This is a genomic window from Amycolatopsis sp. NPDC104587 (assembly GCF_055583645.1).
Genome location: NZ_JBVJNO010000003.1, coordinates 264,698 through 322,368 on the forward strand (window position 1 = coordinate 264,698; position 57,671 = coordinate 322,368).

Sequence of the window (57,671 nt, forward strand, 5' to 3'; positions counted from 1 at the left end):
CGGGAACCGGAGCGCCGGATCGGACCGATCCGGTGGCGGACCAAGAGGAGTTGAGCAATGGCGCTGACAACGACCGGCACGACCGCGGGGGAGAGTGCCCGAGCGACGAACGGCGCCGAGCCCGCGCCGGCCGAGATCTCCGGCGGGCACCTCGTGGCCAAGGCCCTCAAGGCCGAGGGCGTCGACACGATCTTCACCCTGTGCGGCGGGCACATCATCGACATCTACGACGGCTGCGTCGACGAAGGCATCCAGGTCATCGACGTCCGCCACGAGCAGGTTGCGGCCCACGCGGCCGACGGGTACGCGCGGATCACCGGCAAGCCCGGCTGCGCGGTCGTCACCGCCGGTCCCGGCACGACCGACGCCGTCACCGGCGTCGCGAACGCCCTGCGCGCGGAAAGCCCGATGCTGCTCATCGGCGGCCAGGGCGCGCTGACGCAGCACAAGATGGGGTCCCTGCAGGACCTCCCGCACGTGGACATGATGGCGCCGATCACCAAGTTCGCCGCCACCGTGCCGCACACCGCGCGCGTCGCCGACCTCGTCTCGATGGCCTTCCGCGAGGCCTATGCCGGCGCGCCCGGACCGTCGTTCCTGGAGATCCCGCGTGACGTCCTCGACGCGCGCGTTCCGCTCGAGAACGCGCGCATCCCCGAAGCCGGAAGGTATCGGGCGTCCACCCGCAACGCCGGCGACCCCGCCGACATCGAGAAGCTCGCGGACCTGCTGGTGCACGCGAAGAAACCGGCGATCCTGCTGGGCAGCCAGGTCTGGACGACGCGGGCCACCGAGCCGGCGGCCGACCTGGTGCGCACGCTGAACGTCCCGGCGTACATGAACGGCGCCGGCCGCGGCACGCTGCCGCCGGGCGACCCGCACCACTTCCAGCTCTCGCGCCGCTACGCCTTCGACAACGCCGACGTGATCATCATCGTCGGCACCCCGTTCGACTTCCGGATGGGCTACGGCAAGCGGCTGTCGAAGGACGCCACTGTCGTGCAGATCGACCTCGACTACCGCACGGTCGGCAAGAACCGCGACGTCGACCTCGGCATCGTCGGCGACGCGGGCCAGGTGCTGGCCGCGGTGGCCGAGGCGGCGTCCGGACGTGCCGACAACGGCGCCGTCGGCCGCAAGGCGTGGCTCGAGGAGCTGCAGGCCGTCGAGGAGAAGGCGAAGCAGAAGCGGCTGCCGCTGCAGCGCTCCGACGCGAGCCCGATCCACCCGTACCGGCTCGTCCACGAGATCAACGAGTTCCTCACCGAGGACTCCATCTACATCGGCGACGGTGGCGACATCGTCACCTTCTCCGGCCAGGTCGTGCAGCCCAAGTCGCCCGGCCACTGGATGGACCCCGGTCCACTCGGGACACTCGGCGTCGGGATCCCGTTCGTGCTGGCCGCCAAGCACGCCCGCCCGGACAAGGAGGTCGTCGCGCTCTTCGGCGACGGCGCCTTCAGCCTCACCGGCTGGGACTTCGAGACGCTCGTGCGGTTCGACCTGCCGTTCGTCGGGATCGTCGGGAACAACTCGTCGATGAACCAGATCCGCTACGGCCAGGCCGCGAAGTACGGCCTGCCCCGCGAGCGCGTCGGCAACACCCTCGGCGACGTCCGGTACGACGAGTTCGCGCGGATGCTCGGCGGGTACGGCGAAGAGGTCCGCGACCCGGCCGACATCGCGCCGGCGCTGCGGCGCGCCCGGGAGTCGGGCAAGCCGTCGCTGATCAACGTCTGGGTCGACCCCGACGTGTACGCCCCCGGAACCATGAACCAGACCATGTACAAGTGAGCGGAGGCCAACGCATGGGCAAGGCATTGGAGGGCGTCCGCGTCCTCGACATGACACACGTGCAGTCCGGACCGTCCTCGACGCAGCTGCTCGCCTGGCTCGGCGCGGACGTGATCAAGCTCGAAACCCCCGGGCGGGGCGACATCACCCGCGGGCAGCTGCGTGACCTGCCCGGAGTGGACAGTCTTTACTTCACGATGCTCAACGCCAACAAGCGCAGCATCACGCTCAACATGAAGAGCGACGAGGGCAAGGAGGTCTTCGAACGGCTCGTGTCCGGTGTGGACGTTCTCGTGGAGAACTTCGGACCCGGGGTCGTCGACCGTTGGGGCTACCCGTGGGAGAAGCTGGCCGCGCTCAACCCGCGGCTGGTCTACGCCTCCATCAAGGGGTTCGGCCCCGGGCGCTACGCCGACTTCAAGGCCTACGAGGTGATCGCGCAGGCGATGGGCGGCGCGATGAGCACCACCGGCTTCGAGGACGGCCCGCCGACCGCGACCGGCGCGCAGATCGGCGACTCCGGCACCGGCATCCACCTGGTGGCCGCCATCCTCGCCGCGCTGTTCCAGCGGACCTCCACCGGCCGCGGGCAGCGGGTCCAGGTCGCCATGCAGGACGCCGTGCTCAACCTCTGCCGCGTGAAGCTGCGCGACCAGCAGCGCCTGACGCACGGCCCGCTCGGCGAGTACCCGAACGACCAGTTCGGCGACGAGGTCCCGCGCTCGGGCAACGCCTCCGGTGGCGGCCAGCCCGGCTGGGCGGTCAAGTGCGCGCCCGGCGGGCCGAACGACTACATCTACGTGATCGTCCAGCCACCCGGCTGGGCCCCGCTCGCCCGGCTGATCGGCAAGGACGAGCTGGCCGAGGACCCCGCCTGGGCCACACCGGAGGTCCGGCTGTCCAAACTGGACAAGATGTTCGCCCTCGTCGAGGAGTGGACCGAGAAGCACACCAAGTGGGAGGTGATGGAGAAGCTGAACGCCCACAACATCCCCTGCGGCCCGATCCTGTCCACCAAGGAGCTGATCGAGGACGAGACCCTCGAAGAGCTCGGCTCGGTCGTCGAGGTCGTGCACCCCGAGCGCGGCAGCTTCAAGACCGTCGGCTGCCCGCTCAAGCTGTCGGACTCGCCGGTCGACATCGAACGCTCGCCGCTGCTCGGCGAGCACAACGACGAAGTGCTGGCCGAGCTCGGCTACAGCGAGACCGAGCTCGAGAAGTTCCGCGCGGCGGGGGTGATCTGAGTGGCGGATCGCGCGGCGGTCGAGAAGATCCTCGACCAGGTGGCCGCCGAGGGGCGGTCCTCACTGACCGCGCCCGAGGGGCGTGCGGTCTGCGAGGCATACGGTATCCCGACTCCGGCCGAACGGCGGGCCACGACCGCGGCCGAAGCCGTCGCCCAGGCCGAGGAGATCGGCCTGCCGGTGGTGCTCAAGATCGTCTCACCGGACATCCTGCACAAGACCGAGGCCGGCGGGGTGCTGGTCGGCTTGAAGGACGCCGAAGCGGTGAAGGCGGGCTTCGAGAAGATCCTCGACAACGCGAAGGCCTACAACGCCGACGCGCGGATCGTCGGTGTCCAGGTGCAGCAGATGCTCACCGAGGGCCAGGAGGTCATCATCGGCTCGGTCACCGACCCGACGTTCGGCAAGATCGTCGCGTTCGGCCTCGGCGGGGTCCTGGTGGAGGTGCTCAAGGATGTCACGTTCCGGCTCGCGCCGACGAGCACCGAGGAAGCGCTGTCGATGATCGACGGTATCCAAGCAGCGGAAATACTGCGGGGCGTCCGCGGCGCGGATCCTGTAGACCGTGCCGCGCTCGCCGCGGTGATCACCGGGCTCGGGCAGCTGGTGGCCGACTTCCCGCAGCTGTCCGAAGTCGACCTCAACCCGGTGCTCGCGACCCCGCGCGGGGCGACCGCGGTCGACGTCCGGATCCTGGTCGACCCGGAGGCGGCGAAGGAGCCGGTCCGGTTCACCCAGGAGGAGATCCTCGTCTCGATGAACCGGATCATGAAACCGGCGTCGATCGCGGTGGTCGGCGCGTCGGCCGAGGCCGGCAAGATCGGCAACTCGGTGATGAAGAACCTGGTCGACGGCGGTTACGCGGGGGAGATCCACCCGATCAACCCCAAGGCCACCGAGATCCTCGACCGCAAGGCCTACGCCAGCATCACCGACGTCCCCGGTGACGTCGACGTCGCGGTGTTCGCCATCCCGGCGAAGTTCGTCCCCGCCGCACTGGAGGAGGTCGGCGAGAAGGGCGCGGCCGGCGCGATCCTCATCCCGTCCGGCTTCGGCGAGACCGGGAACATCGAGCTGCAGGACGAGGTCGTCGCGATCGCGCGCAAGCACGGGGTCCGCATCCTCGGGCCCAACATCTACGGCTACTACTACACACCCGAGAACCTGTCGGCGACGTTTTGCACCCCGTACGACGTCAAAGGCGGTGTCGCGCTGTCGTCGCAGAGCGGCGGGATCGGGATGGCGATCCTCGGCTTCAGCCGCTCGGCGAAGATGGGCGTGTCCTCGATCGTCGGCGTAGGCAACAAGGCCGACATCGACGAGGACGACCTGCTCACCTTCTTCGAGCAGGACGACAACACCCAGCTCGTCGCGATGCACCTCGAGGACCTCAAGGACGGCCGCTCGTTCGCGGAGACGGCCAAGCGGGTCTCGAAGCGCAAGCCGGTCGTGGTGCTCAAGGCGGGCCGGACGTCGCAGGGCGCGAAGGCGGCGAGCTCGCACACCGGCGCGCTGGCCGGCGACGACAAGGTCTACGACGACATCCTCCGCCAGAGTGGCGTGATCCGGGCCCCCGGGCTGAACGACATGCTCGAGTACGCCCGCGGCATCCCGCTGCTGCCCACGCCGAAAGGCGAGAACGTCGTCATCATCACCGGCGCCGGCGGCTCGGGGGTGCTGCTCTCGGACGCGTGCGTCGACAACGGGCTCGACCTGATGGTGATCCCGCCGGACCTCGACGCGGCGTTCCGGAAGTTCATCCCGCCGTTCGGCGCGGCCGGCAACCCGGTCGACATCACCGGCGGCGAGCCGCCTTCGACCTACCGCAACACGATCGCGCTGGGTCTCGAGGACGACCGCGTGCACGCCCTGATCCTGGGCTACTGGCACACCATCGTCACCCCGCCGATGGTGTTCGCGGAGCTCGTCTCCGACGTCGTCGCGGAGTACCGGGCGAAGGGCATCCACAAGCCCGTCGTCGCGTCGCTCTCCGGTGACGTCGAAGTCGAGGAAGCGAGCGGCTACCTCTACGACCACGGCGTCGTGGCCTATCCGTACACGACCGAAAAGCCCGTTGCCGTGCTCGGCGCGAAGTACCGCTGGGCACGGGCCGCGGGACTGCTCTGAACACCCTCCACAGGGGCTGGCCGACCGACTGGGAAAGGACGAAGATCCACCGCACGACGGCAACAGAGGGACACGAGTCAACGGTGACGAAAGAGAACTCTTATGACCGCAGCGACCTATCAGGAGATCGTTGACGAGAACGGACGGGTTTACCGAGTAGGTGAGAGTCCCCAGGACATCATGGGGCGCTCGCGAAGCTGGATGGTGTGGCTGCCCTGGATCGCCATGATGGCGGTCAGTGTCTTCGAATACGGCTGGGGCGCCGTCGAAGGCACCTTGGAAGAGAAGTACGGCTGGTCGTTGTCCGACGCGTTCTGGCTGGCGAGCATCTGGGCGGTCTTCCAGGCCGGGGTGGCGTTCCCGGCCGGACGGCTGCGCGAGAAGAACATCATGTCGGCGAAGACGGCGATGCTGGCCGGCGCGGTGTGCAGCGCCATCGGCTACTTCGCCATCTCGCACAGCGGCAACCTGGTGGTGGCGTTCGCCGGGTACTCCGTGCTCGGCGGCACCGGCGCCGGGCTGGTCTACGCCACCTGCATCAACATGGTCGGGAAGTGGTACCCCGAGAAGCGCGGGGCCAGGACGGGGTTCGTCAACGGCGGGTTCGCCTACGGCGCCGTCCCGTTCATCTACGTCTTCGCGGCTTTCCTGACCCCGACGAACTATTCGGTGATCCTCGACGTCATCGCGGTGTACATGCTGCTCGTCGTCGGGGTCTGCGGGTTCCTGTTCAAGGACCCGCCGAAGAGCTGGTGGCCGGCCGAGGTCGACCCGAAGAACTGGGCGGCCAACCGGCGGTCCGCGACCGGCGGGCTGGCCAAGAACCCGCCGGCGGTGAAGCAGTTCTCGCCGATGGAGGCGATCCGGACCGGCATGCTCCCGCTGATGTGGGTGTGCCTGGTGATCATCGGCGGGGTTTCGCTGTTCGGCATCAACTTCCAGGTGCCGTTCGCGAAGGAGAGCGGGTTCGGGGCGTTCGTCGCGGCGTCGTCGGCCGGCGTGCTCTCGATCGTCAACGGCACCGGCCGCGCCGTGGTCGGCTGGGTGTCGGACCGGATCGGCCGCCGGCAGACGCTCACCGTCGTCCTGGTGATCGCCGGGGGTGCGCAGTTCGGCGTGATGTACGCCGGGAACACGCACAACCTGTTCCTGTTCATGGTGTTCGCGTTCCTGACCGGGTTCGGCGGCGGGGCGTTCTACCCGCTGTTCGCGGCGCTGGTGCCGGACTACTTCGGCGAGAACAACAACGCGTCGAACTACGGCCTGGTCTACAGCGCGAAACTGGTCGGTGGTGTCGGCGGTGGCGGGCTCGCCGCCGGGGTCATCAGCGCGTGGGGCTACACGGGCGCGTACATCCTCGCCGGGTGCATCGCCCTGCTTTCGGCGGTGCTGACGCTCTTCCTGCGCCAGCCCGGCCGGCCACGCCACCAGCTCGCCGAAACCGAGCTGGTGGCGCGGCCTTCCGCCGCGACCGGCGGCTAACCCCTCTTGGGGGGTCCAGGGGGGCTTGCCCCCCTGGCCTGGGTCTGGGGCGTGGCCCCAGAAGACGCTGACCCGGTAACCCGCTCCCCGGTCCTGCAGCCATCAGGACCGGGGAGCCTCCGGACGTTCGTGGTAGGCCTGACGGGTGCGTTCGGTGTGCTTGGCCATGATCTGCTCCGCGCTGTCGGCGTCGCCGTCGGAGATCGCGTGGATCAGCTCGTCGTGCTCGTTCCACGCGTCCCGCCCGCGGGGGCGGGCGATCGGCGTGTAGTACCAGCGGACCCGGCGGTCGACCAGGCCGATCAGCTCCGCGAGCACGGCGTTGCCCGACAGGCCCGTGATGAACGCGTGGAGGGCGGCGTTGGCCGCCACCAGACCTTCGGTGTCGTCGTCGCGCAGGGCGTTGACCCCCGCCTGCTGCAGCTCCCACAGGCGCCGGACGTCGGCCGGTGTGGCGCGGCCGGCGGCGAGCTTCGCGGAGTGCGTCTCCAGCACACTGCGGACGCTCAGCAGCTGGTCGGCCTCCTCGTCGGTGGGCAGGTGCACAAAGGCGCCCTGGGCGGGCCGGAGGTCGACCCAGCCTTCGCTCTGCAGCCGCTGCAGGGCCTCGCGGACGGGCTGCCGGCTGACACCGAGGTATTCGGCGAGGTCGGCCTCGACCAGGTGCTGCCCGGGCTCGAGGGTGCGGTTGATGATCAGTTCGGCGAGGGCTTCGTAGACGACCTGCCGCAGCGGCGCGGGCCGCTCGACGCGCTTGGCGGCGGTCGAGCTGAGCGAGCCCTTGGCCGTGCGGCGGCCGCTGGGGCCGCGGTCTTGGAGCGGGGAAGCGGGCTGGCTCACGGGACACCTCGAAGGGGAGAGGAACGCGATGATCTGCCATCAGGATACAGGTTTTAGTATGCAAAATCCCGGAATCTCACCCTTGGCCGGGTGTTTCGCCCGATGTCGATCACGCTCGTGACCCATTGTGTCCGGTTTGTCGGCCTCGGCTGCGCCGCCTGAGCGGCCCGGCCCGCTCGAACGAGGAAAACTCTGGTCGTGATCCTGAATTCAGGATACTGTATGCAATCACGTGCTGGACCGAAGTGGGAGGCACATCATGAAGGTGGCTGTTCTCGGGGCCGGGGCGATCGGCGCCTACGTCGGGGCCGCGCTGCACCGCGGCGGGACCGAGGTGCACCTGATCGCCCGGAAGGCCCACCTGGCCGCGATGCGCGAGCACGGCGTCCGCGTGCTCAGCCCGCGCGGCGACTTCACCGCGCACCCGCACGTCACGGACGACCCGGGTGAAGTCGGCGAAGCCGACTTCGTCTTCCTCGGCCTGAAAGCCAACTCCTACGCCTCGTGCGGGCCCCTGCTCGCCCCGCTGCTCGGCCCGGACACCGCGGTCGTGGCCGCGCAGAACGGCATCCCGTGGTGGTACTTCCACGGCCTGAAGGGACATCCGCTCGAAGGGCGCCGGGTCGAGACCGTCGACCCGGGCGGCTCGGTGACCGCCGTGCTCGAGCTCCGGCGCGCGATCGGCTGTGTTGTCTACTGCTCCACCGTGATCGAAGAGCCGGGCGTGATCCGGCACCTGGAGGGCACCCGGTTCTCCCTCGGCGAGCCGGACGGCGAGATCTCGGCGCGCTGCAAGGTGCTCAGCGCCGCGATGATCGCCGGCGGGCTCAAGGCGCCGGTCGAACCTCGGTTGCGCGACGACATCTGGATCAAGCTGATGGGCAACGTCGCCTTCAACCCGCTCTCGGCGCTGACCCGGGCGACCATGGCGCAGATGTGCGAGCACGACGACACCCGTGCGCTCGTCGCCACGATGATGACCGAGACCCAGGCCATCGCCCGCGCGGCCGGCAGCGACCCGGGTGTCTCGGTCGAAAAGCGGATCGACGGCGCCTGGCGCGTCGGTCACCACAAGACGTCGATGCTGCAGGACCTCGAAGCGGGCAAGCCCCTGGAGATCGACGCGATCATCGGCGCGGTCGTGGAGCTGGCCGGCCTCACCGGGGTGCCCGCGCCGGCCCTGCGGCACGTCCACGCCGCCATCTCGCTGCTCGACCACACCAGCAACCCGCCCGTCCCCGTCGGGGCGCACTGAACCGGAGGTCCCCGTGAAGCGCAGGAAGACCGAGCCGTACGTCCGGCTCACCCAGCCGCTGGTGCGCGACTCCGGCGTGCTGCGGCCCGCCACCTGGGACGAAGCCCTCGACCGGGCCGCCGCCGGGATCCGCCGGACCCTCGAAGCCAAGGGGCCGGAGGTGTTCGGGATGTTCTCGTGTGCCCGCGCGACCAACGAGATGAACTTCGTCGCCCAGAAGTTCACCCGCGCGGTGATCGGCACGAACAACGTCGACTCGTGCAACCGCACCTGCCACGCCCCGAGCGTCGCCGGGCTGGCGCGGGTGTTCGACAGCGGCGGCGGGACGTCGTCCTACCAGGAGATCGAGGACGCCGACGTCATCGTCATCTGGGGCGGCAACCCCCGCGAGGCGCACCCGATCTTCTTCCAGCACGTGCTCAAGGCCGTCCACAAGGGAGCGAAGCTCTTCGTCGTCGACCCGCGGCAGACCAGCACCGCGCGCTGGGCGCACCGGCAGCTGCAGCTCGAGGTCGGCACGGACATCCCGCTGGCGCATGCCATCGCCCGCGAGATCATCCACTCCGGACTGGCGAACACGACGTTCATCGAGCGTGCCACCGAGGGGTTCGCCGAGTTCGCCGCGTCGGTCGAGCCGTGGACGCTCGAGGTCGCGGAGAAGACCACCGGCGTCCCGGCCGAGCTGATCCGCGAACTGGCCCACACCTACGCCCGCGCCGACCGCGGGCAGCTCTCGTGGACCCTCGGCATCACCGAGCACCACAACGGCACCGACAACGTGCTTTCGCTGATCAACCTCGCGTTGCTCGCCGGGCAGGTCGGCCGCTACGGCGCCGGGCTGAACCCGTTGCGCGGGCAGAACAACGTCCAGGGCGGCGGCGACATGGGCGCCATCCCGGACCGGATGCCGGGCTTCCAGGACGTCCTCGACGCCGGCGTCCGGGCGAAGTTCGACACCGCGTGGGGCTCGTCGATCCCGCCGCACAGGGGGCTCAACCTCACCCAGATGCTCGACGCGATGGAGCGCGGCGACCTGACGTGCGTGTACATCATCGGGGAGAACCCGGTGCAGTCCGAAGCGGACTGCGAGCACACGGTCAAACGGCTGTCCAACGTGGACCACCTGGTGGTGCAGGACATCTTCCTCACCAAGACCGCGCAGCTGGCCGACGTCGTGCTGCCCGCCTCGGCCGCCTGGTGCGAAAGCGACGGCACGTTCACCAACTCCGAACGCCGGGTGCAGCGCGTCCGCAAGGCCCTCGAACCGCCGGAGGGCGCGCGCGACGACATCGAGCTGCTCTCGGAACTGGCCCGCCGGCTCGGCCACGACTGGCACTACACCGGTGGCCAGGAGGTCTGGGACGAGCTGCGCTCGCTGTCGCCGATGCACGCCGGGATGTCCTACGCACGCCTGGAAGAGCTCGGCGGCATCCAGTGGCCGTGCTACACCGAGGACACCCTCGAACCGACGTTCCTGCACGGCCGGCTGTGGGCCGACGACCCGGCCGAGCGCGGCCGCCCGGCGCCGTTCACGGTCATCGAGCACAGCCCGCCGGTCGACCTGCTCACCGAGGAGTTCCCGATCCGGCTCACCACCGGACGGCGGCTGGACTCCTACAACACCGGCGTCCAGTCCGCCGGGTTCCCGTCGCCGATGCGCCAGGGCGAGACCCTCGACCTGTGCCCGGAGGACGCGCGCTCACTCGGCGTCGAACCCGACGAGCTGGTCCGGATCTCCTCGCGGCGCGGTGAGATCGTCGCGCCGGTGCGGCTCGACACCGGGCTGAAGCCGGGGCTGGCGTTCATGACCTTCCACTTCCCGGACGAGATCGACGTCAACGTCATCACCATCGAGGCGACCTGCCCGATCGCCGGGACCGCCGAGTACAAGGCGGCGGCGATCCGCGTCGAGAAGCTGCCCGCGGGAGTCTGACGATGGATCTCAAACTGCTCGACGCCGTCGCCACCCGCGAGGAACGCGACGCCGTCTCCGGGTTCGCCGGCGGCGGGCGGGACCAGCTGCTGCCCGCCCTGCACGCGGTCAACGACCGCGTCGGCTGGATCAGCCAGGGCGCGCTCAACCTCATCTGCGAGGCACTGCACGTGCCGCCCGCCGACGCGTACGGCGTGGCGAGCTTCTACTCGCTGTTCGCGCTGGAGGAGCGGCCGGAGCGGGTGGTGCACGTGTGCACCGACCTGGCCTGCCGGCTCGAGGGCGCGGACACGGTGTGCGACGTCCTCACCGAGCACGTCGGCGCCGCGGGGAAGGCGCGCGCCGGGGTCACGTGGCTGCCCAGCCCGTGCCTCGGCGTCTGCGAACGAGCCCCCGCGGCGCTGACGTTCCAAGCCGGCGACCCGGCCACCACGGAGCTGCTCGCCCCGGCGACCGGTGCGTCGGCCGTGCTGGCCACCCAGCGGGAACCGTCCGTTTCGGACGGCGCCGCCCCGGTGCTCCACCAGAAGGAGGGACTGAGGCTGCTGCGCCGCGTCGGCGTGGTGGATCCGTCCAGCTTGGACGGTTACCGGGCCGCCGGCGGTTACGCGGCGCTGCGCAACGCCCTGCGCATGGGTCAGGCCGCGGTCATCCGCGAGGTGACCGACTCCGGCCTGCTCGGCCGGGGTGGCGCGGCGTTCCCGACCGGGCGCAAGTGGGCCGCCACGGCCGCACAGCCCGCCGGGCCGCACTACCTCGTGTGCAACGCCGACGAGAGCGAGCCCGGCACGTTCAAGGACCGGGTGCTCCTCGAAGGCGACCCGTTCGCGCTGGTCGAAGCGATGACGATCGCCGCGTTCGCCATCGGGGCCCGGCGCGGCTTCGTCTACCTGCGCGGCGAATACCCCCGGGCGCTGCGCCTGCTGCGCAACGCGATCGACGTCGCCCGCGAGCGCGGCTTCCTCGGCGACGGCATCATGGGCCACGAGGGGTTCTCGTTCGACATCGAGATCCGCCGTGGCGCGGGGGCCTACATCTGCGGCGAGGAGACCGCGATCTTCAACTCGATCGAGGGCTTCCGCGGGGAACCCCGCACCAAGCCGCCGTTCCCGGTCGAAAAAGGACTGTTCGGCAAGCCGACCGTGGTGAACAACGTCGAGACGCTGGTCAACGTGCCGCTGATCCTCACCGAAGGCGCCGCCGCGTACCGGGCGGCCGGCACCGAAGCCTCGGCCGGGCCGAAGCTGTTCTGCCTGTCCGGAAACGTCGAACGCCCCGGTGTCTACGAGGTTCCGTTCGGGACGACGCTGCGTTCCCTGCTCGAGCTGGCCGGGGGAGTGCCCGACGGCCGCTCGCTCCGCGCGATCCTGCTCGGTGGCGCGGCCGGCGGGTTCGTCCGGCCCGACGAGCTGGACCTGCCGCTCACGATGGAGGACGCCCGGGCGGCGAAGACCACCCTCGGTTCGGGGGTCGTCCTCGTGCTCGACGACCTGGCCGACCTCGGCGGGTTCCTGCTGCGGATCGCGTCGTTCTTCCGCGACGAGTCGTGCGGGCAGTGCGTCCCGTGCCGGATCGGCACCGTGCGGCAGGAGGAGGCGGTCCGGCGGGTCCTGGCGGCCGGGTCGGACGAGCGGCCGCTGCTGCGGGAGGTGGGCCAGGTGATGCGGGACTCGTCGATCTGCGGACTCGGCCAGACCGCCTGGAACGCCATCGAGTCCGCCATCGACCGGTTGGGAGCCCTCCAATGACCATTGTGGACATCGGCATCCCGCGCCGGCTGGTCGAATTCACTGTGGACGGCGAGACCGTGCGCGTGCCGGACGGCTCGACGATCCTCGACGCGTGCACGGCGGCGGGCAAGGACATCCCGACGCTGTGTTACGGCGACACCCTGGAACCGGCGAACGCGTGCCGCGTGTGCATGGTGGAGGTCGAAGGCTCGCGGACGCTCGTGCCGTCGTGCTCACGCAAGGCCGAGCCGGGCATGGTCGTCCACACGGACTCGGAGCGGACGCGCACGAGCCGCAAGGTGGTGTTGGAGCTCCTCGGCTCCGCCACGGACCTCTCGACGACCCCCGGCGTGGCCGAGTGGATGGCCGAGACGGGCGCCGACTCCGGCCGGTTCGGCCCGGACGCGGCCACGGTCGCCCAACCGGCTCTGGTGGACAACGAGCTGTACGTCCGCGACTACGAGAAATGCATCCTCTGTTACAAGTGCGTCGACGCGTGCGGCGAGCAGTGGCAGAACTCGTTCGCCATCAGCGTCGCCGGCCGCGGCTTCGACGCGCGCATCTCCACGGAGTTCTCGAACCCGCTGCCGGACAGCGCGTGCGTGTACTGCGGCAACTGCGTCGAGGTCTGCCCGACCGGGGCGCTCAGCTTCAAGCGTGAGTACGACAAGCGCGAGGACGGCACCTGGGACGAGTCCCGCCAGACCGAGACGACGACGGTGTGCACGTTCTGCGGGGTCGGCTGCACCGTGACCCTGCACGTCCAGGACAACGAGATCGTGAAGGTGACGTCACCACACGAAAGCTCGGTGACGCACGGGAACCTGTGCATCAAGGGCCGTTTCGGCTGGCAGCACGTGCAGAACAGGTAGGTCAGCGCGGCCGGACCAGGCCGGTCTCGTACGCGAGGACCACGGCCTGGACCCGGTCGCGCAGGCCGAGCTTGGTGAGTATCCGCCCGACGTGGGTCTTCACCGTGGCCTCCGACAGCACCAGCACCCCGGCGATCTCGGCGTTGGACAGCCCGGCGGCCACCTTCTCGAGCACTTCGAGCTCGCGGTCGGTGAGCCGGTCGAGGCCGCGGGCGGTGGGCGGCCCGCCGTCCGGCGTGGGATCGGGCAGGCGGTCGGCGACGGTGTCCAGCAGCCGCCGGGTGACCGTCGGGGCGACCACGGCGTCGCCGCGGGCCACCGCGCGGATCGCCGTGAGCAGGTCGTCGGGCGGCACGTTCTTCAGCAGGAACCCGCTGGCCCCGGCCTTCAGCCCGGGGAAGGCGTACTCGTCGACGTCGAACGTGGTCAGGATGAGCACCCGAGAGCGCGGTGAGTCCCGCACGATCTCGCGGGTCGCGGTGATCCCGTCCACCCCGGGCATCCGGACGTCCATCAGCACGACGTCGGGGTCGAGTTCCGCCGTGCGGGTGACCGCCGCGGCACCGTCGGCGGCCTCGCCGACCACCGTCAGGTCCGGCTGGGACTCCAGGACGAGCCGGAAACCCAGGCGCAGCAACGGTTCGTCGTCGACGAGCAGGATGGTGATCACGAGCCGCCCCCGAACCGGCCCAGCACCCGCCAGCCGCCGCCGGGCCGCGGCCCGGCTTCGACGTCGCCGCCGGAGACGCCCGCACGTTCGCGCATCCCGCTCAGCCCGTGCCCGCCGTCTCCGGCCGGGACCGTCGCCGGCTGCCCGTCGTCGAGCACTTCGAGGGTCACGACCGGCTCGTCGTAGGTGAGGTGGATCTTCGCCGCCGTCGGGGTGACGGCGTGTTTGAGGACGTTGGTGAGCGCTTCCTGGGCCACGCGGTAGACGGCCAGCTCGACCGTCGGCGGCAGCGGGAACCGGCGTCCGGTGACCGTCCACGTCGCGGGCAGCCCGGTCGCGCGGACCTGGTTGACCAGTTCGTCGAGGGCCGCGATGCCGGGCTGCGGCGTCCGCGGGCTGTCTTCGCCGGTGCGCAGCACGGTGAGCAGGCGGTGCATTTCGTCCAGCGCCTGCCTTCCCGTCGCCGAGACGTGCTTCGCGGCCGCCTCCGCCTGGGCGCCGTCGGTGCGGGCGGCGAACGCGGCGCCGTCGGCGAGCGCGATCATGACCGAGAGGTTGTGCGCGATGATGTCGTGCATCTCGCGGGCGATGCGGGCCCGCTCGCGCGCGGCCGCGAGCTGGCTTTCCTGGTCGCGTTCCCGCTCGGCCCGCACCGCCCGGTCGTGCAGCGCCACCAGGTACGTCCGCCGGGTCCGGACGTTCACGCCGAGTGCGAACGCCGCGGTCACGATCGCGGTGGTGAACACCAGCCCGGCGACGACCATCGGCCACCCGGTGCTCCCGCTGATCCCGCCCGCGGTGAGCGCGGCGACGGTGGCCACCGCCGCCGGGACGCGGTGCCGGTCGCGGTGCGCGGCGACGGTGTACCCGGCGACCAGCACCGCGACCAGCGTCGGCGGGAACTGCGGCCCGGCCAGGTCCTGGGCGACCCCGGTCGCGGTCGTGACACCCAGGACGGCGAGCGGGAACCGCCGCCGGAGGGCCAGCGCGCCGAGGAGCAGCACCACCACGGCGACGAGCCACGGTCCGCGCGGCTGGGCGCCCTCGGCGCCGACCACCAGCGCGAGGAGGACGAGGGCGAAGGCGAGCAGCAGGTCGGCGGGCACCGGGTGCTGCCGCGCCCACGCGCGCAGCGGCTCGATGCCCGGCCAGGCGGAGCGGAACCCGGGGTCGATCGGTGCGTCGGTCACCCCGTCATCATCTCCTCCGCCCGCCGGGACGGCAGCGGTTTCAGGCATCCCGCCGCTTGAGCACGAGCGCGGCCGCGGCGAGCGCGACGACGACGTAACCGCAGAACCACGCGAAGCCGGTCCACGGCGGCAGGCTGAGCGCCGACGGCCGGACGGTGATCAGCGCCTGCCCGGCGTTGCTCGGCAGGTACGGCACGACGTGCGGGAGCCAGCTCTCCGGGAGCACCCCGGCGAGGCTCGGCACGATCATGACCAGCGCGACCAGCGCCGCGATGGCCCCGGCGGTGTGCCGGACCAGCCAGCCGAGCGCGACTCCGAACAGCCCGATGCCGGTCACGTAAAGCCCGACACCGAAGACCGCCCGGAACACCCCGGGCTCGGCCAGGCTCGTCTCGATGTCCTGTGACGCAAGGAAAGCCTGCCCGCCGAGGAAGGCGGCGAACGCGGCCACCTCGCCGGCCACGAACGCCACGGCCGCGAGCACGCCCGCCTTCGCGGCGAGCACCGGCGTGCGCGCGGGCACCGCGGAAAACGTCGAGCGGATCTGGCCGGAGGTGTACTCCCCGGACACGACGAGCACACCCAGCACGCCGAACGCGAGCTGGACCAGGACGTACCCCTGGATGCTCAGCGCGGTCGGCTCGAGCCGCGCCCGGGTCTGCTCGCTCAGCTGCGGCCAGCGGTCCGCGTTGAGGGCGCAGGTGAGCCAGCCGAGCGCGACCATGGTCACGAGGGCCGTCATCACCGTGATCGGAGTTGACGGCAGGGAGCGGAACTTGACCCATTCCGAGCGCGTGACGCGCCCGAGCGTGACACCGGTGGTCATGCGATCCGCCCTTCGGGAGCGCGGTACTCGACGGCGTCTGCGGTCAGCTCCAGGTAGGCCTCTTCGAGCGAGGCCTGGACCGGTGCGAGCTCCTCCAGCGGAATGCCGTGGCGGCAGGCGAGCAGGCCGACCTCGGCGCCGGTGACCCCGTGCACCTCGAGCAGCCCGGGGGCGGCGCTGGTGACGTCGATCCCGGGCCCGGCCAGCAGTTCCCGCAGCCCGGCGGCCTGCGGGGTGCGGACGCGGACGACCTTCGCCGAAGCGCGGTCGACGAACTCCCGCACCGACGTCTGGGCGATGACCCGGCCGCGGCCGATCACCACGAGGTGGTCGGCGGTCAAGGCCATCTCGCTCATCAGGTGCGAAGACACGAACACCGTGCGCCCCTCGGCGGCGAGCCGGCGCAGCAGGGTGCGGATCCACAAGATGCCCTGCGGGTCCAGGCCGTTCACGGGTTCGTCGAGCACCAGCGTCGCCGGGTCGCCGAGCAGCGCGGCGGCCACGCCGAGCCGTTGTCCCATGCCGAGGGAGAACCCGCCCGCGCGCTGGTGCGCGACGCCGGTCAGGCCGACCAGCTCGAGCACCTCCTCGACGCGCCGGCGGGGAATCCCGTTGGTGAGCGCCAAAGCGAGCAGGTGGTGGAACGCCGACCGTCCCGGGTGGACGGCCTTCGCTTCAAGCAGCGCGCCGACCTCCCGCAGGGGCGCGGGGTGGTGCGCGTAGACCTTGCCGTTGACCGTCACCGAGCCCGACGTGGGCGCGTCCAGGCCCATGATCATCCGGATGGTGGTGGACTTCCCGGCGCCGTTCGGGCCGAGGAACCCGGTCACCGCCCCGGGCCGGATGGTGAACGTCGCCCTGTCCACCGCGGTCCGCGCGCCGTAGCGCTTGGACACCGCGTGTGCCTCGATCATCCGTCTCCCTTCGTCGCGGCCGAAGGTAGGCGCGGCGCGTGGCCCGATCGACCGGCCGGCGGCGGATCTTCACGCGGCGGCCGTGCGACTCACGGCGTACGCGCTACGCCGGAGGTCGCACACCGGCCCGTTGACCGCGCCGCCGTTGAGCAGCTATTCTCGATATGCGAAAGAAAAATTCCGGATAGCGAAATTTGAGGTCGCGATGCCAGAAGAGGGGCACACCCTGCCGTACGCCGCCAACCTGTCGATCCTGTTCAAGGAGGTACCGCTGCCCGAGCGGGCGGCCGCCGCGCGGGAAGCCGGGTTCACCGACGTCGAGTACTGGTGGCCGTTCGACACTGCGGTTCCCCCGCGCGACGAGGTCGACGCCTTCGTGCGGAGCCTGGACGGGGTCCGGCTGCGCGGGCTGAACTTCTACGCCGGCGACATGGCGGCGGGGGAGCGCGGCCTGGTCTCGTGGATCGGCCGCGAAACCGAGTTCGCCGACAGCCTGGTCGTCGCCCTCGGGATCGCCGAACGCACCGGGTGCCGCAGCTTCAACGCGCTCTACGGCAACCGGCTCGACGGCGAAGACCCGGCCAAGCAGGACGACCTCGCGCTGGTCCACCTCGCCACCGCCGCCGAGTCGGCCGCGAAGATCGGCGCCCAGCTGGTCCTCGAACCGCTCTCCGGCGCCGACCGCTACCCGCTCAAGACCGCCGCGGACGCCGTGGCCGTGCTCGACGACCTCGGGCGCGACAACGCGGCGCTGCTGGCCGACCTGTACCACCTGGCAGTCAACGGCGACGACCTGGACGCGCTGGCGACGAAGCACATCGCCCGGATCGGGCACGTGCAGATCGCCGACGCGCCCGGCCGCCACCAGCCCGGCACCGGGTCCCTCGACCTCGACGGCCACCTGCGGAAGCTCCAGAACGCGGGCTACGCCGGGTTCGTCGGGATCGAGTACGTCCCGGAGCCCGACACCGTCACGTCGCTGAACTGGCTGCCGACCACCCGAAGGGGACGAGCATGAAACTGGGATTCATCGGACTGGGCGTGATGGGCGCCCCGATGGCCGCGCACCTGGTCGCGGCCGGGCACGACGTCAGCGGCTACGACGTGCACGCCGCGGCGGGGGAGAAGCTCCAGGCCGCCGGGGGACGCGCGGCGAGCGACGTCGCCGACGCGGTGGCCGGGGCGGACGTCGTGCTCACGATGCTGCCGAACCACCCGCAGGTCGAGGCGGTCGTCCTGGCCGGCGGCGGGGTCCTCGACACCGCCGCGCCCGGCACGCTGCTGATCGACATGAGCACCATCCGGCCCGAGACGTCGATCGAGGTCGCGAACCTCGCGCGGGACAAGAAGATCCGCGTCCTCGACGCCCCGGTCTCCGGCGGGCAGGCCGGCGCCGAGCAGGCGTCGCTGTCCATCATGGTCGGTGGGGACGCGGCCGACTTCGACGCCGCGAAGCCGGTGCTCGACGCCGTCGGCAAGACGATCGTGCACGTCGGCCCGCACGGCGCCGGCCAAGTGGTCAAGGCCGCCAACCAGCTCGTCGTGGGCGGGATCTACGGACTGGTCGCCGAGGCGATCGTGCTGCTCGAAGCGTCCGGTGTGGACGCCGCGACCGGGCTCGACGTGCTCGCCGGGGGACTGGCGGGCAGCCGGATCCTCGAGCTCAAGCGCAAGTCCATGGTGGACCGTCAGTTCGCGCCCGGCTTCCGGATCGAACTGCACCACAAGGACATGGGGATCGCGCTGGCCGCCGCGCGGCAGGCCGACGTCGCGCTCCCGCTGACCGGGCTGGTCGCCCAGCTCGTCGCCGCCGGCCGTGCCATGGGGTACGGCTCCCTGGACCACTCGGCCTTGCTGAAGGTCGTCGAACAGTTGTCGGGCCGCGTCCCGGCGGAGGTGTGACATGCCCAGAATCCCCGCCATGCAAGCGGTCGTCGACGTCCTGGAGAGCGAAGGCGTCGACACCGTCTTCGGCTGTCCGGGCGCGGCCATCCTCCCGCTGTATAACGCCCTACAAGGCCGCGCGATCCAGCACCTGATCGTCCGCCACGAAGAAGGCGCGACGCACATGGCCGACGGCTGGGCCCGGACGAACGGGAACGTCGGCGTCGCGATCGGCACGTCCGGTCCGGCCGGGACGAACATGATCACCGGGCTCTACACCGCGCACGCGGACTCGATCCCGATGATCTGCATCACCGGCCAGGCGGCCACGACGAAGCTGCACCAGGAAGCGTTCCAGGCCGTCGACATCGTCGAGATCGCCAAGCCGGTGACGAAGTGGGCGGTGCAGGTCAAGGAGGCCGCGCAGCTGCCGTGGATCTTCCGCGAGGCCTTCCGGATCGCCCGGTCCGGCCGCCCCGGCCCGGTCCTGATCGACCTCCCGATCGACGTCCAGAAGCAGGACATCGAGTGGGACTCCTCGATCGACTCGCCGCTGCCGGTGACCGCCGTCAAGCCCGCCGCCGCGCGGGTCGAGCGGGCGCTGGAGATGCTGCTGGCCGCCGAACGCCCGCTGATCCTGGCCGGTGGTGGTGTTGTCCTCGGCGAGGCGAGCGAGCAGCTGCGCGCGGCGGCCGAGCGCCTGGACGTCCCGGTGCAGGTGACGCTCATGGGCAAGGGGAGCTTCCCCGAGGACCACGAGCTGTTCGCCGGGATGGCCGGCATCCAGACGTCGCAGCGCTGGGCGAACGCGGCCTTCCTGGAGTCCGACCTGGTGCTGGCGCTGGGCGCGCGGTTTGGCGACCGGCACACCGGTGAGCTGTCGGTGTACCGCGGGGACCGGAAGTTCATCCACGTCGACATCGAGCCGACGCAGCTGGGCAAAGTGTTCGGCCCCGACCTCGGGATCGTCTCGGACACCCGGGAGTTCCTGGACGCGCTGCTGGCGGCGCTGGACGAGCGTGCGCCGGAGCCGCGGCGCGAGTGGGTCGGCCGGATCGCGGAGCTGAAGGAAGCGCTTCCCCGCCGGGAGGACTTCGACAGCCTGCCGATCAAGGCGCCGCGGGTCTTCAAGGAGATCAACGAAACCTTCGGCGAGGACACGTACTTCGTCACCGCGATCGGGCTCTACCAGATCTGGTCGGGCCAGTTCCAGAAGGCGCACAAGCCGCGGCACTACCAGGTCTGCGGCCAGGCCGGCCCGCTCGGCTGGGAGATCCCCGCCGCGATCGGCGTCAAGAAGGCCCGGCCGGAGGCCGAGGTTGTCGGGGTGGTCGGCGACTACTCGTTCCAGTTCCTCGTCGAAGAGCTGGCGGTGGCCGCGCAGTACGACGTCGGGTTCGTGCTGATCATGCTCAACAACGAGTATCTCGGGCTGATCCGGCAGGCGGAGACCGGGTACGACATGAACTTCGAGGTCGACATCCACTACGACGCGAACGGCACGGACAACGTCAAGATCATGGAGGCCTACGGCTGCTCGGGCACCCGCGTGCACGAGCCGGCCGAGATCCGGACGTCGCTCGAGTGGGCCCGCAAGGAGGCCGAGCGGACCAGCCGGCCCGTCCTGGTGGAGATCATGATCGAACGTGAGGGCAACGCCGCCATGGGCGCCGCCCTCGACTCCGTGAAGGAGTTCGAGCCCGCCTGACACCCGCGTGACCACGGCCGCCGCACGAGACCCTGACCTCGTGCGGCGGCCTTTCCGCGTCCACGATCAAGCGGTTGTCGGAAAGTACAAACGCGGGCCCGAAATTCACCCTTCTTTCAGGGGTTTTGCCGTGGTCGGAGCCACAGTTCACCGTGTGTACTCCTTACCGAAGCAGCCCCGAAAGGACGTCCACAGTGGAATTCCTCCGACCCGCCTCGCTGGCCGACGCGCTCGCCGCGAAAGCCGCGAACCCCGGTGCGGTCCCGATCGCCGGCGGCACGGACGTGATGGTCGAGCTCAACTTCGACCACCGCCGTCCCGAAGCCCTGCTCGACCTCGGCCGGGTCGCCGAGCTCCACGAGCACGGCGCCGACGGCGGCCGGATCCGGATCGGCGCGGCCGTGCCCTACACCCGGATCATCACCGAACTGGGCACCCAGCTGCCCGGCCTCGCGATGGCTTCGCGGACCGTGGGGTCCCCGCAGATCCGCAACCGCGGTTCCGTGGGCGGCAACCTGGGCGCGGCTTCGCCCGCGGGCGACTCGCACCCGGCGCTGCTGGCCGCGGACGCGGAAGTCGAGATCGCGTCGGTGCGCGGCACCCGGATCATCGCGGTGAAGGACTTCTACGTCGGCGTCAAGCGGAACGTCCTGGAGCCGGACGAGCTCATCACGTCCGTGCTGCTGGCCCCGGCCACCGGGCCGCAGCAGTTCAGCAAGATCGGCACCCGCAACGCCATGGTCATCGCCGTCGCCGCCTTCGGGCTGGCGCTGCACCCGGCGGAGCGGCGGGTCGGCACCGGCGTCGGCTCGGCCGCGCCCACCCCACGGCGGGCTCTCGAAGCCGAGGAGTTCCTGGCCGGCGAGCTGAATTGGGACGCCCCGAAGGCGCTCAACGACTCGGTGAAGCGCCGCTTCGGCGACCTGGTGGCCGCGGCCGCCGCGCCGATCGACGACGTCCGGGGGAGTGCGGCCTACCGCCGGCACGCCTTGGGCGTGATGGCTCGGCGCACGCTGACCTGGGCCTGGAGCGAGTACTGCGAAGGGAGCGCGAAGTGCGCGTGAACGTCACCGTCAACGGCGAGCCCCGCCGGGCGGACAACGTCTGGGAAGGCGAGAGCCTCCTGTACATGCTGCGCGAGCGGCTCGGCCTGCCGGGCTCGAAGAACGCCTGTGAGCAGGGCGAATGCGGTTCCTGCACGGTGTACGTCGACGGCGTTCCGGCGTGTTCCTGCCTGGTCGCGGCCGGGCAGGCCGAGGGCCGCGACGTCGTCACGGTCGAAGGGCTCGCTTCCGGCGACGACCTGGACCCGGTGCAGGAGTCGTTCGTCGAGCGCGGCGCCGTCCAGTGCGGGTTCTGCACCCCCGGCCTGCTGGTCGCCGCGCACGACCTGATCGAGCGCGTCCCCGACCCCAGCGACGTCGAGATCCGCGAGGCGCTGGCCGGCAACCTCTGCCGCTGCACCGGCTACGAGAAGATCCTCGACGCCGTTCGTGACGCGGCCGCGAAGAAGGCCGTCCGATGAGCGCCCCGGCCCGCTCCCCGCAGGAGCTGCACGACACGATCGCCGGCGGCATCGGCGAGAGCCCGCTGCGCCCGGACGGCACGCTCAAGGTCCGCGGCGAGTTCGCCTACTCCTCCGACCTGTGGCACGAGGACATGCTGTGGGGCGCGACCCTACGCAGCCCGCACCCGCACGCCCGGATCGTCCGCCTCGACGTCTCCCGCGCGCTGGCCCAGCCGGGGGTGCACGCGGTGCTGACCCACGAGGACGTGCCGGGGGAGAACGTCTACGGCCTCAAGTACCAGGACACCCCGGCGCTGGCCGCGGACCTGGTCCGCTACCAGGGTGAGCCCGTCGCGATCCTCGCCGCGGACCACCCGGAGATCGCGCGGCAGGCGCTCAAGGAGATCGTCGTCGAGTACGACGTCCTCGAGCCGATCACCGACCCCGAGCGGGCCGCGCACGACGACACGCTGCCGAAGCTGCACCCGGGCGGGAACCTGGTCCGCCACCAGCGGATCGTCAAGGGCGACCCGACCGCGACCGCGGACGTCGTCGTCTCCGGCGTCTACGAGATCGGCATGCAGGACCAGGCTTTCCTCGGACCGGAGTCCGGCCTCGCGGTGCCGGCCGAGGACGGCGGGGTCGACCTCTACCTGGCGACCCAGTGGTTGCACGTCGACCAGCGCCAGACGGCGAAGGCCCTGGGGCTCCCGCTGGACAAGGTCCGGCTGACGCTGTCCGGCGTCGGCGGCGCGTTCGGCGGCCGCGAGGACCTGTCGATGCAGATCCACTCGTGCATGCTCGCCCTGCGGACCGGGCGGCCGGTGAAGATGAGCTACAACCGGCTGGAGTCGTTCTTCGGGCACGTCCACCGCCACCCGGCGAAGATGTACTACGAGCACGGCGCCACGAGCGACGGCCAGCTCGTCTACGTGCGCGCCAAGATGTACTTCGACGGCGGCGCGTATGCGTCGAAGACCCCCGTCGTGGTCGGCAACGGCACCACGCTCAGCGTCGGCCCGTACAACGTCCCGAACGCGCACATCGAGGGCTGGGGTGTCTACACCAACAACCCGACCTGCGGCGCGATGCGCGGCCTGGGCGCGGTCCAGCCGACCTACGCCTACGAGTCCCAAATGGACAAGCTCGCCGCCGCCCTGGGCATGGACCCGGCCGAACTGCGGATCCGCAACGCACTGAGCGAAGGGTCCACTGTGGTCACCGGCCAGGTCGTCGACTTCCCGGCCCCGGTGGCGGAGCTGGTCCAGCGCCTGCGTGACCTGCCGCTGCCGCCCGAGCCCACCGGCGAACGCGACATCCGCGAGCTGCCCGGCGGCGCGTCCAACACCACCCACGGTGAAGGCGTCGTCCGCGGTGTCGGCTACGGCGTCACGATCAAGAACATCTCCTACGCCGAAGGTCTCGACGACTACTCGACCGCCCGCGTCCGGCTGGAGGTGCTCGGCGGTGAGGCGGTCGCGATGGTCCACACCGCCGCGGCCGAGGTCGGCCAGGGCCTGGTCACCCTGCAGCAGCAGATCGCCCGCACCGAGCTGGGCCTGACGCGCGTCAGCGTGCACCCGGCCGACACGAGCGTCGGCGACGCCGGCTCCAGCTCGGCGTCGCGCCAGACCTACGTCACCGGCGGCGCGGTCCGCAACGCCTGCCGCGCGGTCGCCGAGGCCGTGTACGCCCTCGCCGCGGTCCGCCTCGGCCGTCCCGCCGACGGGCTCACGCTGACCGGCGGCAAGGTGGTCGCGGCCGACGGCGAGGTCGTCGCGGACCTCGCCGACCTGCTCGGCGAGACGGCGATCGAGGAGACCCGCGAGTTCCACCACCGCAAGACCTACCCGCTCGACCCCGAGACCGGCCAGGGTGACGCCCACGTCCAGTACGGGTTCTCGGCGCACCGCGCGGTGGTCGACGTCGACCTGGACCTCGGGCTGGTCAAGGTGGTGCAGCTCGACTGCGCCCAGGACGTCGGCAAGGCGATGAACCCCGACGCCGTCATCGCCCAGATCCAGGGCGGCTCGGCGCAAGGTCTCGGCCTCGCCGTGATGGAGGAGATCCTGGTCAAGGACGGCAAGGTCCGGAACCCGTCGTTCACCGACTACCTCATCCCGACCATCCTCGACATGCCGCCGATGCGCGTCGACGTCCTCGAACGGCCCGACCCGCACGCGCCCTACGGCGTCCGCGGCGTCGGCGAACCACCCACGATCTCGGCCACGCCGGCGATCGCCAACGCCATCCGCGCGGCCACCGGCCTCGAGCTGCCGCGCGTCCCCATCCGCCCCGAGCACATCACAGGAGTTTGAGATGACCACGTCGATTTCCGCCGAGACCGAATGGCTCGGCGAAGCCATCCGCATCGCGGAGACCAATGTCGCGAACGGCGGCGGCCCTTTCGGCGCGCTGGTCGTGAAGGACGGCGAGATCGTCTCGACCGGCGTCAACCGCGTCACCGCGAACCTCGACCCGACCGCGCACGCCGAAGTCGTCGCGATCCGGGCGGCTTGCCAGGCCCTGGGCGACTTCAAGCTGGACGGCTGCGTGCTCGTGTCCAGCTGCGAGCCGTGCCCGATGTGCCTGTCCTCGGCGCTGTGGGCACGGGTCGGCAAGGTCCTCTTCGCCGCCGACCGCGACGACGCGGCCAAGGCCGGCTTCGACGACCGCGCCTTCTACGAACTCTTCGACCGTCCGCGCGAAACGTGGACGGTGCCCGTGACGCGACTGTCCACGGAGGACGGTTTCGCTCCCTTCGCGGCTTGGCTCGACAAGGCCGACCGCACCGACTACTGACCCACAAGGCCAGCTGACCGGAGCAACTCGAATCGAACGTCCCGCTCGCCCAGGCACGGCGTTGTGCCTTGGCCTGGCCGAGCACACCCACCGGCAAGGGCAGGACGCATGACCCAGACCGAAGTCCCCACCCCAGTAGTCGACGAAGTACCTCCGCAACGCCGATCGCTGCTCGACAAGCTGTTCGAGCTGCGGGCCCGGCAGAGCACGGTCGGCCGCGAAGTCCGCGGCGGCGTCACGACGTTCGTCGCGATGGCCTACATCGTGCTCCTGAACCCGCTCATCCTCGGCGCCTCCGCCGACATCACCGGCGCGCGGCTCTCCGCCGCGCAGGTGACCACCGCGACCGCGCTGGCCGCCGCGGTGATGACGATCCTCATGGGCGTCGTCGGCAACGCGCCTCTCGCGCTGGCCGCCGGCCTCGGCATCAACGGCATCGTCGCGTTCCAGATGGCCCCGACGATGACCTGGGCGCAGGCCTTCGGGCTGGTGGTGCTGGAAGGCGTCTGCATCGTGCTGATGGCCGTCAGCGGTGTGCGCGAACGGATCATGAACGCCATCCCGCGGCCGCTCAAGATGGCGATCACCGTCGGGATCGGGCTCTACATCGCCCTGGTCGGGCTGGTCAGCGCGGGGTTCGTGACCCGGATGCCGGACGCGGCGCAGACCACGGTCCCGGTCCGCCTCGGGGCGAGCGGGCACCTGCACGGCTGGCCGATCGTCGTGTTCTGCTTCGGGCTGCTGCTGATGATCGTGCTGATGGCCCGCAAGGTCCCGGGCGCGGTGCTGATCAGCATCGGCGTGGCGACGGTGTTCGCCGTGGTGCTGCATGAGGGGTTCGGCGTCGGCGGCTGGGGCCTCACCACCCCGGCGTTGCCCGACCACGTCGTCGCGGCCCCGGACTTCGGGCTCTTCGGGCACATCGACCTCTTCGGCGGGTTCGCCTCGGCGGGCGCGCTGGCGGCGACGGTCTTCCTGTTCACGCTGGTGCTCTCCGGCTTCTTCGACGCGATGGGCACGATCACGAGCGTCTCGGACGAGGCCGGGCTGTCGAAGAACGGCAAGGTCCCGCGGATGGGTCGGATCCTGCTGGTCGACGGCGCGGGCGCGATCGCCGGCGGGGTCACCGGCTCGTCGCCGAACACGGTGTTCCTCGAGTCCGCGGCCGGCGTCGGCGAAGGCGCCCGGACCGGCCTCGCCAGCTTGGTCACCGGCCTGCTGTTCGCCGGGACGCTGCTGTTCACCCCGCTTGCGGGAGTGGTCCCGGCCCAGGCCGCGGCACCCGCGCTGGTCGTCATCGGCGGCATGATGGTCGCGCAGTGCCGCACCATCCCGTGGAACGACCCGGACTACACGATCCCGGTGTTCCTCACCGCCGCCCTGATCCCGTTCACCTACTCCATCACCAACGGTGTCGGCGCCGGCCTGATCGCGTTCGTGCTGATCAAGATCGGCCGCGGCAAGTGGCGCGAGGCCGGCTGGCTGTTGTCGCTGCTGGCGCTGGTGTTCGCGGTGTACTTCGCCGTCGACGGCGTCGAAGCCCTCTTCCGCTAAGGAGAATCCCCGTGGCCCTGATGTTCTTCAACGGCGGCGCCATGCGCGGCGAACCGCTGCACCACCTCCTGGCCGGAGCGCCGTTCGTGGCGGCGGCGAAAACCGCGCCGAAGTACCGGTTCTACGCCGTCGGCGACCAGTGCCCGGCGCTGTACCCGGTGTCGCACGGCGGCGCGGAGGTGACCGGCGAGGTGTACGACGTCTCGCTGGACGACCTGCGCGACAAGGTGCTCCCGTCCGAACCCCACGAGCTGGAGCTGGGGGTGGTCGAGCTGACCGATGGCAGCTCGGCGTTCGCGATGCTGCTGCGGCGGCCGTACACCTCGCACGTCGCGCTGCGGGACATCACCGAGGTCGGCGACTGGCGGGCGTACCGTGCCGCAAGTGACCGAGCCGGCCACAGCCACGGCCGTCCGGTTGTGTAGCAACAGTGCCGTGCCGCGGGGGTCCGGCCTGCCTTCGGCCGGATCGGTCCCCGGCGAGCGGGTGAAAGTCCTCGTCGCGCCCGACAAGTTCAAGGGGTCGCTGACCGCGGTCGAGGTGGCGTCGGCGGTGGCCCAGGGCCTCGCCGACGTCCACGCGCGGGTCGAGACGCAGACCCTGCCGGTGGCGGATGGCGGTGACGGCACGGTCGACGCCGCCGTCGCCGCGGGCTTCCGCCGCGTCCGGGTCCCGGCACGCGGCCCGACCGGCGTGCCGGTGACGGCGTCCTACGCGGTCCGCGGCGACACAGCGGTCGTCGAACTGGCCGAAGCGTCCGGCCTGCACCGGCTGCCCGGCGCGCCGTCGCCGCTCGGCGCGTCCAGTGCGGGCACCGGGGACGTCATCGCGGCCGCGGTGGGCGCGGGCTGCCGCCGGATCGTCCTCGGGGTGGGCGGCAGCGCCTGCACCGACGGCGGCGCCGGCATGCTCGCGGCGCTGGGTGCGCGGCTCCTCGACGGCGCCGGCCGGGAGATTCCGCCCGGCGGCGCGGCGCTGTCCCGGGTCGCTTCGCTGGATCTGTCCGGACTGGACCTGTCCGAAGTGGACTTCGAGCTGGCGAGCGACGTGGACAACCCGCTCTACGGGCTGAACGGGGCCGCGTTCGTCTACGGGCCGCAGAAGGGTGCGTCACCCGACGACGTCGAGGTGCTCGACGAGGCGTTGCGGCACTGGGCGTCGGTCGCCGGGCCGGCGTTCGCGGACCGGCCGGGCGCCGGGGCCGCCGGGGGAGTGGGCTTCGCCGCGATGGCCGTGCTGGGCGCCCGGATGCGCCCGGGCATCACGCTGCTGCTGGACCTGCTCGGCTTCGGCGCCGCGCTCGCGGGAGCCTCGCTGGTCGTCACCGGCGAGGGCTCGCTCGACCGGCAGACGCTCTCGGGGAAGGCGCCGGCCGGAGTGGCCCGGGCCGCAGCGGAGAAGGGGATTCCGTGTGTCGCGGTGTCCGGCCGGTGTCAGCTGTCCACCTCGGAACTGGCTTCGGCGGGCATCGCGGCCGCGTACGCCCTGACGGACCTGGAGCCCGACCCGGCGCGGTGCATGGCCGACGCCGCGCCGTTGCTGCGGCGGCTCGCCCACCGCGTCGCCGTGGACCACCTCTGACAGGTGCTACCGTAGTTTTGTTATCATTGGAACCATGGTGACGAAGACGGCGGCGGACACCCGGGAGCGCATCCTCGAAGCGGCGGCGGCCCTGCTGGTGGCCGAAGGCCGCGACGGCCTCTCGACCCGCGCGGTCAGCGCCGCGGCAGGGGTCCAGCCGCCCGCGTTGTACCGGCTCTTCGGGGACAAGGACGGCTTGCTCGACGCGGTCGCCGCGTACGGCTTCGACGAGTACCTGACGAGCAAGCGCGCGCTGGGCTCGACCGGCGACGCGGTGGCGGACCTGCGGCGCGGCTGGGACCTGCACGTGGAGTTCGGGTTGTCCCGCCCGGAGTTCTACGTGCTCATGTACGGCGACGCGCGGCCTGGCCGGACGTCGCCCGCGGCTCGGGAAGCCGAAGGGATGCTGCGAAGCATCGTCTCGCGGGTCGCGGAAGCGGGCCGGCTGCGCCTGAGTGTCGAGCGCGCGGCGCGGCTGGTGCACGCGACCGGGATGGGCGTTGTGCTGTCGCTGATCGCGACGCCGGAGGACGAGCGTGACCAGGAGCTGTCGGTGACGGCCCGGGAGACGGTGCTGAGCCGGATCCTCACCGACGTCGAAGCGCCGACGGAGTCCGATCTTCCGGGCCGCGCGATCGCGCTGCGGGCCGGGCTCGACGGCGTGGCGGCGCTGACCGAAGCCGAGCGCGTCCTGCTGGCCGAGTGGCTGGACCGCATCGCCGACGCCTGAGCCGTCCGGAGCAGGGCTGGATCGGTTCAGACCGATCGGACATTGCTTGTCACCCGCCGGTGGCTCAATATGTTGCGGCTCGCAACATATTGACGACAACGCCGTCGGAGGGTCTTGATGATCAGGTGGAAAGCGGTCCTGGCCTGCGCCGGAGCGGGCGTGCTGCTCGCCGGCGCGCTGCCCGGCACGGCCCTCGCGAGCGGCACCGCGACCGACTGCTGCGGCGGCGGCGCCTCCTGGGCGACCGGCAACAAGTCCGCGCTCGGCACCTCGACGACCACCGGCAGCCCGGTGTGGTTCACCGTCGCCGACGGCGTGACCTCGGAGGTCTTCTACCCGCGCGCCGACGTCCCGAACCTGCAGGACATGCAGTTCGTCGTCACCGACGGATCGAGCTTCGTCGACCTCGAACGCGACGCCACCGACCACGTCGTCTCGATGCCCGACGAGAAGGCGCTCCAGTACACCGTCACCAACACCGCCAAGAGCGGCAAGTACCGGATCACCACCGACTACGTCACCGACCCGGCCCGCGCGACGCTCGTCCGGAACACCCGCTTCCAGTCCCTCGACGGCGGCGCCTACCGCCTCTACCTGCTCGCCAACCCGTCGATGGCCGGCGGCGGCGCCAACGACAACGCGTGGTGGGACGGCACCGGCCTGGTGGCGGGCGGCACCGAGACGCTGTTCGGCGGCGCGGCCACGACCGTCGTGTCGGCGCTGCGCGTCTCGACCGGGTTCACCGCGCACGACAACGGCTACAGCGGCGCGGGCAGCGACTGCCTGGTCGACCTGCGCGCCGACAAGAACCTCAACAACCAGTTCGACAACGTCTCCGGCACCGGCAACGTCGTCCAGTGTGGACAGATCCCGGTCGGCACGGACACCACGTTCACCGTCGCCCTCGGCTACGGCAGCACCACGGCCGCCGCCACCTCGGCCGCGACCGGGTCGCTGAGCAGCGGGTTCTCCGCCGTGGCGACGTCCTACCGCGGCGGCTGGAACTCCTATGTGGGCGGTCTGAAACCCGCCCCCGCCAGCGTTTCCGGTGACACCCAGCGGCGTCGCGCCTACTACGTCGCCGCGATGGCGCTCAAGACCGCCGAGGACAAGCAGCACCCCGGTGCGAGCGTCGCGGGCCTCGCGACGCCGTGGGGCAACTTCACCAACGGCGACCAGCTCAACGACGGTTATCACCGCGTCTGGGGCCGTGACCTCTACCAGCAGGCGACCGGCCTGCTCGCCGCGGGCGACACCGCGCAGGCCAAGCGGATGGCGCAGTTCCTGTGGAGCTCCCAGTGGATCGGCAGCCCGACCGCCGGGGACGGCATGACCTACCCGGCGGGCTCGTTCCCGCGCTACAGCCCGGTTTCCGGGGTCGCCGGGGCGAGCGCCCAGCAGCTCGGCTGCTGCGAACAGCTCGACCAGGACGCCGACGCGATCCTGCTCGCGTGGCTGACCGGCGTCACCGACGCCTCGACGTACTCGAAGGTCAAGACGACGGCGAACCACCTCGTCGCGACCGGGCCGGACACCACCGAGCGGTGGGAAGAGCAATACGGCAAGTCACCGTCGTCGATCGCCGCCGAGATCGCCGGGCTGATCGCGGCCGGCGCGATCGCCCGGGCCAACGGCGACACCGCGAGCGCGACGTCGTGGGAGTCCACAGCGGACTCGTGGCGCACCTCCCTGGCCGGCTGGACCGTGACGACGTCCGGCTACTGGGGCGGGCACACCTATTACGAGCGGCTCGACCGCTCCGGGAACCCCAACGACGGTGCGACGATCTGCTTCGACGAAGGCTGCTTCTACGAACACGACGTCACCGACTTCGGGTTCCTCGACCTGGTGCGCCTCGGCATCCGCCCGGCGAGCGACACGACTATCGCGAACTCGGTCGCGCCGACGGCCGCCGCGTCCGACGGCAACGCGGCGATGCAGGTGACGCTGCCGAACGGTGACGTCTACTTTCACCGCTACCCGCACGACAACTACGGCGAGAGCACCTCGACCTGCAACGGCTGGCCCGCGGGCGGCAGCCGGCGCTTCGGCCGGCTGTGGCCGGTGCTGTCGGGGGAGCGCGGCCAGTACGAACTGGCCAACGGCCGCTCGGCCGGTGTCTACCTGAAGTCCATGGCGGACTCGGCGAACGACGGGTACTTCGTGCCCGAGCAGGTCTGGGACCGCGCCGACGTCGGCTGCTTCGGGCTGGGCCGCCCGACCGGCAGCGCGGGCCCGCTGATGTGGGCCGAGGGCCAGTACCTGCGGCTCGCGCAGAGCATGGACGCGGGCCACAACCTCGACACCCCGTCGATCGTCAAGTCCCGCTACGGCACCTGAGCGCCGAGCTTGCGGGCCCGGGTCAGCAGCTTCTCGACCCGGGCCCGCAGCTCGGGGGTCTCCCGGCCGAGATCCGGCAGCAGGTTCGTGTAGTCGGCCACGAGAGCCCGGTAGCTCCGGGCGAACTTGCTCGCGGGCTTCTGTCGGGCATAGCGCTTGTCCAGGTCGATGATCTCCTGGGCCAGCACGGCCGTGGCCGCTGCCAGCTCGGACCGCTCGTCCGCTTCGGCGTCCCGGCGCTCGCGCCGCGTCACCGCCACCTGGCCGGTCCGGCGGGCGACGACGTAGAGCGCCAACGAGCCCAGGACCACCGCCGCGACGGCAGCCGACGCGACCAGGTAGCGCGGCAGCGAGGGGCTGACCGTGCGGCCGCCGTCGGGGATCGCGCCGGACTTCACCAGCAGGTCGTAGTTGACGACCATGACCTTCAGCGCGTCCACCGGCCGGTCGGTGAAGGCGTCGATGCCGTTGCCGATCATCGACTCCGCGACGTACGCCTTGCCGAAGTTCTCCTCGTCCCCGCCGGGCAGCTGCGAGCAGCCGTACTTCTTGAAGTCGTCCCCGTCGCGGCTGAGCATCACGGCAAGAGTGCCTTCGGCGGTGCTGCCGAGGCTGTCGCACGCGTCGCTCAGGTCCGCGCCCGGTTCGAGGAACGCCACCACCAGCCGCCGGTTGCCGATGACGCGTTCGGCGGCCGGCTGGTCGAGCGTGACCCCGGGCGCGACGTACACCGACGCCGACCGCAGCTGCCGGGCGACCGGGCCGTCGAACACGCCCGCCGACCACACCGCCCAGCCCGCGAGCACGAGGCAGCCGAGCACCGCGATCCCGAACGCGGAGCGGAAGAAGCGGTTCACGCGAGCCTCCCTCGCAGGTACGCGGCGGGCCGGTAGTCCGGGCGGCCGAGCAGCCCGGCGGTGATGTCCAAATCGGACTCGGCCGCGTCGAGCAAGCGGTGCACGTGCCGGTCCGGCAGTTTCTCCGTGAACGCCTCCCGGGCCGCCGTCAGCTGGGTGATCCCGCGGGTCAGGGCCGCGGCCGACGCGCCGTCGGTGAGCCCCGAGATCTCGACGGCGAGCGCGGTCAGCCCGGCCAGGCGCGCCGGGACACCGGCTCCCACGGGCCGGGCCGGGCGCACCACCCGGCGGGCCGAGAGGACGAGGAACCCGACCGCGCAGGCGGCGAACAGCCACGGCAGCGCGGGCAGCGCGACCCGCAGCGGGTCGAACGGCGTGTAGGGGAGCGGGCGGTCGAACAGCCCGGCGTAGCGGATGGCCGTGACACGGTCGAGCCACGCGCCGAGGACGTTGCGCTGGGGGTAGGCGTACGTGCTGAGGCGGTCGGCGAACTGGCCGTAGAAGCTCGCCGTGACGACGTCGGAGAAGGCGGCGGCCGACGGGCCGTCGTACTCGATCCACTGGCCGTAGAGCACGACGATCGGCCGGCCGGGGAACTCCTTCGCCAGCGCCGGTCCGAAGTGGACCAACGGCTGCCCGGCCGGTTGCTGCGGCAAGGCGACGTACAACGGCTGCGCGCCGGGGAACGCGGCGGTCGTCGCAGGCACGTCCTTCAGGGTCGCGCCGGGGGTGACGAACCGGCCGGTGCCGCGCAGCGCCGTGGTGGCTTCGGCCAGCTCGCCGGCCGTCGGGTCGCGCCGGGCGATCGGGGCCTGGTCCGGCGGTTCGGGCCGGTGGTTCAGGTGGGCGATCAGCGTGGTCAGCGACTCGGTGACGTCGCCGGTGGCGAACTGGTGGACCCACTCGCTCGCGCGGTCGGCCGAGGCCTGGAGGATCCCGCCGCTGACCTCGGTGCCGACCACGCGGACGGTCGCCGCTTCGACGTCGTGCAGCCGGGTTTCGTCGTCCTTCTTGAGCCCGGGCGGCGCGACGAGGATCCGGTAGTCCGTGCCGCCGGCCGCGGCCTTCACGGCCTGGTCGTCCCAGGTCGCGATCGAGCCCGGTAGCCGCACGACGGGGGACGCCTTGAGCATCGCGGTGAGCTGGTCGTCCGACGGGATCGTGGCGCCGCTCAGCTCGCCGGCCGAGCCCTCGGGGATCGGGTCCTTCGCCGCCGGCGCCTGGCCGTAGCTGACGTCGGTGCTCTGCTTCTGCACCAGGAGGAACGTGACGAGCACGGCCACGGCCACCGCGAGCAGGCTCCACCGGAGCGCGTCCGGCCACCGGCTAGTCACGAGCGGCTCGCCAAAGCGCGTCGGCACGGCGTGCGTGCTCCTCGGCCGCCTGGGCGGCCCGCGCACCGCCGTGCGCGCCTGCGAGAGTCTCTGCCCGGGTCAGCAGCTGCTCGGCTTCGGGCAGGGGAGCGGCCGCGGCGTCCCGGCTCACGGCCGCGCTGTCGATCGCGGCCCGCGCGGTCGACCACGCCGTCCGCCGGCGCAGGTCGCGCTCCCGCAGGCGGGGCACCACGACCACGCCGAACCCGGCGGCGGCGATCACCACCGCGCCGAGCACCCACAGCAGCCACGTCATCCGGCCACTTTCGCACGCCGCTCGATCACCGGACCAAGTGGACGGTCTTCGCCGCGGGCACGAACGTCGCCGTCTGGCCGCGGGTGAGGGCGACGCTGTCCGTCTCGAGGCCGTCGCCGAACGCGACCAGGCGATCGGACTCGACCTCGACCGTCAGCGGCGCCGACGTCAGATCCCCTTCGGTGCACGTCGTTCCGGTCGTCGGTGACGGCCACGCCTCCCGCACGAACCAGACGAGCCGCTGTTCACCGGGCGCGGGCAGCCGGAGCCCGCTCCCGCGTTCCCGCCACACCGACCCGCACCAACCGGTCGCGCCGGTGCCCGTCCCGACCAGGATCCCCGACGACGCCTGGCGTTCCGCCGGCCCGCTCCCGACCCCCAGCCGGTAGCGGGCCGTCTGGTGCCCGGCGTGCCCGAGGTAGATCTCGTTGAGCGCGAGCAGCCGCTGGCCGTCGTCGGCGGTGAGCTCGGCCATCGTCCGGCGCTCGACGTCGCCGGTGGCGCGCACCAGGTCCGCGACGGCGGCGGCCGGGTGCTTGACCAGGACGCCGGGCGCGCCGGGGGCCACGCCGACCACCGGCTGGCCGTCGAGGTACTTGGCGACGTTGGCGACCAGCCCGTCCTGGCCGACGACCACCACGATGTCCTCCGGCGTGAACAGGAACCGGTCGAGGTCCGCGCGTTCGACCTCACCCCGGCGCCAGTCGAGCGGGATCGCCGCCGAGGCCGAGGCGAGCGCCGCGCGCACGGCGGCGTCCGCCTCGGTCACCTCGGCGAGGTCACGGCCGCGCGTGCGGAGGAAGAACTCCGCCTGGCCGCGGGTGCCGTGCCGGGCCAGCAGCTCGGCCAGCTCGGTGCGGCGGTGCACCAGCACCACCCGCGGAGCGAGGCTCACGACCGCACGCCCAGCTTCGTCAGCAGCGGCGTGAGCAGGTCGGGCGTCAGGACCAGGCTGTCGATCTGCGGCAGGTTGCCGGCCAGCTCCTTCAGCGCCAGCCCGGTGAGCACGCCTTCCGGCAGGTCGCGGTAGGCCGCGAGCCGGGCCGCCTCACCGGCCGCCTCCGCCTCGCCGAGCGCCTGCTTGCCCGCCGCCTCGACCGCGGTCAGCCGCTGCTTCCGCGACGCCTGCGCCTCGGTCTCGATGCGGCTCGCGGCGGCCGCCTCCTCGGCCTGCCGCCGGGCGTTCGCGCCCCGCTGCGTCAGCAGCTGCTCTTCGCGGCGGGCCAGCTCGATCTGGCTCTGCAGCTCGTTTTCGCTGATCGCACGTTCCCGTTCGACGGCCATCGCGCGGCGCTCGTAGGTCGCCCGGTCGGCTTCCTGCTGCACCTTCTCCCGCGCGGTCGTCTGCAGCGCCTTCTCCACCTCCGGCTCGGCCCGGATGGCGACCACACGCACGTCGAGGACGGATGTGCCGGTCTGCGCGAGCCGGGTGTCCTCCTCGGCCAGCCCGGCGCGGATCCGGTCGCGGACCGCGCGCACGCCGTCGACGAGCGCGGTGGCGAGGTCGATGCGGGTGAGCACCTCGAGGGCGTACTGCTGGACGTTCTCGGTGAGCAGCCCGCTGATCTGGCCGAGCGGGTCGCTTCTCCAGCGCCCGGTGCCGGGGTCGATGGAGAAGTCGATGCGCTGCGCGGCCACCGCCGGGTCCTCGATCCGGAAGGTGAGGGCGAGCTGGACGGTGACGTCTTGGAAGTCGGCGGTGCGCGCGTGGAACAGCAGGGGCAGCTCCCGGTCGTCGACCGGCACCTCCGAGACCACGGCGGTCAGCGGCCGGTACCAGAACGACAGCCCGATGCCGTCGTGCGCGAGCTTGCCACGGCGGTGGTGGCGGATGTGCACGGTGGGTGCGCCCCGCAGGTGCCGGAACCCGAACCGGCGGCTGATGTCGGCCATGTGCCCTCCTCTTATCGTCGCAGTGACGATATGCGGTGGACGGTCTAATCGTCAAGCTGACGATTAGAAGGTAGGGTGGTGGCATGGGTCACCCGCCGTTCGCCGTCACCGTGGATCTGGTCGTGCTCACCCTGACCGGGGACGAGCTGTGCGCGCTGGTGGTGCGCCGGGGAGTTTCGCCGTACCTGGGCGAATGGGCGTTGCCGGGCGGGTTCGTCCGCGCGGACGAAGACCTGTCCGAGGCGGCGCGGCGCGAACTGGCGGAGGAGACGGGGCTGGCGCCGGGAACCGTCCACATCGAACAGCTGGCGGGGTACGGCGCGCCGGACCGGGACCCGCGGATGCGGGTGGTGACGGTGGCGTACCTGGCGCTGGCCCCGGACCTGCCGACCCCGTCCGCGGGCACGGACGCGGCCGAGGCGCGCTGGGCCCCGGTGCGAGCGCTGACGGCCGAGCGGCTGGCGTTCGACCACGACCGGATCCTGGCGGACGGGCTCGAGCGCGCCCGGGCGAAGCTGGAGTATTCCCCGCTGGCGACGGCGTTCTGCGCCCCGGAGTTCACCGTGGCCGAGCTGCGGCGGGTGTACGAGCTGGTGTGGGACACGCGGCTGGATCCGCGGAACTTCCACCGGAAGGTGACGGGCGCGGAGGGACTGTTGGAGCCTACGGGCCGGACGACGACCCGTGATGGGGGAAGGCCGGCGCAGCTTTATCGGCGGGGGAAAGCGGAGTTGTTGTACCCGCCGATGTTGCGAGGCTGATCGTGCCGGGCCGGGCCTCGCGGTGCCGGGTCGGGCCCCGCGGCGCCGGGTCGGGCCGCGCCGGACCGAGTCACGCCGGATCCCGCTGGACCGGGTCTCGCTGGACCGGGCCCCGTTGGGCCAGCCCAGCCCGGCTGGGCCGGGGCGGGCTGCGTTGAGTCGCGATCGCCGCCGCCGCGCCGCGGTCGCCCGGGCGCGGCGGCTCAGCCGTGCCGTTTCAACCCACCCGTCAGGCCGCGCGGGCCGGAACCAGCTTCCGGGCCGCGCCCATCAACGGCAGCAGCCGCGTCCCGAGGTTGCGTACCGCCAGCCCGCCGCGGGTCGCCGGGATCAGCAACGCCGCGGCCGTGGAGACGTTGCGCTGCCTGGGTTCCACCAGCTTGCGGTGCGCCTCCTCGTAACGCCGGAACGCCGAGGCCGCGTCGTCCGGGGTCCGGCCCAGCTCCGAGGCCAGCGTGTACGCGCCCGCCATCGCCAGCGTCGAGCCGTCGCCGAACAGGGACACGCACGACGCTGCGTCGCCGGCCAGGGCGATGCGACCCGTGCTCCAGCTGTCCATCCGCACCCGGCTCACCGCGTCGAAGTACAGGTCGTCGGCCTCCCGCACGCGCTCCAGCAGCTCCGGCACCCGCCACCCGGCGCCGTCGTACGCCGAGAACAGCATCCGCTTGTGCAGCGCGGTGTCCCGGTAGTCGAACCCCGGCACCGCGTCGCCGCGGAACATGAACGCCGCGATCCCGTGCCCGCGCGACGGGTGGACCGCGACGGCCCGGCCCGGCGAGTTGTACATCACCAGCTCGGTGCGGTCGGCCGGCGCCTCGGCCAGCGGCAGCGTCGCGATGTAGACGCCCATGTGCTCGACGAACGCCGCTTCCGCGCCGAACGCCAGCCGCCGCACGGCGGAGTGCAGGCCGTCCGAGCCGAGCACGAGGTCGAAACGCCGGGGCGCACCCCGCTCGAATGTGACGTCGACACCGCCGTCGTCCTGGTGGAGCCCGGTGATCGAGTCGTGGAAGACGAATTCGGCGTCTTCGCTCGCCGCTTCGTACAGGATCGCCGCGAGGTCGGTGCGGGGCAGCTCGATGTCGGTGTCGCTGCCGAGCACGCTCATCGGGACGCGCCCGGTCCGGCGGCCGGCGTCGTCGACGAACTTCAGGGACGTCGTGTCGGTGCTGGCTTCGCGCAGCTTCGCGGTGATGCCCATCCGGTCCGCGACCAGCGACGCCGGGCCGCGGACGTCCACCGGGCTGCCGCTCGAGCGCATCCCGGCGGCGCGCTCCACCACGGTGGGCCGGAAGCCCGCGCGGGCCAGCCAGTAGGCCAGCGTCGGCCCGGCGACCCCGGCGCCGGAGATCAGTACGGTCTGCTCGTTCATCTGAACCCCCGTCTCGGTCCTGACCATCGGTCAGTCCCGACCGTACGCTCCTGTCCATCGGTCAGGCAAGCGGCTAGGCTCGGGTGATGATGACGGACGACACCCGCGCCCGGATCCTGCGCGTCGCGCTCGAAGAGTTCTCGACGCGCGGCTACCACGCGACGTCGGTGCGGGAGCTGGCCGAGCTCGTCGGCGTCACGAAGACCGCGGTGCTCTACCACTTCCCGGGCAAGGCGGACATCGTCACGGCGCTCGCCGAGCCGATGCTGGCCGACGCTGAGGTGGCAATGGCGAAGGCGGCCGAGGCCGCCGACCCGCGCCGGGCCGCGATCGAAGGACTCCTCGACGTCTGGCTGAGCCACCGGTACCTGCTGCGGATGAACCTGCGCGATCTCGGCCTGACCGCGTCGGACACGGTGTTCGAGCGGTTCCGCGACGGCATGCTGCAGGCGAACCTGCTGGTGGCGGGCCCGGAACCCGACCTGGCGGCGCAGGTGCGAGCGGCGCAGGCGATCGCGATGCTGAGCGACCCGGTGGTGCTGTTCGCCGACGCCCCGGCGGCCGAGCTGCGCGCCGCGATCCTCGACGGCGTCGACCGGCTGTTCACCGCGGCCGAACCCAAGAGCCGCGGTCGCCGCGGCCGGCCCACGGTGATGAGCCCGGAGACGGTCGAGGCGGCCCAGCGCCTCTACGACGCGGGCCACGCCCCGGCCGACATCGCGGCCGCACTCGGCGTCTCCCGGGCGACGATCTACCGCCACCTACCCGGCGCGGAATAGTGAGACGACTTCTGAGACTTATTGAGACGGCTCCGCGGTGACCTCGATGGCGGGCAACGCCGAGAGCTGGTCGGCCGGCATCCGGGACGCCGTCTCGAAAACCTTCTGCTGGTGGTCCTTGATCCGCTCGTCGACGAGCCGGCTCAGCTCGAAGGCGAGCCGGCCGGTCTGGCGGACCGTCACGTCGTCCACCAGCGGCCGCACGGCCGAGGTGATGACGATGCCCGCGGCCTCGCCGGTCTCGGTCTGGGAGACGCCGATGGAGTAGGACTCGCGCGGGTTGACCGCCCCGTCGATCGAGAAGTCGCGGATCTTGCCGAGCAGCTCGTGCCACGCGGCGACCTCACCCTGCACCCCGGTCGCCTCGACGTCCGCCGGGGTCAGGTTCATACCGCGGTCACCGGTGCGGAAGCAGCGCGCGTAGGAGTTCACCGCCGACACCCACAGCGACTCGACGAGGACGGCGTCCCGGCGGGGCCGTTCGAGCTCGGCCACCAGCCGTTCGCAGCACTGCAGCGTGAACTGGAGGTCGTCGAAGATCGCGACGAGATCGGCCAGGCCCAGCGCACCGGGCGTGGTCAGCAACCGCGCGCTCGACGGCGCCGTCGTGGAGTGGCTCATCCGGGGACGCTCCTGTCCTGGCGTGGACCTCCACGACACCGCATGCGGGCCGCCGCGGGGGTCTCAATTTGCGACACCACCCGCCAGCGGCCGGAACCAGAGCGTGAACGACGTCTTCTGCGGCGCCAGCCGGTACCGCGGCAGCACCCCGGGCCCGCACGACGCCGACCCCAGCCCGTGCTGCGCGACGTCCAGCGTCACGTGGACCAGGTCTCCGGCCACCAGATCCGCCGTGTGCCGGGCCTCCTCCAGCTGGGCCGCCGTCCAGCGGCGGGCCGTGAAGTCGAACGTCGGGGCGCCGTCGACGCGGATGCCCGCGCCCGATGGGGTGGTCAGGCTCGCCCAGCGGGCAGCGGCCCGGTTGCCGTTCTCCTGCGGGTACACGTACGGCGTCTGCAGGCCGTCGACGCTGCTGGAGAACCGGCCGATGCGCGCCGCCTGGTGGCTGTCCGGGTACGCCTCGCCCGGGCCGCCGCCGAACCACTCGGCCGTGCCGAGCTCGCCCGGGACAGCCATCGTGACGCCCAGCCGGGGGAATGTCTCCGGCAGTGCGCCGTCCGGGGTCACGTCCACGGTGAGCCGCAGGCGGTCGGCGAACGCCGTCCACGTGTAGTCCGCGAACAGCCCGAACGGCTGCGCCGGCGGGGCGACGCGGGTGCGGACCACCAGCTCGTCGCCGTCGGCGTCGACCGAGATCACCCGGTGCTGCATCCGGTGCAGGCCGGCCGCCCGCCACCGCGACGCCACCGGCGGGCCGTCCGACTCGCCGCGGTCGTTGTCCGTCGTCGCGCGCCAGACGTCCAGGCGGGGACCCGTCACCGGGTGCCCGCCGAGCGTGCCCAGCACGCCGGTCGCCGGGTCGAACTCGCCGACGCCCAGGACGAGCCGTCCGGCCGTGCGGAACACGGGGCCGCGCGACGGGAGCGGCGGCGACGCCGGGGCCTCCGACACCGGCAGCTGCCCCCACCCGACGACGTGGCCCGCGGGCGCCCACGACGTCGCGGCCTTCAGCGACGCCGACACGGTCAGCCATGACTCGCCGGAGGTGGGCGGCAACGCGGGGAGCGGCACCGAAACGCTCTGTCCGGAGTGGACGACCGGGACGTCGAGAGTCCCCGAGGCGACCGCGGTCCCGGTTTCCTCGAACACCCAGGTGAAGGCGAGGTGCCCGGTCGTCGAGAAGTCGTAGTGGTTCGACACCCGGACACCGGCGAGATCGGCCGAGATCCGGACCGGTTCGATGATCTTCGCGTACTCGACCAGTCCCGGTGACGGCGTCCGGTCCGGGAACACCAGGCCGTCGATCACGAAGTTGCCGTCGTGGATCGGCTCGCCGAAGTCCCCGCCGTAGGCGAAACCGGCCGAAGTGGACAGACCGTGGTCGATCCACTCCCAGACGAACCCGCCCTGGCAGTTCGGGTACCGCTCGAACAGTTCGCGGTACTCCAGCAGCCCGCCCGGGCCGTTGCCCATCGCGTGCCCGTACTCGCAGAGCAGGAACGGCAGGTCACGGCGCCGCTCGTTCTCGTCGTCACGCTCGCCGATCCGGGCGACCTCGGCGTGCGTCGCGTACATCCTGCTGTGGACGTCCACAGAGGAACAGTCGTGGTCACCCTCGTAGTGCACCGGCCGGGTCGGGTCCCGGTGCCGCACCCACTCCGCCATCCGCGCCAGGTTCTCGCCGGTGTGGCTCTCGTTGCCCAGGGACCAGAGGATCACGCTGGGCCGGTTCTTGTCCCGCTCCACCGTGCGCCGCATCCGGTCGAGGTAGGCGTCCGCCCACATCGGCTCCGAGCTCGGGTTGCGGTCCCAGCCCAGCGGCCCGAAGCCGTGGGTTTCGAGGTCGCACTCGTCGACCACCCAGAGGCCGTGTTCGTCGCACAGCTCGAGGAACTCCGGGTCCGGCGGGTAGTGGCTGGTCCGGACGGCGTTGACGTTGTGCCGCTTCATGAGCAGGACATCGGCGAGCGCGGTCTCGGGGGAGACGACCCGGCCGGTCCGCGGGTCGTGCTCGTGCCGGTTCACCCCGCGCAGCAGCAGGCGCCGCCCGTTGACCTTCAGCTGACCGTCCTCGATGGACACTGTCCGGAAGCCGATCCGCACCGGCACCCGTTCGGCCACAGTGGACAGCGTGCCGTCGTACAGCCGCGGCGACTCCGCACTCCACGGCGAAACCGGCAGCTCCAGCGGTTCACCTGCCGGATGCCCGGTGACGCCCAGCGAAGGGATGTCCAGCAAGACGTCCGGGCCGGTTTCGACGCGGACCGTGCCCAGGCCGGTGGTGTGGTCGTAGTCCGCGCGGACCCCGTAGTCGCCGATCCCGCCGGCGGGCCGGGCGAGCAGCGTCACGGACCGGAAGATCCCGGACAGCCACCACATGTCCTGGTCCTCGAGGTAGCTCCCGGCCGACCACTGGTGGACGCGCACCACCAGCACGTTCCCGGTCGGCCGCAGCAGGGCGCCCACCTCGAACTCCGACGGCAGCCGGCTGCCCTTCGTGACGCCGAGCTCGGTGCCGTTGAGCCAGATCCGGCCGCACGAGTCGATCCCGTCGAAGCGCAGCAGCGCGGACCCCGTGGGCCAGGACGCGGGCAGGTCGAACCGCAGCCGGTGGTCCCCGGTCGGGTTCTCCGACGGCACGTGCGGCGGATCGACCGGGAACGGGTAGTGCACGTTGGTGTAGGCGGGTTTGCCGTGGCCGTGCAGCTGCCACAGTGACGGCACCGGCAGCTCGTCCCACGTGGAGTCGTCCGCTTCGACCGGGTCGGGGGCGGCCGCAGGGCCGGCCGAAAGCCGGAACCGCCACACGCCGTCCAGCACCAGCGAGGGGGCGTCGGAGGTGAAGGCCGCGCGCGGGGGCACCGAACCGTGGCCGGGGCCCGGGTCTTCGACGTACGACATGGAGTCCTTTCAGCCCTTGAGGGCGCCGGCGGCGATGTTGCGGACGAAGTGGCGGGCGCCGAAGGCGAACACGACCAGCAGCGGCACGATCGCCACCAGTGTTCCCGCCATGACGACGCTGTAGTCCTTGACGTACAGGCTGTTCAGCTGGGAGAGCGCGACCTGGAGCGTCACGTGGTTCGCGTCGATCAGCACGACCAGCGGCCACAGGTAGTCGTTCCAGGCGTTGACGAAGGTGAAGATGCCGAGGAACGCCAACGCCGGGCGGAGCACCGGCAGCGCGACCGTCAGGTACGTCCGGAAGAACCCGCAGCCGTCGATCCGGGCCGCTTCCAGCAGCTCGTCCGGGATGGCGCTCTGCGCGTACTGCCGCATCCAGAAGATGCCGAACGCGTTGGCCGCGGCCGGGATGATCAGCGCCTTGAGGTCGCCGACCCAGCCGAGGTGCGCCATGACCGTGAACTGCGGGATCGCCGACAGCTGGGTCGGCACGACGAACGTCGCGAGCACCACGCCGAACAGCACCGAGCTGCCGGGGAAGCGGTACTTGGCGAAGGTGAACGCGGCCAGCGAGTCGAAGAACAGCACCAGCAGGGTCGTCACGACCGCGACGACCAGGGTGTTGAGCAGCGACCCGAAGAAGTCGATCTTCGCGAAGACCTGCCCGATGTTGTGGAAGAGCTCGCCGCCGAACGTCCACGTCGGCGGGGACGAGTAGATGTCGGCCGTGGTGTTGGACGCCATCACCACGAGCCAGTAGTAGGGGAACAGCGTGACGAGCGCGCCTACAGTCAGCGCGACGTAGGTGACGATCCGGCCGGTCCTGCCGCTCATCGGCCCGCCTTCAGGAAGCCGGGGCGCTGGACCAGCCGCCAGTTGAGGATCGCGAACAGCACCACCACGACGAAGATGCCCCACGCGATCGCCGCGCCGTAGCCGAAGTCGTTGTTCACGAAGGCGTTGTCGTAGAAGTACAGCACCATGGTCATGCCCGCCTCGTCCGGTCCGCCGCGGTTGCCGAGCAGGATCTGCGACTCGGTGAAGATCTGCAGCCCGCTGATCGCGGACATCACCACGGAGAACAGCAGCACCGGACGCAGCAGCGGCAGCGTGATGCGGAAGAACGTCCGCACCGGTCCGGCGCCGTCGACGCGGGCGGCCTCGTAGACGTCGGCGGGCAGCGCCTGCAGCCCGGCCAGGAAGATGATCGCGTTGTACCCCACCCACCGCCAGACGATCATGACCGAGATCGCGACGCGGATCGCCCACGGGTCGGTCAGCCACGGCACCGGGTCGACCCCGAGCAGGCCCAGGAACCAGTTGAGGATGCCGAACTCGCTGCTGAAGATCGAGCCGAACACCAGCGACATCGCCACGATCGAGGTCACGTTCGGCAGGAAGTAGGCGATCCGGAACACCCCCTTGAACCGGATCGACGAGTGCAGTCCGACGGCGATGAGCAGGGCCAGCGCGGTCATCGGGATCGTCGACATCACCCAGATGACCAGGGTGTTCCCGATCGAGTCCCAGAACGTCGGGTCGCTGACCAGGAACTCGAAGTTGCCCAGGCCGACGAACTTCATCGGCCCGACGCCGTCCCAGCGCTGCAGCGCGAGGTAGAGCGAGTACAGCACCGGGTAGAGGCCGAACACGGCGAAGAGCACGAAGAACGGCGCGATCGCCAGGTACTGCGGGAGGTGGCGCCGGCGCTTCGAGCGCGGGGGAGTCTTGACGCGCGCCGGTGCGGCGGGACGCGTGAGCGTGGCCATCAGAGCACCCCCTGCCGGGTCAGCAGCCGCTCGACGCCGCGGCGGGCGTCGTCCCAGGCGCGGCCGGGGTCCTTGCCGGCGAGCTCGACGTTGGTGAGCTCGTCGGTGTAGGTGTCGCTGATCGAGATGTCCCACGGGCTGAAGTAGGCGGGCCGCACCTCGCGGGCGGCCTGGCCGAGCACGGCCATGGTCGCCTGGCCGCCGAAGAACGGCTCCGGCGCGAGCAGCCGCGGGTCGGCGAACGCGTCGGGACCGGTCGGGAAGAGGCCGGCCTCCAGGTAGGACCGCGGCTGGTTCTCCGGGGACAGCATCCAGCGGATGACCTCGAACGCCTGGTCCGGGCGCGGGCAGTACTTCGTGACAGCGAGGAACGAGCCGCCCTGGTTGCCCGCGCCGCCGGGCGCGCGGCAGACCCGCCACTTCCCGGCCGTGCCCGGCGCCGACTTCTTGAGCTCGCCGACGATCCACGACGCGTTGACGAAGCTGAGCTCCTTGCCGGAGTTCCAGGCGGCGTGCCGCTCGACGGAGGTGCCGGGGTCCTGCGAGCCGGCGTACCCCGCGGTCAGCCCGAAGCGGAACGCGGTGAGCGCGCGGTCCCAGGCGCGGCGGACCTGCGGCGCGTCACCGAGGTAGGTGTTGTCGCGCGTGAAGTACTTCTGCGGCTCCTGCGCCATCGAGTACGTGTAGACGGTCTTCGTGTCGGTGATCAGGTGCCGGCCCGGCAGCTTCTCCTGCAGGCGGCGGCCGAAGTCGAAGTACGCGTCCCACGTCGGCACCGCGGCGGCGACGTCGTCGGGCTCGCTCGGGAAGCCGGCCTGGGTGAACAGGTCGTGCCGGTAGTAGAGGGCGGCCGGTCCGACGTCGATCGGGAAGCCGAGCTGGAAGCCGTCCGGGGCCGTGCCGGCCTGCCACTTCCACGGCAGGTACCGGTCCTTGACGGCATCCGCGCCGAGGTCGCGCAGGTCGGCGAAGTGCGCGCTATCGGCGAAGTACGTCGCGATGTCGTCGCCGAGCATCGTGATGTCGGGCAGGTACGCCTTGCCCGACAGGGCGGCCAGCAGCCGCTGCTTGAGCTGGCCGCTCACCTGGGACGGGTAGAGGTCGGCGAACCGCTTGCCCGCATCGGCGACGACGGAGTCGGCCAGCCCGCCGCTGGTGTACCAGAGCGTGAGCTTGCCGGGGTTGGCGGTGGTCGGGCTCGTGCAGGCGGCGGAGCCGAGCGCCGCCACGCCCAGTCCCGCCGCGGTCAGGAAGCTTCGTCGAGTCAGCGTCATCGAGGACCCTCCGGGCAGTGCCCGTGAACGCTCCCGTGAACGTTCACGGATTGCCCGGGAGTGTGCTGCGCTGCGGCACCGGTGTCAAGGATCAGGCGGATTCGCGCAGGTGGAGCCCGGCGCGGACGATCAGCTCGGCGGGTTCGAGCGGCTCGGCCCCGGTCACGAGCCGGGCCGCCTGGTCGACGGCCAGCGCGCCGAGCGCGCGCGTGTCGATCGCGACGCTGGAGAGCTCGGGGTCGACGAGCGTGCCCAGCGCGAGGCCGTCGAACCCGATCACCGCGAGGTCGGCGGGCACCCGCAGGCCGTAGCGGCGGGCTTCGCGCAGCGCGCCGATGGCGATCACGTCGTTGAAGGCGAAGACGGCGGTGACGTCGGGGTGCGCGGCCAGCAGCGTGGCGAGGGCCGCGCCCCCGCCGTCGACGGTCTGCGCCGCGCGCGCGATCCACCCGGGCGCGACGGTGATGCCTTCCGCGGCGGCGGCCCGGAGGAACCAGGTCTGCCGGATGCTCGGCTCGGGACGGCCGTCGTGGTCGAGCATCCCGATCCGCCGGTGCCCACGCGAGACGAGGTGGGCGACGGCCTCGCGGATGCCGTCCTCGCCGTCGATCGTGATGCCGCTGAACCGCGGGGTGTGCGGCTCGCGGCCGATGAGCACGACGGGGACGCCGGGGGTGAACCGGTCGAGGTCCTCGTCGGACCGGCTGAAGTAGCCGACGACCGCGTCGACCTGCGCGCCGATCACGCGGAGCGTGGCGAGCTCCTGCTCGGCGTCGTCGGCGGTGTCGTAGACGACGACGTGCCAGCCGCGGGACCGGGCCGCCTCCAGCGTGCCGGAGGCGACCTCGGTGAAGAACGGGTTGAGCAGGTCGGGCACCACCAGCCCGATCGTGGTCGTGTCCGGCCGGACCAGGCCGCGGGCGAAGCGGCTCGGCCGGTACCCGAGCTCCCGGGCGGCGTCGAGCACCCGCTGCTTGGTCGAGCCGTCGATCTCGGCCTTGTCGTTCAGCGCGCGCGACACGGTCTGCCGCGAGACCCCGGCCGAGCGGGCGACGTCGTGGATCGTCACCCGCCGGGGTGCCGTGCTCGAAGACACCGCCCACCTCCTGTCCGGAGGTCGAGTATGCCCGCCGGAAAGCGTGAAGGCCTCCTCGAGGCTCGGGGTTGCGCTCGAGGAGGCCTTCACCCGCCCGGCCGCTACTCGACCGGGACGCGTTCGCGGCGCTTCGAGATGACCCGCCAGCCGACCGCGAGCACCACGGCCAGCACCGGGATCGAGTAGAACGCGATCTTCTCCGCGCCGTCGGAGAAGCCCATCAGGACCACCACCAGGGCCAGGAACCCGAGGGTCGCCCAGCCGGAGTATGGGGCCCACGGCATGCGGTACGACGGCCGTTCCAGCTCGCCGCGCAGGGCGGCCTGGCGCAGCCGCATCTGGCAGAAGATCAGCGTCGCCCAGGTCGTGATCACGCCGAGCGACGCGACCGCGATGGCGATGTCGAACGCGTCCTTCGGCACCAGGTAGTTCAGCACCACGCCGAGCAGGTAGGCGATCGAGGTGAACAGGATGCCGCCGTAGGGGACCTGCCGGCTGCTCATCCGGCCGACGAACGACGGCGCCTCGCCCTTGTCGGCCAGCGAGCGCAGGATCCGGCCGGTCGAGTAGAGCCCGGAGTTGACGCTCGAGAGCGCCGCGGTGAGCACCACCGCGTTCATCACGTCGCCGATGCCCGGGATGCCCAGGCGCGAGAACACCGTGACGAACGGGCTCTCGTCCCCGTTGTAGAACGGCCAGGGCAGCAGCATCGCCAGCAGCAGCACGGACCCGACGTAGAACACGCCGATCCGCCACACCACACCGTTGATCGCCTTCGGCAGCACCTTGCGGGCGTCCTTGGTCTCGCCGGCCGCGATGCCGACGACCTCGATCGCCGAGTAGGCGAAGATGACCGCCTGCAGCGTCATCAGCGCGATGCCGATGCCCGCCGGGAAGAATCCACTGTGGTCGGTCAGGTTGTGCACGCCGGCCGGCGTGCCGCCGATGTTCGCGCTGGTGAACACCAGGCCGAGCGCGGTGACCAGGAAGACGACGATGGCCAGCACCTTGACCACCGAGAACCAGAACTCCAGCTCGCCGAACAGCTTCACCGAAAGCAGGTTCACCGCCAGCAGCACCCCGAGGGCGACCAGCGCGGTGATCCACTGCGGCACGTCCGGCAGCCACTTGTGCACGTAGATCGCGACCGCGGTGATCTCCGCGATCCCGGTCATCGCCCAGTTCACCCAGTACATCCACCCGGACGCGAAGCCGGCCCACGGCCCGATGAACTTCCGGGCGTAGGTGACGAAGCTGCCCGAGCTGGGCTCGTGCAGGACGAGCTCACCCAGCGCCCGCATCACGAAGTAGGCGGCCACCCCGCAGATCGCGTAGGAGAGAACCAGCGACGGGCCGACCTGGTGGAGCTTGCCGCCGGCGCCGAGGAAGAGCCCGACGCCGATCGCGCCGCCGATGGCGATCATCTGCACTTGGCGGTTGCCCAGCGCTTTCGAGTAGCTTTCACCTTTTTCGGTGAGCAGCGAGGAATCCATGGTTCACGGACGCTAGAGGTTGTGCGGCAAGTCACCAAGCGCGCTAAGGAAGACTTAAGGTGTGCGGGAGATCACTGGGGGAGTTCTCCCAGTATTTCCCGGTTTCGAGTTGACAAGGGCCGCCGCTCATCCGGGATGGACGGCCTTCTACGCTACGGCCGTGGACCTCGCGGCGCTGCTGGACCGGATCGCCGGCGAAGTCGCGCCCGAGATCGGCCGCGGCGCCGTCGCGGACTACATCCCCGCCCTGGCGCGGGTCGAGCCGCGGCGGTTCGGCATGGCGGTGGCCGAAGTGGACGGTGGCCTGCACGGCGTCGGCGACTGGGAGCGCCCGTTCTCGGTGCAGAGCATGTCGAAGGTGTTCACCCTGGCGTTGGTGCTCGCCCGCGGTGACGGCGTGTGGACGCGGGTCGGCCGCGAGCCCTCGGGCGACCCGTTCAACTCGCTGGTGCAGCTGGAACACGAGGACGGCATCCCGCGCAACCCGTTCATCAACGCGGGCGCGCTGGTGGTCACCGACGAGCTGGCGCGGCAAGGTGACGCCGTCGATGCGCTGCTCGCCTTCCTGCGCGAAGAGTCCGGCCGGCCGGACATCGGCGTCGACCCGGAGGTCGCCGAGTCGGAGGCCGGCCACGCCGACCGCAACCGCGCGCTCGCCTACTTCATGGCCTCCTACGGCAACATGCGGCACGCGGTGCCCGAGGTGCTCGACCAGTACGTCCGCCAGTGCTCGATCGCGATGAGCTGCGCGGACGTCGCCCGCTCGGCGCTGTTCCTGGCCCGCCACGGCATCCGCAACGACGGCACCCGGCTGCTCGGCCTCAGCGCGGCCAAGCGGATCAACGCCGTGATGCTGACCTGCGGCACCTACGACGCGGCGGGCGAGTTCGCCTACCGGGTCGGCCTGCCCGGCAAGAGCGGCGTCGGCGGCGGCATCCTCGCGGTGGTGCCGGGCCGGTGCGCGGTCTGCGTGTGGAGCCCCGGCCTGGACGCACGCGGCAACTCCGTCGCCGGAGTGTCCGCATTGGACCGGTTCACGACGCTGACCGGCTGGTCGGTCTTCTGAGTCAGCGCAGGTAGTTGTAGACGCTCGCCCGGGAGATCCCGAGCAGGTCGGTCAGGGCCGGGACGGCGTTCTTCAGCTCCAGGAACCCGCGCTCCTTCAACAACCGGACCAGGTCCTTCTTGCCCGGCGCCGGCAGGCTGCGCGGGGTGTGGCCGCGCTCGGTCGCGTAGTCCTCGACCAGGGCGCGCAGCTCGTCGCCGGTCCGGGCCTGCAGGGACTCGGCCAGCGGGGCCGGCGCGTCGGTGCGGGTGAGGCGGGTCAGGGCGTGCGCGGCCGAGCCCAGCAGGGAGACGTCGAGGTTGAGGCACAGGGCCGCGACGTACTCGCCGCCGGAGTTGCGGATGCCGATCGACGTGCTCTTCGCCGGCCGCCCGTCGGGGAAGCGGTTCGGGTAGTTCTGGAGCACGTCCGGGAACCCCGGGTCGGCGATCCGGGCCAGGCCGAGCTCGGTCGCCGGGTCGCCGACGGCGCGCCCGGACAGCCCGCCTTCGATCGCGCGCACGGCGTGGGCGGGGTCGCGCAGGTCGTGCAGCACGACCTCGCACAACCCGGGGAACATCCGGCCGACCGCCTGGGCGATCTTCTCCGCTTCCCGCAGCAGCAGCTCATCCTCGGTCATCCGATCAGCTCCCGCAGCCGGTCGGGCGCCTTCAGCCCGGAGCCGGTGAGCACGACGACCGTGGTCTCGCCGGGCCGGATCGCCCCGCGGTCCCGGAAGACGTCGATCGCCGCGGCGGCGGTCGCGCTGGTCGGCTCCGCGTAGAGACCGAGGGACGCGAGCCGGCGCGCGGCCGCGGCGATGGCGTCCTCGGGGATCGCCGCGGTGTCACCCCCCGACCGCCGGATCGCGGCGACCACCTCGGGCAGCCGGACCGGATGGCGGATGGCGGTGCCTTCGGCGACGGTCGGGGCGAACGGCGGCGGCTGCCGGTCGTGGAAGGCGGCGTCGACCGGGGAGCAGTTCCGCGGCTGCGCGACGAGCAGGCGTGGCCGCCGGGTGATCGAGCCCGCCGCCAGGAGCTCGCCGAACCCGAGGTCGCAGCCGAGGACGATGCTGCCCGCGCCGGCGACCGTGACGACGGCGTCCGGTGGGCGGAACCCGAGGTCCTCCCACAGCTCGTAGGCGAGGGTCTTGGTGCCCTGCAGGAAGAACGGGTGCCAGTTGTGGCTGGCGTAGGTCGTGCGGGCCGACCGGCGGACGGCTTCGGCGGCGGTGTCGTCGCGCGTGCCGGGCACCAGTTCGACCGTCGCGCCGTACGCGCGGGTCTGGAGGACCTTTGCGGGTGACGTCCCTTCGGGTGCCAGCACAGTCGCCGCGATCCCGGCCGCGGCGCTGTAGGCGGCGACCGACGAGCCTCCGTTGCCAGAGCTGTCCTCCAGCAGCTCCCGCACACCGGCGCCGGCGAGCGCCGACACCATGACGCTCGACCCGCGGTCCTTGAAGCTGCCGGTCGGGCCGAACCACTCGAGCTTGAACCGGACCTCGGTGCCGCCCCAGACCTGGGGGACCAGCGGGGTGCAGCCCTCGCCGAGCGAGACCGGGCGCAGGTCACCGGGCAGTGCCGCGCGGTAGCGCCAGAGGGAGCGGACGCCGGTCTCGACGTCACCCGGGCCCAGGCCGCCCAGCGGGGCGACGGTCAGCGGCGCGCCGTCGTCGCCGCGCCAGCTCAGCGGGTCGCCCGGGTAACGCGTCCCCGAACGCTCGTCGGTGTACCAGTACTCCACGACCACCTCCACGGCTGGACAACGTGTCCAAGTATAGACAGTACGTCTAATGTTACCGACAGGTACGCGAAACGGTTTCAGCTTCCCGGCCGGAAAATTTGTCACATCCGGCGGAGATTTCGACGGCGGAGGGCTCATCACCGCGGCCGGAGATACCGATGGTGCCCGGGTGAATACGCGCCGTCGTTCGCGCCGGTCCGGCCGGGGGTCTGCAGTCGGCAGACGGCGTGTCGGGGGCGTGGTGGATCGTGTGAGCACGTGAAACCCGGCTGCGCGGGGAATCCACAGTGGACTCACCGGGGTGGTGGGACCGGCAGCGCCGATTCCGGCACTCTGCTTTCGGCTGTGGGTAAAAGTGCCGTGCGAATCGTCTTCGCGCAATAAGGAAAACTGTTCCGGCGCGTGTCGGCAGAAGAACCGGATAACGTCGTCAATTTTACCTGCACGACACTTTCCGGCGGCCTCGGGGAAACAGTGGACCCGACGGACGGTGTGGTCCGGTGTGGCCAGCCGGACTGCGTCCACCGGGTGAGAAGGCTTGCCCCCATCCGGTGGTGTGTGCCCGGCGGATCGCAGGTACCGCACGGCCCGGCGGCCGCTTGACCAGTGTCCAAGAGTTGTGGCGGGGCTGCGCCATGCCGGGGTACATGACGTACACGTTAAATTCTTGCGTCTCCACGCTGGTCCGTCGCGCATTTTCTGAACAACTCCGACGAAATCGTGGTGGGTTGTTGACGGAACCGGGTGAACCCGCTTAAGTACACCCCGTTACTCCGTCACCCTTTCGTGCATAGCGGGAGTTCCCATGCGTGTCTCGAAAGACGACTGCGCAGCGGTCGTCGCAGTGTCACCACTGCGGTGGCCGTCGGCGCGCGGGGTCGCGGCCGCCGCGCGCGGGGGCGGGCTCGGTGTGCTCGACCTGACCGGTCCGGCAGCTGCGGCCACCGACGAGCTCACGCTGCTGGGGGAGTGGGGAATCCCGGCTTTCGGCGTCCGGCTCACGCGCCCGCCCGCCGACCTGCCCGACGCCGTGACCACCGTGGTGCTGACGGAAGACTCGCCGTGCAGGGCGCACGACTTTCCCGGCCGGCAGGTGCTTACCGAAGTCTCCAGCCGTGCCGCGGCCACGCGGGCGCTCGACGGCGGCGCGCACGGGCTGATCGCGCGCGGTCACGAATGCGGCGGCCGGACGGGTGAGCTGAGCACGTTCGTGTTGCTGCAAGCCCTGCTCGACACCGCGCCGGGCGTTCCCGTCTGGGCGGCGGGCGGCATCGGGCCGCACACCGCCGCGGCCGCGGTCGCCGGCGGGGCCGCCGGGGTTCTCGTCGACACCCAGCTCGCCCTGCTGCCGGAAGCCGAACTGCCGTCGACGCTCACCAGCGGCCTTTCCGGTCTCGACGGGTCCGAAACGACCGTCGTCGACGGCGTCCGGGTGCTCGCGCGGCGAGGCAGTGAACCGGTCGAAGCCGGTCAGGACGTCTTCCTGGCCACGCGGTTCCGCGACCGCTGGGGCACGGTGACCGCGGCGGTCCGCGGCCTGGCCGACGCCATCGGCGACGCGCTGCGCGCCGAGACCCCGGTGCTCGGCCCGGGCAGCGCGGGCAGCCGCGCGCTCGGCACCGCGGTGCCGGTCGCGCAGGGGCCGATGACCCGGGTCAGCGACCAGCCCGCGTTCGCGGCCGCGGTCGCCGAAGGCGGCGCGCTGCCGTTCATCGCGCTGGCCCTGTCCGGCCCGGCCCAGACCCGTGACGTGCTGGAGAAGACCCGCGACGCCCTCGCTGGCGCTCCCTGGGGTGTCGGTGTGCTCGGTTTCGCCGCCGAAGACGTCAAGGCCGCGCAGCTCGAGGTGATCCGCGAGCTGCGGCCGTCCCACGCGATCATCGCCGGTGGCCGCCCGGCCCAGGCCGCGGCGCTCGAGGACGCGGGGATCTCGACCTTCCTCCACGTGCCCTCACCCGGACTGCTGAAACAGTTCCTCCAAGCCGGGGCGCGCAAGTTCGTCTTCGAAGGGTCGGAATGCGGCGGTCACGTCGGCCCGCGCACGAGCTTCCCGTTGTGGGAGGCCCAGCTCGGGGTCCTGGCCGACTTCCTCGCCGTGACACCGGGCGCGGCCGCGGACCTGCAGCTGCTGTTCGCGGGCGGCGTCCACGACGAGCGCTCGGCGGCGATGGTGGCCGCCCTCGCCGTCCCGGTCGCCGCGCGGGGCGCCGCCGTCGGGGTGCTGATGGGCACGGCGTACCTGTTCACTCGCGAGGCCGTCGACGCGGGCGCCGTGCTCGGCCGGTTCCAGCGCGAGCTGCTCGGCGCCGAGCACACCGACCTGCTCGAAACCGCGCCCGGGCACGCCACCCGGTGCGTGCGCAGCCCGTTCACCGAGGAGTACGCGGTGATCAAGGCGGACCTCGCCGAGCGGGGCGTGCCGAGCCGCGAAGCCTGGGAGCAGCTGGAAACCCTCAACGTCGGCCGGCTCCGCCTGGCCAGCAAGGGCATCGAGCGGGTCGGCGCCGAGCTGCGCGACGTCGGGGAAGACCGGCAGTTCGCCGAAGGCATGTTCATGGCGGGCGAGGTCGCCGTGCTGCGCGACGCGGTCACGACGATCGCCGACCTGCACCACGCCGTCGGCGAGGGTGCCAACGCGTTCCTGCGTGCCCGGGCCGCCGAATTCGGCGTGACCACCCCGGAACCGCCCGCTCCCGCCCCGCTCGACGTCGCGATCGTCGGCATGGCCTGCATGTTCCCGCAGGCGCCCGACCTGGCCACCTTCTGGGCGAACGTCCTGGCCGGCGCCGACGCCGTCACCGAGGTCCCGCCGGAGCGCTGGGACACCGAGCTGTACTACGACGCGGCCGGCCAGGGTGAGAAGACTCCGTCGCGCTGGGGCGGGTTCCTCCCGGAGATCGGCTTCGACCCGCTGAAGTACGGCATCCCGCCGTCGTCGCTGGCCAGCATCGAACCCGTGCAGCTGCTGGCGCTGGAAGCGGCGCACCGCGCGCTGGCCGACGCGGGGTACACCGACCGCGCGTTCGACCGCGCCCGGACCTCGGTGGTGTTCGGCGCCGAGGCGGGCAGCGACCTGTCCAACGCGATGACCCTGCGCTCGGTGCTGCCGTCCTATGTGGGCGAACTGCCGTCCGAACTGGACGAACGGCTGCCGCGGATCACCGAGGACTCCTTCCCCGGCGTGCTCGCGAACGTCATCGCCGGGCGGATCGCCAACCGCCTCGACCTGGGCGGTGCGAACTACACGGTGGACGCCGCGTGCGCGTCGTCGCTGACCGCCGTCGACGTCGCCTGCAAGGAGCTGACCGCGGGCACCAGCGACCTCGTCCTCTGCGGTGGCGCTGACCTGCACAACGGCATCAACGACTACCTCCTGTTCGCCTCGGCGCACGCCCTGTCTCCGACCGGGCGTTCGGCGACGTTCGACAGCGCCGCGGACGGCATCGCCCTCGGCGAAGGGGTCGCGTGCGTCGCGCTGAAACGCCTCGCCGACGCCGAACGAGACGGCGACCGCGTGTACGCGGTGATCAAGGGGGTCGGCGCGGCCTCCGACGGCCGCGCGCTCGGCCTCACCGCGCCGCGGCCGGAGGGCCAGCACACCGCGCTCAGCCGCGCCTACCGCAACGCGGGCATCTCGCCCGCGCGCGTCGGGCTGGTCGAGGCGCACGGCACCGGCACCGTGGTCGGCGACCGGACCGAGCTGGGCACGCTCACGAAGGTGTTCACCGAGGCCGGCGCCGCGCCGGGCGGGTGCACGATCGGGTCGGTCAAGTCGCAGATCGGGCACACCAAGTGTGCCGCGGGCCTCGCCGGGCTGATCAAGACGGCGCTGGCGCTGCACACCGCCGTCAAGCCGCCGACGCTTCATCTCTCGGCGCCGAACGCGGCCTGGGACGCGTCGAGCAGCCCGTTCGTGTTCCAGACCGCCGCGCAGCCGTGGGCCGCGCCGGCCACGGAGCGGATCGCCGGGGTGAGCGCGTTCGGCTTCGGTGGCACCAACTTCCACGTGGTGCTCGGCGCCCACAGCAGTGTGCCCCCGGCGCAGACGGCCCACGAATGGCCCGCCGAACTGTTCCCCTTCGCGACCGACGCGGCAGCCCGGGACCTGTTGTCCCTGGTGGACGACGTGCCGGCCGGGAAGCAGCCGTGGCGCCTGCGGGACCTCGCGTTGAGCGCGTCCCGGCGGGCCGAGGCCGCCGGAAAGGTGCGGCTCGCCGTCGTCGCGTCCACTGTGGACGAGCTCGCCGGACTGCTGCGGCAGGCCCTGGCCGGGCAGGACGTGTCCGGGGTGTACCGCGCCGGGGACGAAGAACCCGGTGAGGTCGCGGTGCTGTTCCCCGGCCAGGGCAGCCAGCGGCCCGGCATGTTCGCCGAGCTGTTCGTCGCCTTCCCCGAGCTGCAGCGGTACCTGCGCCTGGACCCGGTGACCGCCGACGTCGTCTTCGGCCCCGCGGTGTTCGGTGAGGCGGCCCGGCAGGCCGCCGCCGAGCGCGTCACCGACACCCGCGTCGCCCAGCCCGCGCTCGGCCTCGCCGGGCTGGCCGCATTCCGGCTGCTGACCCGCGCCGGCGTGCGGCCCGCGATGGTCGGCGGGCACAGCTACGGCGAGCTGACGGCGCTGGCCGCGGCGGGCGCCTTCACCCCCGAAGCGTTGATGCTGGCCAGCCACGCGCGGGCCGGGGCGATCTTCGACGCGGTGCCCGCCGGGGACCCCGGGGCGATGGCGGCGGTCTCGGCGTCCGCCGCGGACGTGAGCGCGGTCCTCACCGCCACCACGGTTGTCCTGGCCAACCACAACTCACCCCGGCAGACGGTGGTCTCCGGGCCCACCGCCGACGTCGAAGCGGCGATCGCGCAGCTCCGCGCGGCCGGGCTCGGCGCAAAACGGATTTCGGTCGCGTGCGCGTTCCACAGTCCGCTGGTCGCTCCGGCGGGCGCGGCTTTCGGGAAAGCCCTGGAGGCGATCGGCGTCGTGCGGCCCGCCGTCCCGGTGTACGGCAACCGGACCGCCGGGCCCTACCCGGCGGACCCGGACGAGGTCCGCGGTGAGCTGGCCGCGCAGGTCGGCTCGCCGGTGCGGTTCGTCGAGCAGGTCGAGGCGATGTACGCGGCCGGCGCGCGGGTGTTCGTCGAAGCCGGACCGGGCGCGGTGCTCGCGCGGCAGGTCGACGCGATCCTCGGGGACCGTCCGCACCGGACGGTCGGGTTCGAACAGCCGGGCCGCCGCGGTGTGCCGGGCTTCCTCGGCACGCTCGCGCAGCTGGCCGTCGCCGGGGTGCGCGTCGAGACGGGGTGGCTGTTCCGCGGTCGCGACGCGGTCGACGCAAGCACGGCCCCGCGGCCGAACCGTCCCGGCTGGACGGTCGACGGCCACCTCCTGCGCACGGCGGACGGCACGATCCCCGCGGGGGCGCTGCGCCCGGCCGAGCGGCTGTCGGCGGTGCCGGCCACGACGTCGGCCGAGCCCGTTTCGTCGGAGGCGATGGTCGCCGACTTCCTCCGCACCAGCCGGGAGATGATCGCCGCGCAGCGGGACGTCTTGCTCGGGTTCTTCGGCAGCGACGCGCCGGTTCAGCTGCCACAGCCGGTCCCGGTGGCCGAGGTGCTTCCGGCGGTCGTCCCGGCGGCGCCGGTCGAGCGGCCGGTGCTGGAGACGATCGTCGCGGTGATCGGGGAGCGCACCGGTTACCCGGTGGACATGATCGAGCCGGACCTGGACCTCGAAGCCGACTTGAGCATCGACTCGATCAAGCGCGCCGAGATCGCCGGTGAGCTGGCCACGGTCCTGGGGCTCGCCGGGGGAGACGTCGAGGAGTTCGCCAAGGCCCGCACGGCGGCGGCGATCGCGGAGCTGATCGGAGACCAGCGCTCGACCGTGGCCGTGGCTGTCCCTGACGCACCGAAGCCCATGTCGGTGCTCGAGACGATCATCGAGGTGATCGGCGAGCGGACCGGGTATCCCGCGGACATGATCGAACCCGACCTCGATCTGGAAGCCGACTTGAGCATCGACTCGATCAAGCGCGCCGAGATCGCGGGCGAGCTGACGGTCCGCCTGGGTGCAGGAGAGGCCGAGGAGCTGGCGAAGGCCCGGACGGCTGCCGGGATCGCCGAACTGCTGGACGCCGGACCCGCAAGAACGCCCGTGAAGCAGTCCGGCCCGGAGCCGGTGATCATCGCACCCCGGCGGTACGTGATGACCGAGTTCGACCTCGCTCCGGCCGGAGAGCCGGACATCGCCGGCCGCCGTTTCCTCGTGCTCGGCGCCGGTCCGTTCGCCGACGCCGTCCACAGTGCACTGACCGCCCGCGGGGCCGAAGCCGAGATCGGCGACGACGTCCGGCCCGGCTTCGACGGCTACCTGCACGTTCCCGACGGTGACGCCGTCCTGCCCGGAGCGTTCCCGCTCTACCAGGCCGCGCTGGCTCAGGGCCCGAAGTGGCTGCTGACCGCCGGCCCGGCCGAGGGCCTCCGCGGCTTCTACCGCAGCGTCGCCCGCGAATACCCGGACACGCTCGCGCGGGTCGTCGAAGGCGCGGACGCCGCCGCCTTCGTCGCCGAGCTGTCCACTGTGGACCACGAACCCGTGGTGATCAGGGAAGGCGTCGATCGGCGCGGGCTGAAACCCGGCGAGGAAGGACTCGGCCTGCTGGGCAGCAGCGGCGCCGGACCGGCGGGGGACGGCGTGGCCGAAGCGGCCGCGATCGGCCTCGACCGCGACTCCGTCGTCCTGCTCGTCGGCGGAGCCAAGGGCATCACCGCCCGGTTCGCCGCGACGCTGGCCGCCGCCACCCGCTGCCGCGTCGAGCTGCTCGGCCGGACCCCGGTGCCGCCGCCGGAAGACGAGTACCCGCACGCGAAAGACCCCAAGGAGCTGCGCGCGGCCCTGATCGCGAGCGGGCTGAAGAGCCCGGCCGAGATCGAACGGACCCTCCGCCGGATCACCTCCGAACGCGAGGTCCGCCAGACCCTGCGCAAGCTGGGAAACCTCGGCAGCCCGGCGCGCTACCAGTCCGTCGACATGCTCGACGCCGAAGCCGTGCACCGCGCGGTCAAGGAGATCCACGCCGAGCACGGCCGCCTCGACGGCATCGTCTACGCGGCCGGGGTCATCGAGGACAAGCTCGTCGCCGAGAAGACGCCGGAGTCGTTCACGCGGGTCTACGGCACGAAGGTCGACGGCGCCCGGACCCTGCTCGAAGCAACCGCCGACCTGCCGGAGGAGCCGAAGTTCGTGGTGCTGTTCGGCAGCATCGCCGCGACGCTCGGCAACCGCGGGCAGTCGGACTACGCCGCCGCCAACGACGCCCTCGAAACGCTCGGCCACCGCTGGTCCGCCGGGCGCGCGGTGACCGTCCACTGGGGACCGTGGGCGCCCACCGGCGACCACGACGGCATGGTGACGCCCGAGCTGATGCGCGAGTACGCCCGCCGCGGCATCGCGCTGAT

General features: G+C 71.8%; 44 protein-coding genes (1 of these 44 cut by a window edge). 24 read left to right on the plus strand and 20 right to left on the minus strand.

The genetic code is table 11. The features are described from left to right. The first annotated feature begins 57 nt into the window (after positions 1-57). From ACZ61C_RS09335 to ACZ61C_RS09350, 4 genes are all read left to right on the plus strand, one after another. Positions 58-1,794 (plus strand): thiamine pyrophosphate-binding protein, encoded by a 1,737-nt coding sequence (locus ACZ61C_RS09335; protein WP_465304682.1) that lies wholly within the window; start codon positions 58-60, stop codon positions 1,792-1,794. Between the two features lie 14 nt (positions 1,795-1,808). Continuing rightward, positions 1,809-3,038, plus strand: a complete 1,230-nt coding sequence (gene frc, locus ACZ61C_RS09340) for a formyl-CoA transferase (protein WP_465304684.1) — start codon at positions 1,809-1,811, stop codon at positions 3,036-3,038. Then, entirely contained in the window at positions 3,039-5,165 is a 2,127-nt protein-coding gene (locus ACZ61C_RS09345; RefSeq protein WP_465304686.1) for an acetate--CoA ligase family protein, read from the plus strand. A gap of 102 nt (positions 5,166-5,267) precedes the next feature. After that, a complete protein-coding gene (locus ACZ61C_RS09350) occupies positions 5,268-6,647 on the plus strand; it encodes an OFA family MFS transporter (RefSeq protein WP_465304688.1) in 1,380 nt (459 codons plus the stop codon). Between the two features lie 102 nt (positions 6,648-6,749). Here ACZ61C_RS09350 and ACZ61C_RS09355 read toward each other — a convergent pair whose 3' ends face one another. Continuing rightward, complete coding sequence (locus ACZ61C_RS09355) at positions 6,750-7,487, minus strand: GntR family transcriptional regulator (protein ID WP_465304690.1); 738 nt, start codon at positions 7,485-7,487, stop codon at positions 6,750-6,752. A gap of 259 nt (positions 7,488-7,746) precedes the next feature. On the opposite strand from ACZ61C_RS09355, the gene ACZ61C_RS09360 reads away from it, so the two are divergent. Genes ACZ61C_RS09360 through ACZ61C_RS09375 form a run of 4 tightly spaced genes read left to right on the plus strand, consistent with a single transcriptional unit; the run spans position 7,747 to position 13,277 of the window. Beyond that, positions 7,747-8,742 (plus strand): 2-dehydropantoate 2-reductase, encoded by a 996-nt coding sequence (locus ACZ61C_RS09360; protein ID WP_465304692.1) that lies wholly within the window; start codon positions 7,747-7,749, stop codon positions 8,740-8,742. Between the two features lie 13 nt (positions 8,743-8,755). Then, positions 8,756-10,675, plus strand: a complete 1,920-nt coding sequence (locus ACZ61C_RS09365; protein ID WP_465304694.1) for a molybdopterin oxidoreductase family protein — start codon at positions 8,756-8,758, stop codon at positions 10,673-10,675. Between the two features lie 2 nt (positions 10,676-10,677). Next, positions 10,678-12,423, plus strand: a complete 1,746-nt coding sequence (locus ACZ61C_RS09370; RefSeq protein ID WP_465304696.1) for an NAD(P)H-dependent oxidoreductase subunit E — start codon at positions 10,678-10,680, stop codon at positions 12,421-12,423. Further along, the gene (locus tag ACZ61C_RS09375) at positions 12,420-13,277 is read left to right on the plus strand and encodes a 2Fe-2S iron-sulfur cluster-binding protein (protein ID WP_465304698.1); all 858 of its coding nucleotides are present in this window, start codon (positions 12,420-12,422) and stop codon (positions 13,275-13,277) included. The genes ACZ61C_RS09370 and ACZ61C_RS09375 overlap by 4 nt, the downstream gene beginning before the upstream one ends. Position 13,278: 1 nt before the next feature. On the opposite strand, the gene ACZ61C_RS09380 is transcribed toward ACZ61C_RS09375, so the two are convergent. The 4 genes from ACZ61C_RS09380 to ACZ61C_RS09395 are packed head-to-tail and all read right to left on the minus strand — an operon-like array spanning position 13,279 to position 16,877. Next, the gene (locus ACZ61C_RS09380) at positions 13,279-13,947 is read right to left on the minus strand and encodes a response regulator (RefSeq protein ID WP_465304700.1); all 669 of its coding nucleotides are present in this window, start codon (positions 13,945-13,947) and stop codon (positions 13,279-13,281) included. Then, entirely contained in the window at positions 13,944-15,137 is a 1,194-nt protein-coding gene (locus tag ACZ61C_RS09385; RefSeq protein WP_465304702.1) for a sensor histidine kinase, read from the minus strand. Before ACZ61C_RS09385 ends, ACZ61C_RS09380 begins: the two co-directional genes overlap by 4 nt. Before the next feature lie 40 nt (positions 15,138-15,177). After that, positions 15,178-15,963, minus strand: a complete 786-nt coding sequence (locus ACZ61C_RS09390; protein WP_465304704.1) for an ABC transporter permease — start codon at positions 15,961-15,963, stop codon at positions 15,178-15,180. Beyond that, a complete protein-coding gene (locus ACZ61C_RS09395) occupies positions 15,960-16,877 on the minus strand; it encodes an ABC transporter ATP-binding protein (protein WP_465304706.1) in 918 nt (305 codons plus the stop codon). Before ACZ61C_RS09395 ends, ACZ61C_RS09390 begins: the two co-directional genes overlap by 4 nt. A gap of 205 nt (positions 16,878-17,082) precedes the next feature. On the opposite strand from ACZ61C_RS09395, the gene ACZ61C_RS09400 reads away from it, so the two are divergent. The 12 genes from ACZ61C_RS09400 (at position 17,083) to ACZ61C_RS09455 (ending at position 30,983) form a co-directional block, all read left to right on the plus strand. Then, complete coding sequence (locus ACZ61C_RS09400; RefSeq protein WP_465304708.1) at positions 17,083-17,895, plus strand: hydroxypyruvate isomerase family protein; 813 nt, start codon at positions 17,083-17,085, stop codon at positions 17,893-17,895. After that, positions 17,892-18,779, plus strand: coding sequence for a 2-hydroxy-3-oxopropionate reductase (locus ACZ61C_RS09405; protein WP_465304710.1), 888 nt, complete (start codon positions 17,892-17,894; stop codon positions 18,777-18,779). Before ACZ61C_RS09400 ends, ACZ61C_RS09405 begins: the two co-directional genes overlap by 4 nt. Position 18,780: 1 nt before the next feature. Beyond that, positions 18,781-20,469, plus strand: coding sequence for a glyoxylate carboligase (gcl, locus tag ACZ61C_RS09410; RefSeq protein WP_465304712.1), 1,689 nt, complete (start codon positions 18,781-18,783; stop codon positions 20,467-20,469). Positions 20,470-20,663: 194 nt separating this feature from the next. Beyond that, complete coding sequence (locus tag ACZ61C_RS09415; RefSeq protein WP_465304714.1) at positions 20,664-21,533, plus strand: FAD binding domain-containing protein; 870 nt, start codon at positions 20,664-20,666, stop codon at positions 21,531-21,533. Then, positions 21,524-21,994: a (2Fe-2S)-binding protein gene (locus ACZ61C_RS09420; protein WP_465304716.1), complete on the plus strand. Its 471-nt coding sequence runs from the start codon at positions 21,524-21,526 to the stop codon at positions 21,992-21,994. Before ACZ61C_RS09415 ends, ACZ61C_RS09420 begins: the two co-directional genes overlap by 10 nt. Further along, a complete protein-coding gene (gene pucD / locus ACZ61C_RS09425) occupies positions 21,991-24,294 on the plus strand; it encodes a xanthine dehydrogenase subunit D (RefSeq protein WP_465304718.1) in 2,304 nt (767 codons plus the stop codon). The genes ACZ61C_RS09420 and pucD overlap by 4 nt, the downstream gene beginning before the upstream one ends. A gap of 1 nt (position 24,295) precedes the next feature. Further along, positions 24,296-24,778 carry a nucleoside deaminase gene (locus ACZ61C_RS09430; protein WP_465304720.1) on the plus strand — a complete coding sequence of 161 codons (483 nt, stop codon included), beginning with the start codon at positions 24,296-24,298 and terminating at the stop codon, positions 24,776-24,778. A gap of 108 nt (positions 24,779-24,886) precedes the next feature. After that, on the plus strand, positions 24,887-26,332 hold the full coding sequence (locus tag ACZ61C_RS09435) for an NCS2 family permease (protein WP_465304722.1): 1,446 nt from the start codon (positions 24,887-24,889) through the stop codon (positions 26,330-26,332). Positions 26,333-26,343: 11 nt separating this feature from the next. Then, entirely contained in the window at positions 26,344-26,757 is a 414-nt protein-coding gene (locus ACZ61C_RS09440; RefSeq protein WP_465304724.1) for an allophanate hydrolase-related protein, read from the plus strand. Between the two features lie 61 nt (positions 26,758-26,818). Then, complete coding sequence (locus ACZ61C_RS09445) at positions 26,819-27,913, plus strand: glycerate kinase (protein ID WP_465305615.1); 1,095 nt, start codon at positions 26,819-26,821, stop codon at positions 27,911-27,913. Between the two features lie 34 nt (positions 27,914-27,947). Then, positions 27,948-28,643: a TetR/AcrR family transcriptional regulator gene (locus ACZ61C_RS09450; RefSeq protein WP_465304726.1), complete on the plus strand. Its 696-nt coding sequence runs from the start codon at positions 27,948-27,950 to the stop codon at positions 28,641-28,643. Positions 28,644-28,760: 117 nt separating this feature from the next. Further along, positions 28,761-30,983 carry a glycoside hydrolase family 15 protein gene (locus ACZ61C_RS09455; RefSeq protein WP_465304728.1) on the plus strand — a complete coding sequence of 741 codons (2,223 nt, stop codon included), beginning with the start codon at positions 28,761-28,763 and terminating at the stop codon, positions 30,981-30,983. Here the strand turns inward: ACZ61C_RS09455 and ACZ61C_RS09460 are convergent. From ACZ61C_RS09460 to ACZ61C_RS09480, 5 genes are read right to left on the minus strand one after another with little or no spacing between them, the layout of a single operon-like run. Further along, positions 30,971-31,840 (minus strand): hypothetical protein, encoded by an 870-nt coding sequence (locus ACZ61C_RS09460; RefSeq protein ID WP_465304730.1) that lies wholly within the window; start codon positions 31,838-31,840, stop codon positions 30,971-30,973. The two genes, ACZ61C_RS09455 and ACZ61C_RS09460, sit on opposite strands and share 13 nt — an antisense overlap. Next, positions 31,837-33,174: a hypothetical protein gene (locus ACZ61C_RS09465; RefSeq protein WP_465304732.1), complete on the minus strand. Its 1,338-nt coding sequence runs from the start codon at positions 33,172-33,174 to the stop codon at positions 31,837-31,839. The genes ACZ61C_RS09460 and ACZ61C_RS09465 overlap by 4 nt, the downstream gene beginning before the upstream one ends. Further along, entirely contained in the window at positions 33,167-33,469 is a 303-nt protein-coding gene (locus ACZ61C_RS09470; RefSeq protein ID WP_465304734.1) for a DUF6403 family protein, read from the minus strand. Before ACZ61C_RS09470 ends, ACZ61C_RS09465 begins: the two co-directional genes overlap by 8 nt. A gap of 25 nt (positions 33,470-33,494) precedes the next feature. After that, positions 33,495-34,364 (minus strand): NAD(+)/NADH kinase, encoded by an 870-nt coding sequence (locus tag ACZ61C_RS09475; RefSeq protein WP_465304736.1) that lies wholly within the window; start codon positions 34,362-34,364, stop codon positions 33,495-33,497. Next, positions 34,361-35,362, minus strand: coding sequence for an SPFH domain-containing protein (locus ACZ61C_RS09480; protein ID WP_465304738.1), 1,002 nt, complete (start codon positions 35,360-35,362; stop codon positions 34,361-34,363). The genes ACZ61C_RS09475 and ACZ61C_RS09480 overlap by 4 nt, the downstream gene beginning before the upstream one ends. Positions 35,363-35,445: 83 nt before the next feature. Here ACZ61C_RS09480 and ACZ61C_RS09485 point away from each other — a divergent pair, with 83 nt between their 5' ends. Then, positions 35,446-36,123 carry an NUDIX hydrolase gene (locus ACZ61C_RS09485; protein ID WP_465304740.1) on the plus strand — a complete coding sequence of 226 codons (678 nt, stop codon included), beginning with the start codon at positions 35,446-35,448 and terminating at the stop codon, positions 36,121-36,123. Positions 36,124-36,352: 229 nt separating this feature from the next. Here ACZ61C_RS09485 and ACZ61C_RS09490 read toward each other — a convergent pair whose 3' ends face one another. Continuing rightward, the gene (locus tag ACZ61C_RS09490; RefSeq protein ID WP_465304742.1) at positions 36,353-37,498 is read right to left on the minus strand and encodes an FAD-dependent monooxygenase; all 1,146 of its coding nucleotides are present in this window, start codon (positions 37,496-37,498) and stop codon (positions 36,353-36,355) included. A gap of 86 nt (positions 37,499-37,584) precedes the next feature. Here ACZ61C_RS09490 and ACZ61C_RS09495 point away from each other — a divergent pair, with 86 nt between their 5' ends. After that, entirely contained in the window at positions 37,585-38,277 is a 693-nt protein-coding gene (locus ACZ61C_RS09495; protein WP_465304744.1) for a TetR family transcriptional regulator, read from the plus strand. An 18-nt stretch (positions 38,278-38,295) separates the two neighbouring features. On the opposite strand, the gene ACZ61C_RS09500 is transcribed toward ACZ61C_RS09495, so the two are convergent. The 7 genes from ACZ61C_RS09500 to ACZ61C_RS09530 all read right to left on the minus strand — a co-directional run bounded on the left by ACZ61C_RS09500 (position 38,296) and on the right by ACZ61C_RS09530 (position 47,431). Next, positions 38,296-38,898 carry a hypothetical protein gene (locus ACZ61C_RS09500; RefSeq protein ID WP_465304746.1) on the minus strand — a complete coding sequence of 201 codons (603 nt, stop codon included), beginning with the start codon at positions 38,896-38,898 and terminating at the stop codon, positions 38,296-38,298. A gap of 63 nt (positions 38,899-38,961) precedes the next feature. Then, the gene (locus ACZ61C_RS09505; RefSeq protein WP_465304748.1) at positions 38,962-41,799 is read right to left on the minus strand and encodes a glycoside hydrolase family 2 TIM barrel-domain containing protein; all 2,838 of its coding nucleotides are present in this window, start codon (positions 41,797-41,799) and stop codon (positions 38,962-38,964) included. Between the two features lie 9 nt (positions 41,800-41,808). Next, the gene (locus ACZ61C_RS09510) at positions 41,809-42,633 is read right to left on the minus strand and encodes a carbohydrate ABC transporter permease (protein WP_465304750.1); all 825 of its coding nucleotides are present in this window, start codon (positions 42,631-42,633) and stop codon (positions 41,809-41,811) included. After that, the gene (locus ACZ61C_RS09515) at positions 42,630-43,568 is read right to left on the minus strand and encodes a carbohydrate ABC transporter permease (protein WP_465304752.1); all 939 of its coding nucleotides are present in this window, start codon (positions 43,566-43,568) and stop codon (positions 42,630-42,632) included. The genes ACZ61C_RS09510 and ACZ61C_RS09515 overlap by 4 nt, the downstream gene beginning before the upstream one ends. Continuing rightward, complete coding sequence (locus ACZ61C_RS09520) at positions 43,568-44,842, minus strand: ABC transporter substrate-binding protein (RefSeq protein WP_465304754.1); 1,275 nt, start codon at positions 44,840-44,842, stop codon at positions 43,568-43,570. The genes ACZ61C_RS09515 and ACZ61C_RS09520 overlap by 1 nt, the downstream gene beginning before the upstream one ends. 91 nt (positions 44,843-44,933) lie before the next feature. Continuing rightward, the gene (locus ACZ61C_RS09525; protein WP_465304756.1) at positions 44,934-45,938 is read right to left on the minus strand and encodes a LacI family DNA-binding transcriptional regulator; all 1,005 of its coding nucleotides are present in this window, start codon (positions 45,936-45,938) and stop codon (positions 44,934-44,936) included. A 101-nt stretch (positions 45,939-46,039) separates the two neighbouring features. Then, complete coding sequence (locus ACZ61C_RS09530) at positions 46,040-47,431, minus strand: amino acid permease (RefSeq protein ID WP_465304758.1); 1,392 nt, start codon at positions 47,429-47,431, stop codon at positions 46,040-46,042. Positions 47,432-47,591: 160 nt separating this feature from the next. Here ACZ61C_RS09530 and ACZ61C_RS09535 point away from each other — a divergent pair, with 160 nt between their 5' ends. Beyond that, entirely contained in the window at positions 47,592-48,497 is a 906-nt protein-coding gene (locus ACZ61C_RS09535) for a glutaminase (RefSeq protein ID WP_465304760.1), read from the plus strand. A 1-nt stretch (position 48,498) separates the two neighbouring features. Here the strand turns inward: ACZ61C_RS09535 and ACZ61C_RS09540 are convergent, their stop codons facing one another. Together ACZ61C_RS09540 and ACZ61C_RS09545 are read right to left on the minus strand one after the other, a co-directional pair. After that, complete coding sequence (locus ACZ61C_RS09540; protein WP_465304762.1) at positions 48,499-49,116, minus strand: helix-turn-helix transcriptional regulator; 618 nt, start codon at positions 49,114-49,116, stop codon at positions 48,499-48,501. Continuing rightward, positions 49,113-50,234, minus strand: coding sequence for a threonine synthase (locus tag ACZ61C_RS09545; RefSeq protein ID WP_465304764.1), 1,122 nt, complete (start codon positions 50,232-50,234; stop codon positions 49,113-49,115). Before ACZ61C_RS09545 ends, ACZ61C_RS09540 begins: the two co-directional genes overlap by 4 nt. A 793-nt stretch (positions 50,235-51,027) precedes the next feature. On the opposite strand from ACZ61C_RS09545, the gene ACZ61C_RS09550 reads away from it, so the two are divergent. Continuing rightward, positions 51,028-57,671, plus strand: partial view of an SDR family NAD(P)-dependent oxidoreductase gene (locus ACZ61C_RS09550; RefSeq protein WP_465304766.1) — the 5' portion only. The gene runs 94 nt beyond the window's last position; 6,644 of the gene's 6,738 nt are visible here — the first part of the coding sequence; it begins with the start codon at positions 51,028-51,030; the stop codon falls past the right edge of the window.

Bases quoted from the DNA above. Each gene is read 5' to 3' on its own strand.
- ACZ61C_RS09335 (WP_465304682.1), top strand. From the start codon at position 58: ATGGCGCTGACAACGACCGGCACGACCGCGGGGGAGAGTGCCCGAGCG.
- frc (WP_465304684.1), top strand. From the start codon at position 1,809: ATGGGCAAGGCATTGGAGGGCGTCCGCGTCCTCGACATGACACACGTG.
- ACZ61C_RS09350 (WP_465304688.1), top strand. From the start codon at position 5,268: ATGACCGCAGCGACCTATCAGGAGATCGTTGACGAGAACGGACGGGTT.
- ACZ61C_RS09360 (WP_465304692.1), top strand. From the start codon at position 7,747: ATGAAGGTGGCTGTTCTCGGGGCCGGGGCGATCGGCGCCTACGTCGGG.
- ACZ61C_RS09370 (WP_465304696.1), top strand. From the start codon at position 10,678: ATGGATCTCAAACTGCTCGACGCCGTCGCCACCCGCGAGGAACGCGAC.
- ACZ61C_RS09375 (WP_465304698.1), top strand. From the start codon at position 12,420: ATGACCATTGTGGACATCGGCATCCCGCGCCGGCTGGTCGAATTCACT.
- ACZ61C_RS09390 (WP_465304704.1), bottom strand. From the start codon at position 15,963: ATGACCACCGGTGTCACGCTCGGGCGCGTCACGCGCTCGGAATGGGTC.
- ACZ61C_RS09395 (WP_465304706.1), bottom strand. From the start codon at position 16,877: ATGATCGAGGCACACGCGGTGTCCAAGCGCTACGGCGCGCGGACCGCG.
- ACZ61C_RS09400 (WP_465304708.1), top strand. From the start codon at position 17,083: ATGCCAGAAGAGGGGCACACCCTGCCGTACGCCGCCAACCTGTCGATC.
- ACZ61C_RS09405 (WP_465304710.1), top strand. From the start codon at position 17,892: ATGAAACTGGGATTCATCGGACTGGGCGTGATGGGCGCCCCGATGGCC.
- gcl (WP_465304712.1), top strand. From the start codon at position 18,781: ATGCCCAGAATCCCCGCCATGCAAGCGGTCGTCGACGTCCTGGAGAGC.
- pucD (WP_465304718.1), top strand. From the start codon at position 21,991: ATGAGCGCCCCGGCCCGCTCCCCGCAGGAGCTGCACGACACGATCGCC.
- ACZ61C_RS09430 (WP_465304720.1), top strand. From the start codon at position 24,296: ATGACCACGTCGATTTCCGCCGAGACCGAATGGCTCGGCGAAGCCATC.
- ACZ61C_RS09435 (WP_465304722.1), top strand. From the start codon at position 24,887: ATGACCCAGACCGAAGTCCCCACCCCAGTAGTCGACGAAGTACCTCCG.
- ACZ61C_RS09450 (WP_465304726.1), top strand. From the start codon at position 27,948: ATGGTGACGAAGACGGCGGCGGACACCCGGGAGCGCATCCTCGAAGCG.
- ACZ61C_RS09455 (WP_465304728.1), top strand. From the start codon at position 28,761: ATGATCAGGTGGAAAGCGGTCCTGGCCTGCGCCGGAGCGGGCGTGCTG.
- ACZ61C_RS09470 (WP_465304734.1), bottom strand. From the start codon at position 33,469: ATGACGTGGCTGCTGTGGGTGCTCGGCGCGGTGGTGATCGCCGCCGCC.
- ACZ61C_RS09480 (WP_465304738.1), bottom strand. From the start codon at position 35,362: ATGGCCGACATCAGCCGCCGGTTCGGGTTCCGGCACCTGCGGGGCGCA.
- ACZ61C_RS09485 (WP_465304740.1), top strand. From the start codon at position 35,446: ATGGGTCACCCGCCGTTCGCCGTCACCGTGGATCTGGTCGTGCTCACC.
- ACZ61C_RS09490 (WP_465304742.1), bottom strand. From the start codon at position 37,498: ATGAACGAGCAGACCGTACTGATCTCCGGCGCCGGGGTCGCCGGGCCG.
- ACZ61C_RS09495 (WP_465304744.1), top strand. From the start codon at position 37,585: ATGATGACGGACGACACCCGCGCCCGGATCCTGCGCGTCGCGCTCGAA.
- ACZ61C_RS09500 (WP_465304746.1), bottom strand. From the start codon at position 38,898: ATGAGCCACTCCACGACGGCGCCGTCGAGCGCGCGGTTGCTGACCACG.
- ACZ61C_RS09505 (WP_465304748.1), bottom strand. From the start codon at position 41,799: ATGTCGTACGTCGAAGACCCGGGCCCCGGCCACGGTTCGGTGCCCCCG.
- ACZ61C_RS09510 (WP_465304750.1), bottom strand. From the start codon at position 42,633: ATGAGCGGCAGGACCGGCCGGATCGTCACCTACGTCGCGCTGACTGTA.
- ACZ61C_RS09515 (WP_465304752.1), bottom strand. From the start codon at position 43,568: ATGGCCACGCTCACGCGTCCCGCCGCACCGGCGCGCGTCAAGACTCCC.
- ACZ61C_RS09520 (WP_465304754.1), bottom strand. From the start codon at position 44,842: ATGACGCTGACTCGACGAAGCTTCCTGACCGCGGCGGGACTGGGCGTG.
- ACZ61C_RS09530 (WP_465304758.1), bottom strand. From the start codon at position 47,431: ATGGATTCCTCGCTGCTCACCGAAAAAGGTGAAAGCTACTCGAAAGCG.
- ACZ61C_RS09540 (WP_465304762.1), bottom strand. From the start codon at position 49,116: ATGACCGAGGATGAGCTGCTGCTGCGGGAAGCGGAGAAGATCGCCCAG.